Annotated in this window: 51 protein-coding genes and 1 tRNA gene (1 of these 52 cut by a window edge); 27 read left to right on the top strand and 25 right to left on the bottom strand. The window is 76.6% G+C overall.

Translation table 11 applies throughout. The annotated features are described in order from the left end of the window. Nucleotides 1-64: 64 nt before the first annotated feature. Together WAB14_RS13230 and WAB14_RS13225 are read right to left on the bottom strand one after the other, a co-directional pair. On the bottom strand, nucleotides 65-508 hold the full coding sequence (locus WAB14_RS13230; protein WP_340270432.1) for a rhodanese-like domain-containing protein: 444 nt from the start codon (nucleotides 506-508) through the stop codon (nucleotides 65-67). Nucleotides 509-585: 77 nt separating this feature from the next. Next, nucleotides 586-2,829 (bottom strand): EAL domain-containing protein, encoded by a 2,244-nt coding sequence (locus WAB14_RS13225; protein WP_340270431.1) that lies wholly within the window; start codon nucleotides 2,827-2,829, stop codon nucleotides 586-588. Nucleotides 2,830-3,277: 448 nt separating this feature from the next. Here WAB14_RS13225 and WAB14_RS13220 point away from each other — a divergent pair. Both WAB14_RS13220 and WAB14_RS13215 read left to right on the top strand, forming a co-directional pair. Then, nucleotides 3,278-3,353: transfer RNA gene (locus WAB14_RS13220), tRNA-Thr, on the top strand. Between the two features lie 39 nt (nucleotides 3,354-3,392). Next, on the top strand, nucleotides 3,393-3,563 hold the full coding sequence (locus tag WAB14_RS13215; RefSeq protein ID WP_340270430.1) for a hypothetical protein: 171 nt from the start codon (nucleotides 3,393-3,395) through the stop codon (nucleotides 3,561-3,563). 13 nt (nucleotides 3,564-3,576) lie between these two features. On the opposite strand, the gene WAB14_RS13210 is transcribed toward WAB14_RS13215, so the two are convergent. The 4 genes from WAB14_RS13210 to WAB14_RS13195 form a co-directional block, all read right to left on the bottom strand. Then, nucleotides 3,577-4,035 carry a hypothetical protein gene (locus WAB14_RS13210; RefSeq protein WP_340270428.1) on the bottom strand — a complete coding sequence of 153 codons (459 nt, stop codon included), beginning with the start codon at nucleotides 4,033-4,035 and terminating at the stop codon, nucleotides 3,577-3,579. Nucleotides 4,036-4,156: 121 nt separating this feature from the next. Continuing rightward, complete coding sequence (locus WAB14_RS13205) at nucleotides 4,157-5,182, bottom strand: M15 family metallopeptidase (protein ID WP_340270427.1); 1,026 nt, start codon at nucleotides 5,180-5,182, stop codon at nucleotides 4,157-4,159. Between the two features lie 2 nt (nucleotides 5,183-5,184). Next, a complete protein-coding gene (locus WAB14_RS13200; RefSeq protein ID WP_340270426.1) occupies nucleotides 5,185-5,481 on the bottom strand; it encodes a DUF1330 domain-containing protein in 297 nt (98 codons plus the stop codon). Between the two features lie 60 nt (nucleotides 5,482-5,541). Then, entirely contained in the window at nucleotides 5,542-7,743 is a 2,202-nt protein-coding gene (locus tag WAB14_RS13195) for a putative bifunctional diguanylate cyclase/phosphodiesterase (protein ID WP_340270425.1), read from the bottom strand. Nucleotides 7,744-7,871: 128 nt separating this feature from the next. On the opposite strand from WAB14_RS13195, the gene WAB14_RS13190 reads away from it, so the two are divergent. The 4 genes from WAB14_RS13190 (at nucleotide 7,872) to WAB14_RS13175 (ending at nucleotide 11,546) form a co-directional block, all read left to right on the top strand. Continuing rightward, on the top strand, nucleotides 7,872-8,795 hold the full coding sequence (locus tag WAB14_RS13190) for an NHL repeat-containing protein (RefSeq protein WP_340270424.1): 924 nt from the start codon (nucleotides 7,872-7,874) through the stop codon (nucleotides 8,793-8,795). A gap of 121 nt (nucleotides 8,796-8,916) precedes the next feature. Next, nucleotides 8,917-9,630, top strand: coding sequence for a hypothetical protein (locus WAB14_RS13185; RefSeq protein ID WP_340270423.1), 714 nt, complete (start codon nucleotides 8,917-8,919; stop codon nucleotides 9,628-9,630). A 31-nt stretch (nucleotides 9,631-9,661) separates the two neighbouring features. Then, nucleotides 9,662-10,609: an alpha/beta fold hydrolase gene (locus WAB14_RS13180; RefSeq protein WP_340270421.1), complete on the top strand. Its 948-nt coding sequence runs from the start codon at nucleotides 9,662-9,664 to the stop codon at nucleotides 10,607-10,609. 55 nt (nucleotides 10,610-10,664) lie between these two features. Continuing rightward, a complete protein-coding gene (locus WAB14_RS13175) occupies nucleotides 10,665-11,546 on the top strand; it encodes an NERD domain-containing protein (protein ID WP_340270420.1) in 882 nt (293 codons plus the stop codon). An 81-nt stretch (nucleotides 11,547-11,627) separates the two neighbouring features. Here the strand turns inward: WAB14_RS13175 and WAB14_RS13170 are convergent, their stop codons facing one another. After that, complete coding sequence (locus WAB14_RS13170) at nucleotides 11,628-11,906, bottom strand: HU family DNA-binding protein (RefSeq protein ID WP_340270419.1); 279 nt, start codon at nucleotides 11,904-11,906, stop codon at nucleotides 11,628-11,630. A gap of 135 nt (nucleotides 11,907-12,041) precedes the next feature. Here WAB14_RS13170 and WAB14_RS13165 point away from each other — a divergent pair, with 135 nt between their 5' ends. Beyond that, a complete protein-coding gene (locus tag WAB14_RS13165) occupies nucleotides 12,042-13,715 on the top strand; it encodes a peptide chain release factor 3 (RefSeq protein ID WP_340270418.1) in 1,674 nt (557 codons plus the stop codon). A 3-nt stretch (nucleotides 13,716-13,718) separates the two neighbouring features. On the opposite strand, the gene WAB14_RS13160 is transcribed toward WAB14_RS13165, so the two are convergent. The 4 genes from WAB14_RS13160 to WAB14_RS13145 all read right to left on the bottom strand — a co-directional run bounded on the left by WAB14_RS13160 (nucleotide 13,719) and on the right by WAB14_RS13145 (nucleotide 16,469). Continuing rightward, nucleotides 13,719-14,108 carry a hypothetical protein gene (locus WAB14_RS13160; protein ID WP_340270416.1) on the bottom strand — a complete coding sequence of 130 codons (390 nt, stop codon included), beginning with the start codon at nucleotides 14,106-14,108 and terminating at the stop codon, nucleotides 13,719-13,721. Continuing rightward, nucleotides 14,105-14,680: a signal peptidase I gene (locus tag WAB14_RS13155; protein WP_340270414.1), complete on the bottom strand. Its 576-nt coding sequence runs from the start codon at nucleotides 14,678-14,680 to the stop codon at nucleotides 14,105-14,107. Before WAB14_RS13155 ends, WAB14_RS13160 begins: the two co-directional genes overlap by 4 nt. An 85-nt stretch (nucleotides 14,681-14,765) precedes the next feature. Beyond that, nucleotides 14,766-15,146: a hypothetical protein gene (locus WAB14_RS13150; protein WP_340270413.1), complete on the bottom strand. Its 381-nt coding sequence runs from the start codon at nucleotides 15,144-15,146 to the stop codon at nucleotides 14,766-14,768. 180 nt (nucleotides 15,147-15,326) lie between these two features. Beyond that, complete coding sequence (locus WAB14_RS13145; protein ID WP_340270411.1) at nucleotides 15,327-16,469, bottom strand: methyl-accepting chemotaxis protein; 1,143 nt, start codon at nucleotides 16,467-16,469, stop codon at nucleotides 15,327-15,329. Between the two features lie 290 nt (nucleotides 16,470-16,759). On the opposite strand from WAB14_RS13145, the gene WAB14_RS13140 reads away from it, so the two are divergent. Genes WAB14_RS13140 through WAB14_RS13130 form a run of 3 tightly spaced genes read left to right on the top strand, consistent with a single transcriptional unit; the run spans nucleotide 16,760 to nucleotide 19,404 of the window. After that, nucleotides 16,760-17,410 carry a hypothetical protein gene (locus WAB14_RS13140; RefSeq protein ID WP_340270410.1) on the top strand — a complete coding sequence of 217 codons (651 nt, stop codon included), beginning with the start codon at nucleotides 16,760-16,762 and terminating at the stop codon, nucleotides 17,408-17,410. A 57-nt stretch (nucleotides 17,411-17,467) separates the two neighbouring features. Further along, on the top strand, nucleotides 17,468-18,547 hold the full coding sequence (locus WAB14_RS13135; RefSeq protein WP_340270409.1) for an aldose epimerase family protein: 1,080 nt from the start codon (nucleotides 17,468-17,470) through the stop codon (nucleotides 18,545-18,547). Beyond that, nucleotides 18,544-19,404, top strand: coding sequence for a serine hydrolase (locus WAB14_RS13130; protein ID WP_340270408.1), 861 nt, complete (start codon nucleotides 18,544-18,546; stop codon nucleotides 19,402-19,404). Before WAB14_RS13135 ends, WAB14_RS13130 begins: the two co-directional genes overlap by 4 nt. Here WAB14_RS13130 and WAB14_RS13125 read toward each other — a convergent pair. Both WAB14_RS13125 and WAB14_RS13120 read right to left on the bottom strand, forming a co-directional pair. After that, on the bottom strand, nucleotides 19,361-20,149 hold the full coding sequence (locus WAB14_RS13125; protein WP_340270407.1) for a N(G),N(G)-dimethylarginine dimethylaminohydrolase: 789 nt from the start codon (nucleotides 20,147-20,149) through the stop codon (nucleotides 19,361-19,363). The two genes, WAB14_RS13130 and WAB14_RS13125, sit on opposite strands and share 44 nt — an antisense overlap. Beyond that, on the bottom strand, nucleotides 20,086-20,421 hold the full coding sequence (locus WAB14_RS13120; protein ID WP_340270406.1) for a hypothetical protein: 336 nt from the start codon (nucleotides 20,419-20,421) through the stop codon (nucleotides 20,086-20,088). Before WAB14_RS13120 ends, WAB14_RS13125 begins: the two co-directional genes overlap by 64 nt. A gap of 211 nt (nucleotides 20,422-20,632) precedes the next feature. Between WAB14_RS13120 and WAB14_RS13115 the strand changes: the two genes are divergently transcribed. Together WAB14_RS13115 and WAB14_RS13110 are read left to right on the top strand one after the other, a co-directional pair. Then, entirely contained in the window at nucleotides 20,633-22,156 is a 1,524-nt protein-coding gene (locus WAB14_RS13115) for a sensor histidine kinase (protein ID WP_340270405.1), read from the top strand. Beyond that, the gene (locus WAB14_RS13110; RefSeq protein ID WP_340270403.1) at nucleotides 22,153-22,899 is read left to right on the top strand and encodes a LuxR C-terminal-related transcriptional regulator; all 747 of its coding nucleotides are present in this window, start codon (nucleotides 22,153-22,155) and stop codon (nucleotides 22,897-22,899) included. The genes WAB14_RS13115 and WAB14_RS13110 overlap by 4 nt, the downstream gene beginning before the upstream one ends. Here the strand turns inward: WAB14_RS13110 and paaZ are convergent. The 4 genes from paaZ to WAB14_RS13090 form a co-directional block, all read right to left on the bottom strand. Beyond that, the gene (gene paaZ, locus WAB14_RS13105) at nucleotides 22,871-24,898 is read right to left on the bottom strand and encodes a phenylacetic acid degradation bifunctional protein PaaZ (protein ID WP_340270401.1); all 2,028 of its coding nucleotides are present in this window, start codon (nucleotides 24,896-24,898) and stop codon (nucleotides 22,871-22,873) included. The two genes, WAB14_RS13110 and paaZ, sit on opposite strands and share 29 nt — an antisense overlap. An 11-nt stretch (nucleotides 24,899-24,909) precedes the next feature. After that, nucleotides 24,910-26,127, bottom strand: a complete 1,218-nt coding sequence (gene pcaF / locus WAB14_RS13100) for a 3-oxoadipyl-CoA thiolase (RefSeq protein WP_340270400.1) — start codon at nucleotides 26,125-26,127, stop codon at nucleotides 24,910-24,912. Beyond that, nucleotides 26,124-28,016 (bottom strand): 3-hydroxyacyl-CoA dehydrogenase, encoded by a 1,893-nt coding sequence (locus tag WAB14_RS13095; protein ID WP_340270399.1) that lies wholly within the window; start codon nucleotides 28,014-28,016, stop codon nucleotides 26,124-26,126. The genes pcaF and WAB14_RS13095 overlap by 4 nt, the downstream gene beginning before the upstream one ends. 130 nt (nucleotides 28,017-28,146) lie before the next feature. Next, complete coding sequence (locus tag WAB14_RS13090) at nucleotides 28,147-28,755, bottom strand: TetR/AcrR family transcriptional regulator (RefSeq protein WP_340270398.1); 609 nt, start codon at nucleotides 28,753-28,755, stop codon at nucleotides 28,147-28,149. 142 nt (nucleotides 28,756-28,897) lie between these two features. Here WAB14_RS13090 and WAB14_RS13085 point away from each other — a divergent pair, with 142 nt between their 5' ends. From WAB14_RS13085 to WAB14_RS13055, 7 genes are all read left to right on the top strand, one after another. Then, on the top strand, nucleotides 28,898-29,923 hold the full coding sequence (locus WAB14_RS13085) for an NAD-dependent epimerase/dehydratase family protein (RefSeq protein WP_340270396.1): 1,026 nt from the start codon (nucleotides 28,898-28,900) through the stop codon (nucleotides 29,921-29,923). Between the two features lie 119 nt (nucleotides 29,924-30,042). Next, nucleotides 30,043-31,011, top strand: a complete 969-nt coding sequence (gene paaA, locus WAB14_RS13080; protein WP_340270394.1) for a 1,2-phenylacetyl-CoA epoxidase subunit PaaA — start codon at nucleotides 30,043-30,045, stop codon at nucleotides 31,009-31,011. Further along, entirely contained in the window at nucleotides 31,008-31,292 is a 285-nt protein-coding gene (paaB, locus tag WAB14_RS13075; RefSeq protein ID WP_340270392.1) for a 1,2-phenylacetyl-CoA epoxidase subunit PaaB, read from the top strand. Before paaA ends, paaB begins: the two co-directional genes overlap by 4 nt. After that, on the top strand, nucleotides 31,289-32,095 hold the full coding sequence (gene paaC / locus WAB14_RS13070; RefSeq protein ID WP_340270390.1) for a 1,2-phenylacetyl-CoA epoxidase subunit PaaC: 807 nt from the start codon (nucleotides 31,289-31,291) through the stop codon (nucleotides 32,093-32,095). The genes paaB and paaC overlap by 4 nt, the downstream gene beginning before the upstream one ends. 2 nt (nucleotides 32,096-32,097) lie before the next feature. Further along, a complete protein-coding gene (gene paaD, locus WAB14_RS13065) occupies nucleotides 32,098-32,610 on the top strand; it encodes a 1,2-phenylacetyl-CoA epoxidase subunit PaaD (RefSeq protein WP_340270389.1) in 513 nt (170 codons plus the stop codon). 3 nt (nucleotides 32,611-32,613) lie between these two features. Continuing rightward, nucleotides 32,614-33,732 (top strand): 1,2-phenylacetyl-CoA epoxidase subunit PaaE, encoded by a 1,119-nt coding sequence (gene paaE / locus WAB14_RS13060; RefSeq protein WP_340270388.1) that lies wholly within the window; start codon nucleotides 32,614-32,616, stop codon nucleotides 33,730-33,732. 35 nt (nucleotides 33,733-33,767) lie between these two features. Further along, complete coding sequence (locus tag WAB14_RS13055) at nucleotides 33,768-33,926, top strand: hypothetical protein (protein WP_340270387.1); 159 nt, start codon at nucleotides 33,768-33,770, stop codon at nucleotides 33,924-33,926. Between the two features lie 30 nt (nucleotides 33,927-33,956). Here WAB14_RS13055 and WAB14_RS13050 read toward each other — a convergent pair whose 3' ends face one another. The 8 genes from WAB14_RS13050 to WAB14_RS13015 all read right to left on the bottom strand — a co-directional run bounded on the left by WAB14_RS13050 (nucleotide 33,957) and on the right by WAB14_RS13015 (nucleotide 37,190). Beyond that, nucleotides 33,957-34,130 (bottom strand): CsbD family protein, encoded by a 174-nt coding sequence (locus WAB14_RS13050; protein WP_340270385.1) that lies wholly within the window; start codon nucleotides 34,128-34,130, stop codon nucleotides 33,957-33,959. An 83-nt stretch (nucleotides 34,131-34,213) separates the two neighbouring features. Further along, nucleotides 34,214-34,798 carry a hypothetical protein gene (locus WAB14_RS13045; RefSeq protein ID WP_340270384.1) on the bottom strand — a complete coding sequence of 195 codons (585 nt, stop codon included), beginning with the start codon at nucleotides 34,796-34,798 and terminating at the stop codon, nucleotides 34,214-34,216. Beyond that, nucleotides 34,795-35,457 carry a hypothetical protein gene (locus WAB14_RS13040; RefSeq protein ID WP_340270383.1) on the bottom strand — a complete coding sequence of 221 codons (663 nt, stop codon included), beginning with the start codon at nucleotides 35,455-35,457 and terminating at the stop codon, nucleotides 34,795-34,797. Before WAB14_RS13040 ends, WAB14_RS13045 begins: the two co-directional genes overlap by 4 nt. Continuing rightward, nucleotides 35,454-35,810, bottom strand: a complete 357-nt coding sequence (locus WAB14_RS13035; RefSeq protein ID WP_340270381.1) for an Asp23/Gls24 family envelope stress response protein — start codon at nucleotides 35,808-35,810, stop codon at nucleotides 35,454-35,456. The genes WAB14_RS13040 and WAB14_RS13035 overlap by 4 nt, the downstream gene beginning before the upstream one ends. Further along, on the bottom strand, nucleotides 35,803-35,982 hold the full coding sequence (locus WAB14_RS13030; RefSeq protein WP_340270379.1) for a DUF2273 domain-containing protein: 180 nt from the start codon (nucleotides 35,980-35,982) through the stop codon (nucleotides 35,803-35,805). The genes WAB14_RS13035 and WAB14_RS13030 overlap by 8 nt, the downstream gene beginning before the upstream one ends. 58 nt (nucleotides 35,983-36,040) lie before the next feature. After that, nucleotides 36,041-36,406, bottom strand: coding sequence for a hypothetical protein (locus WAB14_RS13025; RefSeq protein ID WP_340270377.1), 366 nt, complete (start codon nucleotides 36,404-36,406; stop codon nucleotides 36,041-36,043). After that, nucleotides 36,403-36,687 carry an Asp23/Gls24 family envelope stress response protein gene (locus WAB14_RS13020; protein ID WP_340270376.1) on the bottom strand — a complete coding sequence of 95 codons (285 nt, stop codon included), beginning with the start codon at nucleotides 36,685-36,687 and terminating at the stop codon, nucleotides 36,403-36,405. The genes WAB14_RS13025 and WAB14_RS13020 overlap by 4 nt, the downstream gene beginning before the upstream one ends. Nucleotides 36,688-36,695: 8 nt before the next feature. After that, nucleotides 36,696-37,190 (bottom strand): Asp23/Gls24 family envelope stress response protein, encoded by a 495-nt coding sequence (locus tag WAB14_RS13015; protein ID WP_340270374.1) that lies wholly within the window; start codon nucleotides 37,188-37,190, stop codon nucleotides 36,696-36,698. Between the two features lie 167 nt (nucleotides 37,191-37,357). On the opposite strand from WAB14_RS13015, the gene WAB14_RS13010 reads away from it, so the two are divergent. The 8 genes in view from WAB14_RS13010 to WAB14_RS12975 are tightly spaced (at most 51 nt apart) and all read left to right on the top strand, a layout consistent with a single transcriptional unit that may run on beyond the window. Further along, nucleotides 37,358-37,951, top strand: a complete 594-nt coding sequence (locus WAB14_RS13010) for an RNA polymerase sigma factor (RefSeq protein ID WP_340270373.1) — start codon at nucleotides 37,358-37,360, stop codon at nucleotides 37,949-37,951. Beyond that, complete coding sequence (locus tag WAB14_RS13005) at nucleotides 37,939-38,439, top strand: hypothetical protein (protein WP_340270372.1); 501 nt, start codon at nucleotides 37,939-37,941, stop codon at nucleotides 38,437-38,439. Before WAB14_RS13010 ends, WAB14_RS13005 begins: the two co-directional genes overlap by 13 nt. A 51-nt stretch (nucleotides 38,440-38,490) precedes the next feature. Beyond that, entirely contained in the window at nucleotides 38,491-40,815 is a 2,325-nt protein-coding gene (mbhE, locus tag WAB14_RS13000) for a hydrogen gas-evolving membrane-bound hydrogenase subunit E (RefSeq protein WP_340270371.1), read from the top strand. Continuing rightward, nucleotides 40,812-41,318 carry an MnhB domain-containing protein gene (locus tag WAB14_RS12995; RefSeq protein ID WP_340270370.1) on the top strand — a complete coding sequence of 169 codons (507 nt, stop codon included), beginning with the start codon at nucleotides 40,812-40,814 and terminating at the stop codon, nucleotides 41,316-41,318. Before mbhE ends, WAB14_RS12995 begins: the two co-directional genes overlap by 4 nt. Continuing rightward, nucleotides 41,315-41,683 carry a sodium:proton antiporter gene (locus tag WAB14_RS12990; protein ID WP_340270368.1) on the top strand — a complete coding sequence of 123 codons (369 nt, stop codon included), beginning with the start codon at nucleotides 41,315-41,317 and terminating at the stop codon, nucleotides 41,681-41,683. The genes WAB14_RS12995 and WAB14_RS12990 overlap by 4 nt, the downstream gene beginning before the upstream one ends. Continuing rightward, nucleotides 41,680-43,200, top strand: a complete 1,521-nt coding sequence (locus WAB14_RS12985; protein WP_340270367.1) for a proton-conducting transporter transmembrane domain-containing protein — start codon at nucleotides 41,680-41,682, stop codon at nucleotides 43,198-43,200. Before WAB14_RS12990 ends, WAB14_RS12985 begins: the two co-directional genes overlap by 4 nt. Then, the gene (locus WAB14_RS12980; RefSeq protein WP_340270366.1) at nucleotides 43,197-43,766 is read left to right on the top strand and encodes a Na+/H+ antiporter subunit E; all 570 of its coding nucleotides are present in this window, start codon (nucleotides 43,197-43,199) and stop codon (nucleotides 43,764-43,766) included. Before WAB14_RS12985 ends, WAB14_RS12980 begins: the two co-directional genes overlap by 4 nt. Beyond that, nucleotides 43,763-43,849, top strand: partial view of a hypothetical protein gene (locus tag WAB14_RS12975; protein ID WP_340270365.1) — the 5' portion only. It continues 171 nt past the right edge of the window; only the first 87 of its 258 coding nucleotides appear in the window; the start codon lies at nucleotides 43,763-43,765; its stop codon lies off the right edge, out of view. Before WAB14_RS12980 ends, WAB14_RS12975 begins: the two co-directional genes overlap by 4 nt.

Below are 43,849 nucleotides of genomic sequence, written 5' to 3'. Positions count from 1 at the left end.
GGAGGCCTCGCCTGTCAGCCAGGCTCACCGAACACCAGCGGTACAACCTCCCTGGGCATCACAGCTAGCCCGGGGGCGCGACCCCGGTGAGGGGGTCGACCGCGCGTCGGGTGCGGCCGCCGGCGGTCTCGACGGCGAGCCCCTCCCGGGCCCAGTACTCGTAGCCGCCGATCATCTCGCGCACGTCGCGGTAGCCGGCTCGGGCGAGGACGAGGGCCGCCTTGGTGCTGCCGTTGCAGCCGGGTCCCCAGCAGTAGACGACGACGGACGGGTCCTCGGCGGCCGGCGGGAGCTCGCCGAGCCGGTCGGCGAGCTCCGCGCCCGGCACGTGGCGGGCGCCCGGCACGTGCCCCTGCTCCCACGCCGGCCGGCTGCGGACGTCGAGCAGCACGAGCGGCCGCCCCGCGGCGCGGTCGGCCGCGACGTCCGCGGGGTCGGTCTCGAACGCGAGCCTCGCGGTGAACCACGCCTCGGCGGAGACGGGCGGGACGTCCTGCGGTTCGCTCATGCGGGCAGCGTCGCGGGGCGCGGCCGGACGGTCCAGCGTCGTGGGTGCCGGTCGGCGACGAGTTCCTGCCACGCGGCTCAGGGCACTCGGGACAGGGCGAGCACGTCGTCCGGGGCCACGACGTCCCCGGCGAGCGGGCCCGCGACGCCGTCCACCCCGAGTGCGGCGAGCGCCTCCGCGTGCGCGGCGTCGGCGACCCCGTCGGCGAGGACCTCCGTGCCGAGGTCGTGCCCGAGCACGACGAGGGCCGTGACGGCGGCGGCGACGGCCCCGTCGCGTCCCGCGTCTCGGACGACGGACGGGTCGAGGGTGAGGCTCGACAGCGGCACCGCGCGCAGGTCCTCGACGCCGGCGCGTCCGGCGCCGAGCCCGACGAGGCCGACCCGCACACCGAGCCGGTGGAGCCCGGCGAACGCACGCCGGCAGCGCCTCGGCTCCTCGGCGAGGGCGCTCTCCTCGCACTCGACGACGAGGCAGCCCGGCGGCAGGCCGACGGCCGCGAGCGCGTCCGCGACGGTGCGGGGCAGGCGCGCGTCGAGCAGCTCGACCGCGGTGAGGCGTACCGCGACGGTCACCGGCGGCGCCTCGCCGGCCCACGCCGCCGCGTCGCCGAGCGCACGGCGGACGACGTGGGTCGTGTGCTCCCGCACCAGGCCCGTCCGCTCGACCATCTCGAGCAGCTCCCGGGGCGGGATGTCGCCGAGCCGCGGGTGGTCCCAGTGCGGCACGGCCGTGACGCGGCGGACGGAACCGTCGCGCGCGTCGAGCACGGGCGCGTAGCGGCAGCGGACGCCGGAGTCCGCGAACGAGCGCCGGAAGTCCTCGATGACCCGGAGGTGCTCCGGTGTGGCGGTGTCGACCGACGCCTCGTACAGGCACACCTGGGCTCCGCGCCGCTTCGCCCGGTACATCGCGACGTCCGCCGCGCGCAGCAGTCCCGACGGGTCCCCCGCGTGCGCCGGCGCGTGGGCCGCGCCGACGCTCGTGCTCACCTCGAGACTGATGTGACCGAGGTCGACCGGCGGGTCGAGGAGCGCGGCGACGGAGCGGGCGCGGCGCAGCAGCGCCTCGCCGGTGGTGCCGGGCAGGAGGACCGCGAACTCGTCGCCGCCGAGCCGGGCGACGAGCTCGCCGCCGGAGACGTGCTCGGAGAGCCGCCGGGCGACCTCGCGCAGCAGCGCGTCGCCCGAGGGGTGCCCGAGCGCGTCGTTCACCTCCTTGAAGCGGTCGAGGTCGAGCATGAGGAGCCCGACCCTGTCGTCCGGGCCCTCGAGCGCTGCGCGGAGCGCCTGGTCGAGCCGCCGCCGGTTCGCGAGGCCGGTCAGCTCGTCGGTCAGCGCCTGGACCCGCGTGACGGCGAGCTGCCGGACCTCCTCGACGGTGAGCGTGATCCGGAGCAACGCGGCCGCGACGGTGCCCGCGGCGAGGACGAGCGCGAGCAGGCTGAGGCGCTGGAAGTGCTCGAGGACGAGCAGGGTGAGGGCGGCCCCCGCGAAGGCCAGCGGGAGGACGAGCGTCAGCAGCCCGCCGGGGGCGGCGTGCCGGGCGTCGCGCGGCCGCACCCACCCCGCCGCGGCCTGCAGCCCGAGCGCCGCGAGCCATACCGCGTCCAGGGGCCCGCCGTCCTCGTAGCCGTCGGTCGCGGTGAGCAGCGCGTAGACGGTGTCGGCGGCGGCGAACAGGAGCCCGCCGAGCACGAGGGCCCACCACTGCAACCCCACGCGCCAGCCCATCACGGCCAGGGCCGCGCCCGCGGTCCCGAGCAGGACGAGGGCACCGACGGGGTACGCGAGCGACACGGCCGTCTCGACCGGTGCGCCGCCGGCCGCGGCCCCGAGGATCGTGTCGAACGACACCGCCGCGGTGGCCGCGGCCGCGCCCAGCCCCACGACGAGCCCGTCGAAGGCGGTGCTGCGGCTGACTCCCCGCGCCCGGGTCCGCAGCAGCGCGACGAGGAAGGCCACCGTCAGGAGGTAGTACGACAGCCACAGCCCGTCCGCGGCGCTGGGGTACGGCTCCGGGTCGAGCGTCACGACCCAGAAGCTGTAGAGCACGTCGCCCGCGGCGTACACGGCGAGGGCGAGGGCGTTGAGCGACCACAGGACCCTGCCGCGGGGCACGAGCAGCGGCCGCAGCAGGGCCAGCGCCGCTGCGGCGAGGGCCACGCCGGAGTACAGCCACGTGTCGAGCAGGTCGCTGCGCTGCTCCCTGGTGACGAGCACCGTGGAGACGACGAAGGCCGTGAGACCCGCGCCCCAGAGCACGGCGGCCGCGAGGACGAGGGCGCGGCCCCGCGGCGGGACCACGAGGGCGGAGGTCACGGGGGTCTCCTCGACGGGCGCAGGGGCAGGGGGACCGGCGGGCCGGTCGGGGAGCTCGGTGGGACAGGGGAACGGTGCTGGGCGGGGCGACACCCTGTCAACGGGTGTATCGGGTGGGTCGCACGTCGCCTCCTGGGATGCGGTCCGCGCGCGGCGCGGGGAGCTCGAGGGGAGACGGCGATGTCCGGACGTGCGGTGGTGGCGATGCGGTTGGTGCCCGGGGACTCGTGGTGGGACCGGCCACCGCGCAGGCGACCGGGACGCGCGGTGGGCGAGATCGTGCGTCGGGTGGTCGCCCGGTTCGTGCGTGCGGTGAGGCGGACGACCGGCACGCGACGGCCCGTCGTGATCGTCCTCCCGGAGACCGCGGTGCTGCCGGTCCCCCGGCCGGGCGAGGGCACCGTGGCGGAGCCACTACACTCGACCGCGGTCGCGCCCCGGCGCGCCCGCCGCCTTAGCTCAGTCGGTAGAGCGACGCACTCGTAATGCGTAGGTCAAGAGTTCGATTCTCTTAGGCGGCTCCACGGTCCGCGTCTACCCTCGGTGACGAGGAGGGTGATCGCGTGGCGAAGGACGTACGGTGCCTCGTCGGCTGGCACTCGTGGGAGCGCAAGGTCGCACCGGGCACGTCGGGCAACGGCACGTACTTCGTGTGCCGGCGCTGCCGCAAGGAGCGCACGCTGTCGCGCAGCGAGGGCGTCTGGGGTGTAGGCGTCGACGACACCCGTCGCTGAGGCTCGTCGCCTCTCAGCGCGAGTGCGCCTCCTGCGGCGTCACCGTCGTCACCGGCACGTGGTGCTTGCGGTGGACGCGCGACGGGAGGTCGGCGCGCAGCCAGCGGGACACCCCGGTCGGCAGGGTCGAGACGATGACCTCGTCGAACCGTCGGGAGGCCATGACCTGGTCCACGGCGGCCATCGGGTCCTCGTCGCCCACCTCGCCCCGCACCTCGCAGCCGAGGTCGCGGATCATCCCGAGGCCCTGCGCGAGCCGACGTCTCGCGGTCTCGTACCCCTCTCGGCCGGAGTCCGGGCGCTGCTGTCCGCTGGACAGGAGACCCTCCCGGAAGGTCACGTCGTCCTTGGGTCGGGTCATCGGCACGACGACGAAGACGTCGGCGGGCTCGTCCGCGAGACGTTCCTGCAGCGCCGTCAGCAGCGGCTGAGCAGCGAGGGTCTGGTTGGCGACGACGAGGATGTGGCGCATGACGTGCTCCTCACGGTGAGGCGGCCGGCGTCCCTCGTCGGTCGCGGCGGTACCTCCTGCCTCACGCAGGCGTGCCCGGATCGTCCTCCTCGTCCCGACTCGCGGTCAACGGCCGGACTCCTCAGCCACCGCTCGCGGAGAAGTGCTGCCAGTCCTTGAGGGAGCGGTAGTCCCCGCCCCACGTCCACCCCGCGGCGCGGAAGGCCGCGACGGCCGCCGAGTCCTCGTCGAGCATTCCGGGCAGCTCGCGGGAGCGGTCGGTGTACGCGGTCGCGAGCTCGGGGATGACAACCCGGTCGTCCCCGTCGCCGCGCTCGTACGGGTTGTGGAACGGGTTGACGTCGACGGCCCGGCCGAACGCGTGCTCCGACCACGACCCGCCGCCGGTCACGGGGCGGCACACGAACGCCGAGGTCGTGTTGCCGTCACCGGTGGGCGGCGCGTCGAGCTCGTCGGCTCGCACGATGCGCACCTGCTCGAGCGGGAAGCGCTCGGCGTGCATCGCGGCGAACGCCGAGACGACGGCGTCGGCGGCGTCGGCGTGGACGAGCAGCTCCCCGGTGTGGGTGCGGGCGTCGAAGCCCCAGAACACGACCCGCACCCAGCGGAGCTCGTCGGCCGTGACGGGGCAGGCGGGCTCCCACGTCGAGCGGGCGAGGACCTCCGCCGGGACCAGGTCGACGGCGGAACGGAACCGGTCGTCCGGCGGGGGCGGCAGCAGGTCGACGGTCTCGATGCGCCGGTCGAGGAGCTCGGGGGGCGTGTCCTGGGGTGCGACGGGGCCGCTGCCCGCGGGACCGAGCGGGCGGGTGCCGAGCCAGGGCGGGGCCGGTGTGGCGGCGGAGGTCGGGCCGGCCGTCGGGCTGGGCGTGCCGGTGGGCGTCCTGGTAGGAGCGGGCGTGAGCGTGGTCGTGGTCTCCGGCTCGGACGTGGGGGCGGGCCCGCTCGGGTCGACGGGCGGCGGCGACGTGGCCGGCCCGGACGTCGGCCCACCGGCGGTCGTGGCGGGGGCGGACGCGCCGGCAGGGGGCCCCGGCACCGGGCCGGAGGGCCCCGCAGCGGGCGGCAGCCCGGCCCCGCCGCAGGCCGACAGCAGCGAGAGCGCCAGCGCGAGGACCGGCGCGAGGGCCGCCGCGCGCGGAGGCACCGTCAGGTCGCCACTGCCGGCACGATCCGGATGTCCCGGACCGCACCGTCACCGAGCGCCGCGAGCGCCTCCCGGTACGCGGCGCTCTCGTACGCCGCGACCGCGGCCTCGACGCTGTCGAAGGCGATGACCGCGGTCCGTTCGAGGGACCCGGCCTCGAACGCGGCGGCGGCCGTGCCGCGGGCGACGAAGCGCCCGCCCGCGGCGTCGATCGCCGGTCCGGCGAGCGCGACGTACGCCGCGAGCCTCTCGGGGTCGCGGACCTCGCGGACGACGTTGATCCAGTACGCACCGGGCACGGGTCCAGGGTGCCGCACGCGGGCCACGCCGTGCGCCCGGAGCGTGAGGCGCGCCCGGCGTCAGGCGGTGACGTGACGCCGGCGCGGGTGGGGGACGAGGGCGGTGAGCGCGCGCGCCGCCGCGGGCGTCATCGGACGGCCCAGGTGGTAGCCCTGGGCGAGACGGCAGCCGAGCTGCAGCAGGGCGGGCACCTGCTCGGCCCGCTCCACGCCCTCGGCCACGACCCTGAGGTCGAGGGCCTGCGCGATGAGGACGACCAGCCCGGCGACCGTCGTCCGGTCGGTCGGGGCCGGCACGTCCTGCAGGAACGACTTGTCGATCTTGAGGATGTCGATCGGCAGGTGCTGCAGGTACCCGAGCGACGAGTACCCGGTGCCGAAGTCGTCGACCGCGATGCGGACGCCGAGGTCCCGCAGCCGGTGGAGCAGGTGGGCGGTGGAGCGGGTGTCGTCGACGAGGACGGACTCGGTGACCTCGAGGACGAGCCGGTCCGCGGCGAGCCCCGTGCGGCGCAGGACGTCCCGGACGGTGTCGACGAGGTCGGGGTCGCGCAGCTGCACGGCCGACACGTTGACGCTCACGGACAGCCCGAGCCACGACGGCCACGACGCCGCGTGCCGGCACGCCTCGAGGAGCACCCACGCGCCGAGCGCCCGGATGAGCCCCGTCTCCTCCGCGAGGGGCACGAAGGTGAGCGGCGGGATGGTCCCCTTGGTGGGGTGGTGCCAGCGCAGGAGCGCCTCGAACCCGTGCAGTCGCCCCGTCCGGAGGTTCACGACGGGCTGGAGCTCGACGGCCGTCTCGCCCCGCTCGAGGGCGGAGGCGAGGTCGCTCTGCAGCTCGAGCCGGGCGAGGGCGTGGGCGTGCAGGGTGGGGTCGAAGAGCCGGCAGCGGTCCTTGCCGGCGCGCTTGGCCTCGTACATCGCCGCGTCGGCGTCGCGCATGAGGTCCGACGCCGCCGAGTCCGACCCGCCGCCGGCGTGGAGTGCCACGCCGACGCTGCAGCTGACCTGGCGCGACCGACCGTGGAGCCCGAAGGGCTGCCGCAACGAGTCGCCCACCTGCTCGGCGACGGCGACCGCCTCCGCAGCGTCGTCGACGCGGGGCAGGAGGACGGCGAACTCGTCACCGGCGAAGCGCGACACGAGCGCCTCGTCCGGGCACGTGTCGCGGAGCCGCTGCGCGGCGACCCGGAGCACGTGGTCGCCGGCGTCGTGGCCGAGGCTGTCGTTGATGGACTTGAAGTCGTCGAGGTCGAGGAACAGCAGCGCCACCGCACCCTCGCGACCCGGCACGTCCAGCGCCGCCTGCAGCTCCTCCGTGAGCCGCGTCCGGTTCGCGAGCCCCGTGAGGGAGTCGCCGTAGGCCAGGGCCTGCAGGTGGTCCTGCATCTGCCGGCGCTCGGTGACGTCGCGGACGAAGGCGTTGAAGCGACGGGACCGCCCGGTCCTCGTCTCCCACAGCACGACCTCGACGGGGAACTCCTCGCCGTCGGCGCGCAGCCCGGTCGTCTCCACCCGCCAGCCGCTGCGGAGCGCTGGGCCCCCGCGACGGCGTTGGACGGCCGTCGTGTGGGCGTCGCGGTGGGCCTCGGGCACGATCAGGAGGCTGAGGTCGAGCCCGACCGCCTCGTCCCTCGTCCGACCGAACATCTGCTCGGCGCGCAGGTTCCAGTCCACGACCCGGCCGTCCTCGTCGATGGCGACGAAGGCGTCCTGCGCGGTCTCAAGCACCGCTCGCAGGGCGGTCTCGCTCTGCCGGAGGGCCTCCTGCGACTCCCGCAGGGCCGTGACGTCGCTGAGGACCCCGAACCACACCGTCGAGCCGGCCGTCCCGGACGTCGCGCGGGCCGTCACCTCGTCCCGGATCCACCGGTACCTGCCGGCGGTGTCGAGCAGCCGGTACTCCGCGACGTGCTGGCAGCCGGTGTCGGCGGCACGGGCGGCCTCCTCGGCCAGCACCCGGTCGCGGTCGTCGGGGTGGAGGAGGCGGGTCCACGCGGCCGGGTCCGCGAGCCACGCGGCGGGGTCGTGACCGAGCACGTCGCGGAGGCGGGGGCTGATGTAGTGCCAGTCGCCCTCCTCGCCGGGGGCCGCGATGTACGCGACGCCCGGCATCGCCTCGACGAGGACCCGGAAGTGCGAGGCGGGGCCCGCAGGGTCGACGTCGCCGGCGAGGTAGCGCGCGAGCAGGTCGTCGCCGACGAGGGGCGCGCCCGTGGGGGCGTCCCTGTCCTCGTGTGCGCCGGCCGTCGTGTCCACGCCCACCTCCTCCTCCTCCGTCTATCGGCCGTGGTCGAGCGGGCCTGAGGAAGCGCCTGCGCGGTGGCAGCGGCGGGTCGTCCGGGTGAGGATCGACCGGACCCCGTCCCGCCGACACCGGAGGAACCGTGCGCCCCACCCTCGTCCTCGCGACCGCCCTCGCCGCCGCCGTGGCGGCGGCCGGAGCTGCGGCACCCGCCACCGCGTCCCCGGGGGCGTTCCCCGACACCATCGCCCTGCCCGACGGTTTCCAGCCGGAGGGCATCGAGGCGGGCCGCGGCACGACGCTGTACGTCGGGTCCCTCGCCGACGGGGCGGTGTGGAGCGGTGACGCCCGCACGGGCGAGGGCAGCCTGCTCGTCCAGGGCGAGCCCGGCCGGGTCGCGGTCGGCGTGGAGTACGACGAGCGCACGGACCGGCTGTGGGTCGCGGGTGGCGCCACCGGCGAGGTCCGGGTGTACGACGCCGGCACCGGTGCTCTGCTCGCCGTGTACGCACCCGGCGGCACCGGCTTCCTCAACGACGTCGCCGTCACCCGGGACGCCGTCTACGTCACCGACTCCGCCGTCCAGCAGCTCGTCGTGGTGCCCACCCCGGACGGCGACCTCGGGGGCCAGGCGTCGGTGCTGCCGCTGAGCGGGGACCTGCAGTACGTCGCCGGCTTCAACGCCAACGGCGTGGTGGCGGACCCGTCGGGTCGCAGCCTGCTCGTCGTGCAGAGCGCCACGGGGCTCCTGTTCCGAGTCGACCCGGCGACCGGGTCCACGCAGACGGTCGACCTCGGCGGGGCGACGCTCGTCAACGGCGACGGTCTCTTCCTCCAGGGGCGGACGCTGTGGGCGGTGCGCAACCAGGACGAGGTCGTGACGGAGATCCGGCTCGACGGCGACCTCGACGCCGGCCGGGTGGTCGACGAGCTGACGAGTATCGCCTTCGACGTCCCGACGACCGTGACGTTCGCCGCGGGCCGCCTGTGGGCCGTCAACGCGCGGTTCGGCACGGTGCCGACCCCGACGACGACCTACGACGTCGTGCAGGTGCCGCGCACCTGACACCTGACAGCCCGCGGCGGGAGGCCGGGAGGGTCACCCGTTCGCCGCGTAACGGGACCACCACCCCCGTCGATGCTCTGCGTGACCGGGCCGTCACGGCCCCCGAGCGCAGGAGTGACCCATGGCGATCCGCCGCATCCTCTCGACCAACGCCGCCCTCGCGGCCGCCGGCGTGCTCGTGCTCACCGGCACGCTCGTCGCCTCCGCCCAGCTCGCCGACCCGCTCGTGGAGGAGCCCGACGCGACCGCGACGGCGACAGCGGTCCCGAGCGGCGAGCCGTCGGTGCTGCCGAGCGAGGAGCCGTCGGTCCTCCCGAGCGGCGAGCCGAGCGAGGAGCCGTCGGTCCTCCCGAGCGGCGAGCCGAGCGAGGAGCCGTCGGTGCTGCCGAGCGGGGAGCCGTCCGCGGTGCCGAGCGTCGAGGACGAGGAGTCCGAGGAGTCCGAGGAGTCCGAGGAGGCAGGTCCCGACGCGACCGGTCCGGCAGCGTTCGGGCTCTGCACGGCGTGGGGCAACGGCGGCCTCGGTCAGGGCGAGGCACGGGTTGCGCTCGAGACCGCGGCGGGCGGCGAGGACGGTGTGGCGGCGTACTGCGAGGAGGTCGTCGCCACGAAGCGTGCGGCGCAGGGTCCCGCGGACAAGCCGTCGCAGAAGCCGGCTGAGCCTGCGAAGACCGGCACACCCGCCGAGGCCGACAAGCCCGCGAAGGCCGACAAGCCCGCGAAGGCCGACAAGCCCGCGAAGGCCGACAAGCCCGCTAAGGCCTCGACGCCCGCCAAGGCCGCGAAGCCGGCCAAGGCGGAGACCCCCGGGAAGGGCGGCCGCCCCACCGGCTGACACCACCGACGTCGCCCGCCACGATGGCCTCGTGGCGGGCGACGACGTGAGCGGGACCGGACGGCCGACGGAGCACGAGCGGGTGGTCGACGCCGACGGTGTGCGGCTCGTCGTCACCGAGGCGGGCCCGTCGGACGGGCCCGCCGTCCTCCTGCTCCACGGCTTCCCGGACTCACGGCGCTCCTGGCGGCACCTCGTCCCGGCCCTCGCGGGGGCGGGCTACCGCGTCCTGGCCCCGGACCTGCGCGGGTACGGCGACAGCGACGCGCCGGCCGACGTCGACGCCTACCGGCTGTCCCGGCTGCGGGCCGACGTCGTCGCCGTCCTCGACGACCGCGGCGTCCGGCAGGCCGCCGTCGTCGGTCACGACTGGGGGTCGGTCCTCGGCTGGTCCTTCGCGGCCGCCCACCCCGACCGGACCGCGGCGCTCGTCGCCGTCAGCGTCGGCCACCCCCGCGCCCGCGCCGCCGGGGGACCGGCCCAGCTGGTGCGGGGGCTCTACGTGTGGCTCTTCCTCGTCCCCGGGCTCGCGGAGCGCCTTCTCCCCCGACGGAGCTGGTGGGCCCTGCGCCGCGGCGGGTGGGACGGCGCCCACCCGGGCGACGACCCGGACCTGCAGCGACAGCTCGCCGACCTGTCCCGGCCGGGCCGCCTCACCGCCGCGCTCGCCTGGTACCGCGCCAACATCCGCCTGCCGTGGCGGCTCCCGCGGGGCGCGACGACGGGGCCACGCCCCGACGCGGCGGTCACGGGCCGGCCCGCGCGCCGCCACGAGGTGACGTGCCCGGTGATGGGCGTGTGGTCGACGCGGGACCCGGCCCTCGTCGAGCGGCAGATGACGGCCAGCCGTCGTCACGTCGCCGGGACCTGGCGGTACGAGAAGCTCGTCGGGGTCGACCACTGGGTCCCGTCCCACGCGCCCAGGTCCCTCGCGCGGCTGGTCCTCGACTTCCTCCGCAGCGAGCGCTACGTGCCCTGAGCCCGGCAGGCGGCCGAGGCTCAACTGCCGGCGGCGACGTGCCGATCCACCGCGCATGGCAGCGACCACGACGGTGCGCCGGCGCGACCGGCTCTACGTGAGCAGGGCCGGGCGACCCGTCGGCTGGTACGACCTCGTCACCGGTGCGGGCGAGAGCGCCCCGGGCGCGGAGTCCGTGGTGCGGGCCGCGGTCGACGACTGGGTGCGACGCACGAGCCCGCTGCGACGGCGCCCGCTGCCGACCACCGGTCGCCTCCACGTCGTCGGCCCCCGTCAGGTCCCCGACGCCGAGCGCGTGCCGTCGCTCGCCGCCACCGCGGCCGGGGCGCCCGCCGCCCGTCGCGCCCGCGCCCTGCTCGACCTCGCCCCGACGTCGCGGCGCAGGCGCCCGCCGCAGGACGCGCTCCCGTGGCTGCAGGCCGCGCACGGGCAGCGCCTCGTCGGGCTCCGGCTCGCGACCCTCGGCACGGGCTGGCACGTGTGGCACGGGGTCCCCCTCGAGGGCGGCTCGCTCGTCGACCACCTCGTCGTCGGCCCGGCCGGCGTCGTCGCCGTCACCACCCGCTGCCACCCCGGCACCCGGGCCTGGCTCGACGCCGACCGGCTGCGGGTCGGCGGTCAGCCGAAGACGTACGTGCGCGACGCCCGCCGTCGCGCCGACGCGGTCGAGCGGGTCGTCGAGCAGGCCGTCGCCGGTGCGGTCGGCGACGCCTCCGCCGGGACGGCGCGCCGGCCCCCGGTGCAGGCCGTCCTCGTGCTCGCCGGGAGCCGTGGCGTCGAGGTCCGTCACCCGGCGCCCGGGACGGTCGTCCTCGCCGAGCCCGACCTGCTGCCGTGGCTGCAGGAGCGCCCCGCCGTCCTCGCGGCCAGCGCCGTCTCGCGGCTGGCGCTCGCCCTCGACGACGCCCGCCGGTGGGACGTCCCCGCGGCGGTCTGAGCCCAACGGGTCCAGCACAACGGTCGAGCACGACGGGCCGCGGACGTCGTGCGTCCGCGGCCCGTCGAGGGGTGCGTGGGCTCAGCCGGCGGCGGCGGCCTTCAGCTTGCTGCCCGCGGTGACCTTCGCGGTCTTCGACGCGGGGATCTGGATGGTCTCGCCGGTGGCGGGGTTGCGCCCCTCGCGGGCGGCGCGGGAGCCCTGCTCGAAGGTGAGGAAGCCGGGCAGGGTCAGCTTCTCGTCGCCCTTGGCGACGACGTCGAAGACGACGTCCTGGAAGGCGGCGAGCACCTTGTCGGCGTCCGCCTGGGTGACGCCGCTCTTGTCGGCGACGGCGCTGATGAGGTCCTTGCGGTTCATGTGTCCTCCATGTCGGGCCGCCCGTCGGGGCGGCGTCGGTGGCGTGTCCGTCGGCCACCGTAGGGCTTCCGGGCCGCCGAGCGGGCCATCGCGCGCCGTCCCGACGGGGATTTCGGCCCCGTACCCTCGGTGCTGATGGCCACGACGACCCCCATGACGACCCCGGCGAGCACCGGGACGACCGACGGGACGGTTCCCGCCGCGGACCCGGACGACACCGCCCCGCGCGAGGCGGCGTCGCGGCGCCGCACCTTCGCCGTCATCTCCCACCCCGACGCCGGCAAGTCGACGTTGACCGAGGCCCTCGCGCTCCACGGCGGCGCGATCGGCCAGGCCGGCATCGTCCAGGGCAAGGGCGGTCGCCGGGGCGTCGTGTCGGACTGGCTGGAGATGGAGAAGGCCCGCGGCATCTCCATCACCTCCGCGGCCCTGCAGTTCACCTACCGCGACCGCGTCGTCAACCTGCTCGACACCCCGGGACACGCCGACTTCTCCGAGGACACCTACCGCGTGCTCACGGCCGTCGACTCCGCCGTCATGCTCGTCGACGCCGCCAAGGGCATGGAGCGGCAGACGGTCAAGCTGTTCGAGGTGTGCCGCCTGCGTGGACTGCCCATCGTCACCGTCGTCAACAAGTGGGACCGGCCCGGCCGCGAGGCCCTCGAGCTGCTCGACGAGTTCGCCGAGGTCACGGGCATGACACCTACCCCGGTGCTGTGGCCGGTCGGGATCGGCGGCGACTTCCGCGGCCTCCTCGACCTGCGCCCCGGCACGGCCCCCGACGCGGCGTACATCGCCTTCGACGAGGGCAGCGGCGGCGCCACGAGGACGACGTGGACGCCGCTGTCGCTGGAGGAGGGCCTGGCCCGCGACGGTGAGGTCCTCACCACCGCCCAGGAGGAGGTCGAGCTCGTCCTCGACAGCAACGGCCCCCACGACGAGGCGTCGTTCCGGGCCGGGCGCACCACGCCCGTCATGTTCGCCGCGGCGGTGCTCAACCGCGGCGTCGAGCAGCTCCTCGACCTCCTCGTCGACACCGCGCCGCCCCCGGCGGACCGGCCCGCCCAGGACGGCGGCGTCCGGTCGGTGGGGGACGCCTTCAGCGGCCAGGTGTTCAAGGTCCAGGCGGGCATGGACGCCGCCCACCGCGACCACGTCGCGTTCATCCGCGTGAGCAGCGGCCGCTTCCAGCGCGGCGAGACCGTGCTCAACGCCCGGACGGGCAAGCCGGTGGGGACGAAGTACGCGCACCGCGTCTTCGGCGGGTCCCGCACCGGCGTCGAGGACGCGTGGCCCGGCGACGTCGTCGCGATCGTCAACGCGACCGGGGTCCGCGTCGGCGACACGCTCTACGCCGGCCGCAAGGTCGCCTACCCGCCGATCCCGACGTTCGCGCCCGAGCACTTCGCCGTCTGCCGGGCGAAGGACCTCGGCCGGTACAAGCAGTTCCAGCGCGGGATCACCGAGCTCCACCACGAGGGCGTGGTGCAGACGCTGCGCTCGGACCTCCGCGGTGAGCCCGCGCCGGTCCTCGCGGCCGTCGGGCCCATGCAGTTCGACGTGGTCCAGCACCGCATGGCGGGGGAGTTCGGCTGCGAGGTGCTGCTCGAGCCGCTGCCGTACTCGATCGCCCGGCGCACGACCGCCGAGCACGCCCCGCTGCTCGACGCCGTCCCCGGGGTCGAGGTGCTCCGCAGCCTCGACGGAGACGTCTTCGCGCTGTTCCCGGACCGCTGGCGGCTGCAGCGCATCGAGCGGGAGAACCCGGACGTCGTCCTCGACGCGCTGGCGGCCGACTCGCTCGCGTAGGCGTCAGGGCGTCGCCGGGGCCACCGTCGGCTCGGCGGACGGCTCCGCGGTCGGCTCGGGCGCGTGGGGCGGGGCCGGTGCGGTGACAGCCGCGCCACGAGGCCGGTCGCTCGGGCGGCCCGGCGGCTGCGGCGGGGCGTCGGTGGGGCGTGGCGGGCCGACGGGTGGCCGGTCGCACGGCGGACCGACCGCGACGTCCGGGAGCGTCGACCGCTGCCCCGGCCCGCAGTCGGGCTCGGCGGGGTCGGGCGGGACCGTGGCGGGGCCGTCGGCCCGGAAGACCTGGACGACACCACCGTCGACGTCGAGACCTGCGGCGTTCCCGGGCACGACGCCGAGGAGCAGCCCGGCGCCGACGGCACCGGCGAGGGCGCCGGCGACCAGCGACCTCACGGCGCGTCCCGCCGGGCGGGGCGGGGCCGGGCCGGGCCGGTGAGGACGAGGAACGCGACGAGCGCCGCGACGAGGGCGGCGGCGTTGACGGGGCGGGCGACGAGCTCGACGACGTCCCCCGCGCCGGGGCTGTGGAGGACGAGCTCGCCGACGACGTCGTCGGTCGTGAGCGGCCAGGGGTCGACCCACGCGTTGTTGTCGCCGCGCAGCACGAGGTCGTCGCCGGTGCGCTCGATGATGCGGTGGATGACGACGGGGCCGCGCCCGTCCTCCTGCGGCACCCGGAAGGCGACGACGTCGCCGACGTCCGGCTCGCCCTTCCACGGCGCGCGGGCGTGGACGACGGCGAGGTCGCCGGTGTGCATGCCGGGCTCCATGCTCCGCCCCGACACGAGGACGAGGGTGAGCGGGCCGCCGAGCGTGACGGGCCGCAGCAGGACGAACCAGCCGGCGGCCAGCACGAGGACGAGGAGCCACGCGACGAGGCGACGTCGGCTCGCCCGGCGCCGCTGCCGGCCGCCGGGACCGGCGACGTGCCGTCCGAGCGGGGCGGGCGCGAGCACGGTGGCCATGCGGACCTCCTGGCTGGACGGCGGGACGGACGGCGGCGGCCGGTGACCCGCTCCGGGGGTGGGGCGGGTCACCGGCCGGGGCGTGTCAGTTGACGATGGCGACGGTGAGGGACTCGATGTCCGCCAGCGGCACGTTCGTGCCGTACCGGGCGACGACGTCGCCGGAGCCGATGCCGATGACGGTCGACTGGGCGACCTGCTCGCCGGCCGCGTCGAAGGCGGTGACGACGAGGTTGTTGCCAGCGCACGCCTCCGAGACGCCGCTCACGCGGGTGCCGATGGAGAAGGGGACCGCGGGGTCGAGCTCGGAGATCTGCTTGAGCGTGACCGGCGAGTCCTGGCACGCGAGGGTGCTGTCGCTGCCGGCCTGGACCTGCCCACCGTCGACGCCGAGGGCGGCGGCGGAGCCGAGGACGACGGTGCCCGCGACGCCGGCGGCGGCGAGGGCGATGAGGTAGCGCTTCATGGGATGGGCCTCCTGCGGGCGCCGGTGGCGCCTCGGTCAGGTCGCCGGGCGGGTCCCGGCGACGCGTGACCACACTCGCCGCGGCACCCGGCCTCCCACATCGTCAGAATCGACGAAACGTGGCGACGGCCGCCCCGGGGTGCCCCGGGGCGGCCGTGTCGGGGGGCCTGACGCGGCGCGTCAGGACTTGAGGATGATCTCGTGGAGCGTCGCGGCCTCGGCGGTGACCTCGGCGGCGGCCTGCGGGATCAGCTCGGACTGCTCGACCGTCTCGCGGGCGCCGGAGGCGATGTGGGCGATGGCCTGCGCGATCTCCGACGTCACGGCGGACTGCTGCTCGATCGCCGCGGCGACGGTGTCCTGCGACTCGTTGATCTGGTCGACGAGGCCGGAGATCCGGGCGAGCGTCGTCACGGCGGCCTGGGCGGCGCGCTGGATGGCGTCGATGCGGGACTCGATGTCGCTGATGGAGGACGAGGTCGTGCCCGCGAGCTGCTTGACCTCCTCGGCGACGACGGCGAACCCGCGGCCGGCCTCGCCGGCGCGCGCGGCCTCGATGGTCGCGTTGAGGGCGAGGAGCTTCGTCTGGTCCGCGACGGTCGTGATGAGGCGGAGGAAGTCGCCGATCTCCTGGCTCGAGCGCTGGAGGTCCTCCATGCGCTGCACGCCCTCTCCGGTCGCCGCCATGGTCTCGCGCACCTGGGCGCTGACGTGGACCGACGACTGCGAGATCGAGCCGACGGCGGCGCGCATCTCCTCCGTGGCGGCCGCGGCGCTGTCGGCCTGCCCGCTCGTCTCGGCCGCGACCTCCAGCAGGCGCGCGGACACGGTGCCGATGCGGTCGGTGGCGCCGCGGACGTCGTCGAACGCGGTGGTCGCAGCCTCGTTGCGGCTCGACACGTCGTCCCACAGGACGACGTAGCCCAGCTTCGTGCCCTGCTCGTCGGAGATCGAGTTGATGCTGGTCCGCAGGGTCTTGCCGCCGAAGCTGAAGACCGCCTCGCGGGGAAGCTGCGTCGGGTCGGCGAGGATCCGGTCGATGCGGGCCGGGTCCTTGTGGAAGCGGTGGATCGAGCCGCCGAGCAGCTGCTCGAGGTTCATCCCGAAGGCCTGCCGGACCGCGCCCGCGAGCTCCTGCACCGTGCTGCGCGCGCGCCGGTTCATGTAGACGAGCGTGAGGCTCAGGTCGGCGATGAAGCAGTTGCCCGCGAGGCTGTCGAGCGTCGCCCGCAGCGGGTTGCCGGCGTCGGCCAGCGCGGTGTTGATGTCGGCCTGCGTGGTCGACGGCCGGAAGCCGTTCTGGAGCAGCTGCGCGAAGGACATGGGCTCTGCCTCGTCACTCGAAGGAGGGGCGCGGGGTGCGCCACCCCTCGGATCGGCACGTCCGGCGGCGGGCTGAGAGGCAGGTTCGGAACCGACCGCCGACGACCCCGGATACCGCGCCGCTACCGCGTCAGGGGTTGCTCCCGGGTTGGTCAGGCCCCGGTTCTCCACCCGTTCGGCGCAACGGCCGGGGAGGGGGAGTGAGCACGTCGCGTCAGGGGTACCTCGTGCCCGCGGCAGGTGCGTCGCGGGCGCCCGGGCCCGTCGCCGCCGCCCGGACTGGAGGAGACATGGACACCACGACGGTCGTTCTCGTCGTTCTCGTCGTGCTCGCCCTGGTGGCGGTCGGCGTCGTCGCGGCGACGGCGCGGCGCCGCTCCGAGCGGCACCGCAGCGAGGAGCTGAGGGACAGGTTCGGCCCCGAGTACGACCGCAGCGTCGAGGCCGCCGACGACCGCGACGGCCGCAGGGAGGCCGAGCGGGAGCTGCGTCGGGCCGCCGAGCGGCGCGACGCGCTCGAGATCCGCCCCGTTCCCGCCGCGTCCCGCACACGGTACGTCGAGCGCTGGGGCGAGGTGCAGACGTCGTTCGTCGAGACCCCGGTCGAGGCCGTCGAGGCGGCGCGGACCCTCGTCGTCGACGTCATGGCGGAGCGCGGCTACCCGACCGAGGACACCGACGAGCGCGCCCGCATGCTCGCGGCCGACCACGGCGAGGTCGTCGAGCACCACCGCGCGGCGGAGGGGCACCGCGATCGCTACCGGTCCGGTGCCGGGACCACCGAGGACCTGAGGCAGGCGTTCGTCCACTACCACCGGCTCTTCGACGTGCTCCTCGACGACGGGCGCGCAGGCGGGCGCGGGACCGACGGCGACGACACACCGCGCACGGTCGACGTCCGGGAGCCGCACGGGGCGACGGCCCTCGACGAGACCCGCTGATCCCTCCCCGGGTGGGCCGGCTTGCCCGCCGCCTGCTCCTCCGCTAGCAACGCCCCCATGACGGTCGACGGCACGGGGACGCGGGTGGACGAGCGACCGTTCGGTCGCACCGACGACGGCACGGCCGTGTCGGCGTTCGACCTCGTCCGCGAGACCGACACGGGAGAGGTCCGGGCGACCGTCCTGTCATACGGCGGGCGGCTGCAGTCGCTCGTCGCCCCCGACCGCGACGGGCGACCAGGGGAGATCACCCTCGGCTACGACGACCTCGCCGGGTACCTCGCCGACACCGCGTTCCTCGGGGCGACGGTCGGGCGGTTCGCGAACCGCATCGCGGACGCCCGGTTCGCGCTCGACGGGACCGTCCACGAGCTGCCGGCCAACGACGGCTCGTCGTCGCTGCACGGCGGACCGGACGGCTTCCACGCCCGCGTGTGGGTCGCCGAGCCGGTGCCCGACGGGGTCGCGCTGCGCCTCCACAGCCCGGACGGCGACGCCGGGTACCCCGGTGCGCTCGAGGTCGTCCTCACCGTCCGGCTCGACGCCACGGGGCTGTGGTGGGAGTACCGGGCCGTCGCCGACGCGCCGACCGTCGTCAACCTCACCAACCACGCCTACTGGAACCTCGCGGGTTCCGGGACGGTGGCCGACCACCTCCTCGAGGTCGCCGCCGGGACCTTCCTGCCGGTGGACGAGCGCGGCATCCCCCTCGACGGGCCGGCCCCGGTCGAGGGCAGCCCGCTCGACCTGCGTCGCCCGGTGCGGGTGGGCGACGTCGTCGCCGCCGAGCACCCGCAGCTGCGGGCCGTCGGTGGGGGCGTCGACCACTGCTACGTCGTCGACGGCCGGGCACCCGGGCCGGGCGGCCTCCCGCTGGTCGCGCGCCTGGCCGATCCCGGGTCCGGGCGCACACTGACCCTCGCGAGCGACGAACCCGGCGTCCAGGTGTACACGGGCGTCACGCTCGACGGGACGCTGGTCGGTCGCGGCGGGCGGACGCTGCACCGTGGCGCCGGCCTGTGCCTGGAGACCCAGCACTGGCCGGACTCCCCGAACCGGCGGGAGTTCCCTTCGACCGTCCTGCGCCCCGGCGACGTCCTCACGACCCGGACCGTCGTCGCCCTCGGCGTCGGGTGAGCGCCGACGAGCTCGCTCGCTCCGTCCGCCCCTGGCCCGCCGCCACCACCCGGGGGTGGTCGTACAGCGTCCGGACGGTCGAGGGTCGCGAGGTCGCCGCCCACCGGGCGGACGAGGTCCGCTCCACCGCGAGCGTCGGCAAGCTCCTCCTGCTGCTCGCGCTCGCCCGCGCCGTCGACGAGGGCACCCTCTCCGCCGACGAGCCCGTCACGGTCGACGCGGTGCCGCCGGTGGCGGACTCCGGGCTCCTCCAGCACCTCCGGGTGCCCGTCCTGTCGGTCGGCGACCTCGCCGTCCTCATCGCCGCGGTGAGCGACAACCTCGCGACCAACCTCCTCCTCGCCGTCGTGGGCGCGGACCGGGTGGACGCCGAGCGTGCGCGGCTCGGGCTGCACCGGACCCGGCTCCTCGACCGGGTGAGGGACGTCCGCGGCCCCGCCGACCCGCCGCGCCTCTCGGAGGGCACGGCCGCGGAGCTCTCCGCCCTCCTCGCCGGTCTCGCCCGCGACGAGCCGTCCCGTGCGGTCGCGTCGACGGTCCGCGGCTGGCTCGCCCTCGGCGCCGACCTCTCGATGGTCGGCTCCGGACTCGGTCTCGACCCCCTCGCGCACGTCGAGGGCGAGGGCGGGGTCCAGCTGCTGAGCAAGACGGGCCGCGACGTCGACGTCCGCGCCGACGTGGGGCTGCTGGGCGCGGACGGGCGGTGGTTCGCCTACGCCGCCCTCGCGACCGGCCCGGCGGTGTCGGCCGACGGCGGCGTGACCGCGATGCGGGACCTGCGCGACCTCGGGCTCGGGCTGCGCGACGCGCTCCTCAGGGGCGCGCCGGCACGTCGAGGAGCACCGACAGGCACGTGACGCCGCACTCGGCCTTCTCCAGCTCGTCGATCGCCACGGCGTGCACCTCGAACCCGCGGGCGCGCACGAGCGCCGCGGTGGCCGGTGCCGCGGCCGACACCACCACCCGCTGCCCGCTGAGCAGGAGGTCGGCCCCCGCGGGTTCCGGGGCCTCGACGACCTCGAGCCCGGCGGCCTCGAACGGGGCGGTGTCGAGCCACGAGGTGACCGCGACGACCGTCCCGTCGGGCAGGGCCGTCGCGCCGCTCTTGAGGTGGAGGCAGCCCGTCACCTCCACCGGGACGACACTGCGCCCGAGCGGGTGGACGGCGGCCTCGAGGGCCGCGACACCGGCGGCGTCGGTGCGACCGCCGAGGCCCACGAACACCGTCGGGCCGACCTGCAGGACGTCGCCCCCGTCGATCGTCGCCGGCGCCGGGACGTCGGCGGTCCGCACCCCGAGCGCGTGGAGGGTGTCGCGCACGGACGCCACCTCCCCGCGCCGGCTGGCCGCACCGGGCCGGGTGCACACCGCGAGGTCGTCGACGACGACGACCGCGTCCTCGACGAAGGTCCCGTCGGGGTGCTCCGGTGCGGGCGCCACCTCGACGACCTCGTGACCGAGGGCGCGGAGCAGGTCGACGTAGCCCGCGTGCTGGGCGGCGGCGCGCCCGGCGTCGATCGGGACCCGGTCGAGGTGCGTCAGCTCGGCGTCGGCGAGCCGGGGCGAGACGGCCCGGACGAGGGCGTGGGAGGGGTGCGCCATCCGCGCAGCATGCCCCACAGCCGCACGAGGAGGACCGCGACGACCCCGACGACGAGTCCGTTCGCCAGGGCGCCCAGCGTCATGTTGACGGCGCCGGGCCAGTCCGCCATGGCGGCGTTCAGCGGGAGCAGCAGGACGAGACCGGGGGTGAGGAACGGGAACACCAGCTCGGCGGGCTGCCACACGAGGGCGAGCAGCGCGGCGGGCAGCACGACGACGGCGCCGACGACGAAGCCGACGGCGAGCACCCGGGAGGTCCGCGGCCCTGCCATGCCCATGGGACGCAGCCGGCCCCGTCCGGGTTCCCTGCCGTCGAGGGTCGTCCGAACGGGTGAGGGCGCCGAGGGTCGTTCGGTCCGGCCCTGCCCGACTCCCTGGTGGGGGTCCGGGCCCCTGCCTAGGTTCTCCGCCGTGGGGACGAGGGGTAGGTCAGGGGCGGCGTCGTACACGGGGCCGGACCGGCGTCGCCGGACCACCGAACCGGTGCCGCCGCGGCACACGGCGTCGGTCGTCGCCGGCGTGGTCGTCGTCCTGGCGGGTGCCCTCGCCGCGGCGGCCGGGGGCGGGCACTGGCCGGTGGCGGTCGTGCTCGTGCTCGTCGAGGCGGCGCGGGGGGTCGTGGGCCTCGGCCTGCTCGTGTCGGGGGTGGTGGTCCTCGTGCGGTCGGGTCGCACCGACCGCGCACCGACCGGGCTCGTCGGAGCGGGTCTCGTGGGCGCCGCGGCGGCGACGCCCCTGCTCCCGCCGGGCGGCGGCGACCCGGGGGCCCTGGCCCGGCACGACGTCGGCCTCGTCGTCCACGTCGTCGGGTTCCTCGTGCTGGCCGCACCGGTGCGGGCGGCCTGTCGTGCCGCGCAGGTCGACGCGCGCGTGCGCCCGCTGCGCCTCACCCTCGGCGTGGCGGGCGCCGCGGTCGCGGTACAGGTCGCCGCACTCGTGTGGGGTCTCGCGCTGCCCGGCGCGGCGGTCCCGGCCGGGTACGCGGTCGCCACCCACCTCCTCCTCGCGACGGGCGGGGCCTGCGTGGCCGTACGCCTCGGGCGGGCCACGACGCTCGACGGGGACCTCAACGTCGCCGTCCGGCTGCTCCTCGTCGTCGGGTCCCTGCGCTGCGTCCTCCTCGCAGGCGTGGCTGCACTCGGCTGGCCCCTCGGCGGGCTGCTGCTCGTCGTGGCGGTCGGGAGCGACCTCGTCGCGACCATGGCGCTGTGCCTCGTGACGGTCCGTGGGCTGCTGGCCGTCCTCCGCGCCGACGCGGCGCGGGAGCGGCTCGTGCTCGACGAGCTGGTCGAGCACCAGCGACGCGACGCCGCCGACCGCGCCCGCCTCCACGACGCGCGCGCGACGCTCGCCGGCGTGCGCTGCGCGCAGGACGTCCTCCACGGCGCGGTCCGCGGCCGACCCCTGCGGCGGGAGGAGCACGGTGAGCTCGCCCGGTCGGTGCGCGCCGAGCTCGAGCGCCTCGAGCGGCTCCTCGCGCCGGCCGCCCCCGCCCACGCGGGCCACCGGCAGGCGGGTGAGGACCGCCGCACCTGCGTCGACGACGTCGTCCGCCCCGTCGTCGTCACCATGCGGGAGCGGCTGGCGACCGTGCGGTGGGCGCCGAGCGGGTGCGTCGTCGGGATCCACCCCGACGACCTCGCGACGGTCGTGTCGACGCTCCTCGACAACGCCCTCGTCCACGCGCCCGGCGCCGCCGTCGAGGTGGTCGTCGAGGACGTCGACGCCGGGACCGTGCGCGTGGTCGTCCGCGACGACGGGCCCGGCGTGTCCCCCTCCCTCCGGGGCCGGCTCTTCGCCCCCGGGGCCCGCGGGGACGCCTCCCGCGGCGAGGGCATCGGCCTCGCGCACGCCCGCCGGCTGGCCCGGTCGGCGGGAGGCGAGCTGCGGCTCGCGTCGCCCCGCGACCGGCAGGGCGCCACGTTCGTGCTCGACCTGCCGCGCGCCGGCGGCCGGCGGGACGGGCGCCGGGCCGGCACGGCCCGGGCTGGTGGCCCGTGGGGGTGAGCGTCCCGGGCGACCCCGACGCGGCCCGCGGGGTCGTCGTCGTGGAGGACCACCGCCTGCTCGCCCAGGCCGTCGCCATGAGCCTGGCCGCGCAGGAGGTGCCGTGCGAGGTCCTCGACCTCGCGGGCGCCGCCGACCTCGACGCGCTCCGCCGGGACCTCGAGGCGCGCCCGCCTGCCGTGCTGTGGCTCGACCTCGATCTCGCCGGCCTGGGCGACGGCGGCCGGCTCGTGGCGCCGCTGACCGCGGCCGGGTGGGTCGTCGTCGTCGTCACGGGCGAGCCCGACGAGGCCCGGTGGGGGCGCGCGCTGCTCGCCGGCGCCCGGGGCGTGCTGCCGAAGAGCACCCCCCTGCCGGTCATGCTGTCCGCCCTCGAGGCGGCACGCTCGGGCGGCGACGTCACCACCGCCGGCGAGCGGGACCGGCTCGTCGCGCTGGCGTTGCGGGCGGCCGCGGAGGAGGAGGCGCGGCTGGCGCCGCTGCGTGCACTGTCCCCGCGCGAGGCCGAGGTCCTCCGCCTCCTCGGGGAGGGCGTGCCCGCCGCCGGGATCGCCGACCGCGCCGTCGTGTCGGAGACGACCGTCCGCGCGCAGATCCGCGCGGTGCTCCGCAAGCTCGGGGTGTCCTCGCAGCTGCAGGCGGTCGCCGTGGCCCGTCGCGCGGGCTGGACCGGCCCGGTGCCGGTCCCCGCCGTCGAGCGCCGGCGCGGCCGCGTCAGCGGGGCTGCTTCGTCACCATCGTGAGCAGCGTGTAGGTCGCGCACAGCTCGTCGCGGTCGTTCGTCACCTGTGCGTCCCAGCGGACCTCGCCGTAGTCGGTGTGCTCGCGCGGGTTGAGCGCCTTGCACGTCAGCGCCACCCGGATGCGGTCCCCCACCCGCACGGGTTCGGTGAAGCGGAGGTTCTCCAGGCCCGTGTTGGCGAGCACGGGGCCGGGCGCGGGGTCGACGAACAGCCCGGCCGCGCGCGACAGCACCCAGTACCCGTGCGCCACGATCCCGCCGAAGATGGGGTTCGCGGCCGCGGCGTCGGGATCGGTGTGGGCGTAGAACGTGTCGCCGGTCATGACGGCGAACGAGTCGATGTCCTCGGCGGTGACGTCGTGCCAGTCGGACACGAACGCGTCGCCGACGGCGAGCTCGGCCATCGACTTCCGGAACGGGTGCGGGCCGTCGGTGCGGCGCCGCGACCCGGCGACCCACTGCCCGGTGACGGCGGTCAGCATGTCGGGGCTGCCCTGGACGGCGGTGCGCTGCATGTGGTGGAACACCCCGCGCACCCCGCCGAGCTCCTCCCCGCCGCCGGCGCGGCCGGGCCCGCCGTGGACGAGGTGCGGGAGCGGGCTGCCGTGACCGGTCGACTCGGCGGCGTCGTCGCGGTCGAGGACGAGGACCCGGCCGTGGTGGGCGGCGGCGCCGAGCACGACGTCGCGGACGAAGCGCTCGTCGTGGCTCACGACGCTCGCGACGAGGGAGCCGCGCCCCAGCGCGAGGAGGTCGACGACCTCGTCGGTGCGGTCGTACGCCATGAGCGAGGCGACCGGCCCGAACGGCTCCACCTCGTGCGCGGCGGACGAGCGGGCGTCGTGGGCGCGGAGCAGGACCGGCGCCATGAACGCGCCCCGCTCGAGTCCGGCGACCGCGACGTCGTCGAGGGACCCGCTGACGACGCTCGCGTCGGCGGCGATGCGACGGGTCGCCGCGCGCACGGCGTCGCGCTGCTCGAGGTCGACGAGCGCCCCCACCCGGGTGGCGGGGTCGCGTGGGTCGCCGACGGTCGCCGTCGCCAGGCGCGCGGCGAGCGCGCCCTCGACGTCGGCCAGGAGCGACGACGGCACGAACGCCCGCCGCACGGCGGTGCACTTCTGCCCGGCCTTCACCGTCATCTCCCGGGCGACCTCCGTGACGAAGAGGTCGAACTCCGGCGTGCCCGGTGTGGCGTCCGGGCCGAGGACGGCGGCGTTGAGGGAGTCCGCCTCGGCGGTGAACCGCACGCCGCGCTGCACGACCGCCGGGTGGGCACGCAGCACGGCGGCGGTCTCCGCCGACCCGGTGAACCCGAGCAGGTCCTGGGCGTCGAGCGCGTCGAGGAGCCCGTCGGGGGCGCCGACGAGCAGCTGCAGCGCGCCCTCCGGCAGGATCCCGGTCGCGAGCGCGAGGCGGACCGTCCGCTCGGTGACGTACGACGTCTGCTCCGCGGGCTTCACGATGCTCGGCACGCCGGCGACGAGCGCCGGCGCGAGCTTCTCCAGCGCCCCCCAGACCGGGAAGTTGTACGCGTTGACCTGCACGGCGACGCCGCGGAGCGGGGTCCACACGTGCTGGGCGAGGAACGTGCCGCCGCGGCTCACCCGCTCGACGGGCCCGTCGACCGCAACGACGTCGTTCGGCAGGGTCCGCCGCGCGACCGACGACATCCCGAGCATCGTGACGATGCCGCCGTCGACGTCGACGGCGGTGTCCCGGGCCGTGGCGCCGGTCGCGTACGACAGCTCGTAGAGCTCGTCGAGGTGCTCCTTGAGGGCGAGGGCGAGCTCCTTCACGAGCATGGCGCGCTCGTGGAACGTCATCGCCCGCAGCGCGGGCCCGCCGACTTCGCGGGCGTGCCGGACGGCGTCCGCGGCCGCGACGGGCCGTGTGGAGATGCGGGCGACCTCCGCACCGGTGGCGGCGTCGAGCAGGGGTGCGCCCTCGTCGTCCGGGGTGCGCCACGCTCCGGCGACGTAGCTCTCGAGCAGTGCCACGGGTCTCCTCCTCAGCGTTCCAGCAGCAGGGACACGCCCTGCCCGACCCCGACGCACATCGTGACGACGGCGCGGCGGGCCTCGCGGTGGGCGAGGGCGCGGGCGGCGGTGAGCGCGAGCCTGGCCCCGCTCATGCCGAGCGGGTGCCCGACGGCGATGGCCCCGCCGTGCGGGTTGACGTGCTCGGCGTCGTCCGGCAGACCGAGCCCGCGGAGCACGGCGAGCACCTGCGCGGCGAACGCCTCGTTGAGCTCGACGAGGTCGACGTCGCCGATCCCGAGCCCGGCGCGCCCGAGCAGCTTCTCGGTGGCCGGCACCGGGCCGACACCCATGACGCGGGGCGGGACCCCGGCGCTCGCGGCACCGGTCACCCGCGCGAGGGGCTCCAGGCCGTGCCGCTGGACGAAGGCCTCGCTCGCGACGAGCAGCGCGGCGGCGCCGTCGTTGACGCCGGAGGAGTTGCCGGCGGTGACGCTCCCGCCCGCGCGGAACGCCGGCCGCAGCCGGGCGAGCTGCTCGGCGGTCGTGCCCGGGCGGGGGTGCTCGTCGGCGTCGACGACGACGGGGTCGCCCTTCCGCTGCGGCACCGGGACCGGGACGATCTCGCCGTCGAACCAGCCGGCGTCGCGCGCGGCGCCGTAGCGCTGCTGCGAGCGCAGCGCGTACGCGTCCTGGTCCTCGCGGGCGACGCCGTGGTCCTCCGCGACGTTCTCGGCGGTCTCGCCCATCGAGTCCGTGCCGTGGGCCTCGCGCATGCGGGGGTTGACGAACCGCCAGCCGATCGTCGTGTCGTGGACCTCCGCACGCCGGTCGAACGCGGTCTCCGCCTTGCCCATGACGAACGGGGCGCGGCTCATCGACTCGACGCCGCCCGCGACGACGCAGTCGGCCTCCCCGGTGCGGACCATGCGGGCGGCGTGCGCGACGGCGTCGGCGCCGGACGCGCACAGCCGGTTGACGGTGATCCCGGGGGTGGTGTCGGGCAGCCCGGCGAGCAGCAGCGCCATCCGGGCCACGTCGCGGTTGTCCTCCCCCGCCTGGTTCGCGCAGCCGAGGACGACCTCGTCGACCCGGTCCCAGTCGACGCCCGGCTGCCGTTCCCGCAGCGCGGCGACGACGTGGGCGGCGAGGTCGTCGGGCCGGACGGCCGCCAGGGCGCCGCCGTAGCGGCCGACCGGGGTGCGGACCCCGTCCACGAGCCACGCGGTGCGGCTCTCGGCGTCGTTCACGTGTCCTCCTGTGGGGGGCTGTCGGGGCTCGGGGCGGGGACGGGACCGACGGAGCGGGTGCGGCCGCGGACCTCCGCGACGACGTCCCCGGTCCCGGAGCCGTCGTCGCGCCGCACCGTGATGTCGTACACGCCGTTGCGCGCGCCGGCGCCGTAGCGCACGCGCTCGCGGGCCTCGGCGACGAGCACGTCCCCGGTGCGGCCCGGTGACACCCACACGACGTCGAGACCGGCGCCGACGGTGAGCGGGCCGTGGCTGTTGCACGCGACGGCGAGGGCGGTGTCGGCGAGGACCGCCACGAGCCCGCCGTGGACGATGCCGAAGCCGTTGAGCCACGTCTCGGTCACCGTGGCCCGCACGGTCCCGTGCCCGGGCCCGGCCGCGACGAGCCCGATGCCGAGGCCGCGCGACACCCGGTCGGCGGCGAGCATGGCGCGCGCCCGCAGCGTCGCGGGGACGCGGTAGCGCCCCGTGGGCTCGGCGGCGTGGAGCGCGTCGAGGACGCCGACGACCCAGCGGTCGCCGAGGTCCCGCCCCCAGGCGAGCGGGCCCGCGGGGTGTCCTGCGCCGAGCTCCATCGCCCGGTCGACGCCGGCCCGGTCGGTGACGCCCGACTCGACGGCGTCCTCGGCCGCGGCGACGAGGGCGGCCGCGGTGCGCGCGACGACGAGGCCCGGCACGTCGGGGAGGGGGGAGACGGCCACACCCGCGGGCGCGAGGGCGGCGGCCAGCGCCGCGAGGGCCCCGGGCGGGCAGGCGGGGGAGGCGACCGCGCCGACCCGGGTCGCGGTGGCAGGGTCCCGGACGGCGTCGAGCACCACGACGGGTCGACCGAGGGCCGCCTCGACCGCGGCGGCGGTGCGCCCGTCGGTCGGCACGACCTCGACGCTGCCGGGCTCCTCGCCCTGGTCGTGCCAGCCGGCGCGGCGCGCGAGGGGATCCAGGCCCCGTCCGGGCCGCAGCGCGGGGCCCGTGCACGGCTCGACGGTCGCGGGCTGCGGCGCGTCGGCGCCCTCGGTGTGGTCGAGGAAGCCGCGACCGCTCTTGCGACCGAGGGTGCCCGCGGCCACGAGCGCGTCCTGCACGACGGACGGCGTGAAGCGCGGGTCGCGGTCGAAGCCCTCCCACACGGCCCGGTTGACGGCGGCGTTGACGTCCTGCCCGATGAGGTCGGTGAGGGCGCACGGGCCCATCGGGAACCCGCCCGCCCCCGTGAGGAGCGCGTCGACCGTCGCGGGGTCGAGACCCCCGACCGGGTCGGCGAGCAGCCGGAACGCCTCCCCGTAGTAGGGCCGGGCGACCCGGTTGACGACGAAGCCGGGGGTGTCCGCGCAGACGACGGGGGTCTTGCCCCACGCCGCGACGAGCGCGACGGCGGCGTCGACGGCGGCCTGGTCGGTCGAGGGGGCGCGCACGACCTCGACCAGCCGCATGAGCGGCGCGGGGTTGAAGAAGTGCAGGCCGAGCACCCGACCGGGCCGGGGCAGCGCCGTCGCGATCGCCCCCACCGACAGCGAGGACGTGTTGGTCGCGAGCAGGGTGTCGGCGGCGACCACCCCGGCGAGCTCGCGGAGCAGCTCCTGCTTGACGGCGGGGTCCTCCACGACCGCCTCCACGACGAGCCCGCAGCCCGCGAGGTCGGTGAGGTCGGCAGCGGGCCGCAGGCGTGCGAGCAGCGCCTCGGCGTCGGCCTCGTCCAGCCGGCCCTTCTCGACCGACCGGCGGACCCGCCGGCCCACCTGCTCGACGGCGGCGGCCGCGGCGCCGTCGCGGGCGTCGAGGAGCAGGGTGTCGTGGCCCGCCGCGGCGGCGACGTGCGCGATCCCGGCGCCCATCGTCCCCGCGCCGACGACCCCGACGACGGTCCGGGTCGTCGTCTCCGACGTCACGCCGCCTCCTCGCAGGGACCGTCGGCCCCGGTGTTTCCTGACCGCACGGTCGGGAACGGTCGCGACCATGTAACGCGTCCGGCCCCGGCAGCGTCAAGGTCGGGGGGCGGCGCGGCACGGCACGACGGTGTCAGGGGCGGGGCCGCAGCCCCTCCACCAGCATGCGGCTCAGCACGTCGGCGACCGCCTGCGGCGGCGTCTGCCCGTCGGGCCGGTACCACTCGGTGAGGGAGTTGACGGCGCCGAAGACGAGCCGCGTCACGAGCCGCGCGTCGATCTCCGGGTCGAGGTCGCCGTCGGCGGCCGCCTTGCTCGTGAGGGCGGCGGCGCGGGCGTCGAGGTCGCGGCGGCGGGCGAGCGCCCACTGCTCGGTCTCGGTGTTGCCCCGCACCCGCAGGAGCAGGGTGACGTACGGCAGGTTGTCGACGAGAACGTCGACGCTGCGGCGCACCACGGTCTCCAGCTGCTCGATGGCGGGCCGCGGCTGCTGCTCCGCCTCGTCGAAGGCGGCCTCGAGGGCGTCGACACCACGCGCCACGGCGAGGCGCAGGAACTGCTCCTTGCCCGGCACGTGGTGGTAGAGCGCGGCCTTCGTGAGGCCGGTCGCGCGGGCGAGGTCCTCCATCGACGTGGCGTCGTACCCGCGCTCGATGAACTCCTCCGCGACGATCTGCACCAGCTCGTCGAGCGAGTGGCGAGCAGGTCGACCACGCTGCCTGACCCCGTCGGTACCGCTCATGCGTCCTCCCTAGCGCGCAACGGTAGCGTCGCGGAGCCCCACCCGGGCAGCGTCCGCGCAGGTCGCGCGGCGTGTCGGCGCCGGACACCGGTCCGGTCGCGAGCGCGTGCACGTCGGGGACGCCCCGACGAGGGTGGGACGGGTGCGCGTCCTCCTCACCGGGGCCACCGGCAACGTCGGTTCCGCCCTGCTGCCCGCCCTCCTCGCCGACCCCCACGTCGAGGAGGTCGTCGGCGTCGTCCGACGCCCGCCCGACACCTCCCTCCGGCCGTGGTCGGGGGCGACGTGGGTGGCGGCGGACCTGGGCGACCCGGCGTCGCGTGGCCGCGTCGCGGCCGCCGCCCGCGGCTGCGACGTCGCCGTGCACCTCGCGTGGCGGATCCAGCCGTCGCGGGACGAGCCGTCCCTGCGCCGGGTCAACCTCGGTGGGCTCCGCACGCTGACCGCCGCGCTGCTCGACGCCGGTGTGCCGCACCTCGTGCACGTCAGCAGCGTCGGGGCGTACAGCCCCGGGCCCAAGGACCGCCGCGTCGACGAGTCCTGGCCCACGGGCGGCGTGAGCGGCTCGCCGTACAGCCGGCAGAAGGCGGCGGCGGAGCGCTACCTCGACGACCTCGAGGCGGGTGAGGACAGGCTCTCCGTCACCCGGGTGCGGCCTGCCGTCGTCGTCCAGCGCGGCGCCGGGGCCGAGATCGGCCGCTACTTCCTCGGGCCGCTCGTGCCCCGCGCCGTCCTCGGCCGGGTGACGCTGCCCGCCCTGCCGGTGCCCGCCCGTCTGCGGACGCAGGTCGTCCACCCCTCGGACCTCGCCGAGGCGCTCCGCCTCGCCGTCCACGCCCGCCCGCGGGGCGGTCTCAACGTCGCCGGTGAACCCGAGGTGAGCGGGGCCGACCTCGTGCGGGCGCTCGGCGCCCGCCGCGCCGTCGCGGTGCCGCTCGGCCTGCTGCGCCCCGTCGTCGCGGCCACGTGGGGACTGCGCCTGCAGCCCACCGACCCCGGCTGGCTCGACATGGGGGTGTGGACCCCGCTGATGGACACGACGCGGGCCCGCGTCGAGCTGGGGTGGCGCCCGGCGGTCGACGCGCACGACGCGGTCGCCGACCTCGTCCGCGGCGCCCGCACCACGAGCGGCGTCGCCGGCTCACCACCGCTCGCGCCGGGACGGTGACACCCTGTCGGCGACACAGGTGTCCCGGTCCCTGAGCAGGGCCGTTCCCCCTTGACAGGGGCGTCGTGCCGTCGCACAGTGGATTCTCGAACGAGCGGTAGGGATTTCAGGAGGACCTCATGACGGTGACCGAGGAGCGGGTCGACGGCCTCACCGCCGCCGAGCAGGCCGCCTTCGACGCGGTCGTCGCCGACGACGGCCGGATCGAGCCCCGCGACGCCATGCCGGAGGGCTACCGCCGGACGCTCGTCCGCCAGATCGCGCAGCACGCCCACTCCGAGATCATCGGCATGCAGCCCGAGGGCAACTGGATCACCCGGGCGCCCAGCCTGCGGCGCAAGGCCATCCTCTACGCGAAGGTCCAGGACGAGGCCGGCCACGGCCTCTACCTCTACTCGGCCGCCGAGACGCTCGGCGCGGACCGCGCGGACCTGCTCGACGCCCTCCACGCGGGGAAGCAGAAGTACTCGACGATCTTCAACTACCCCACGCTGACGTGGGCGGACACCATGGCGATCGGCTGGCTCGTCGACGGCGCCGCGATCATGAACCAGGTCCCCCTGTCGCGCTGCTCCTACGGTCCCTACGCCCGCGCCATGACCCGGGTGTGCAAGGAGGAGTCCTTCCACCAGCGGCAGGGCTTCGAGGGCATGCTCACCCTGGTGCGCGGCACCGAGGCGCAGCGCCGGATGGCGCAGGACGCCCTCGACCGGTTCTGGTGGCCCTCCCTCATGATGTTCGGCCCCCCGGACGACGCCTCCCCCAACAGCGCGCAGTCGATGGCGTGGGGCATCAAGCGGTTCAGCAACGACGAGCTGCGGCAGAAGTTCGTCGACGTCACGGCGCCGCAGGCCGACTTCCTCGGGCTGCGCGTCCCCGACCCGGAGCTGCGCTGGAACGACGAGCGTGGCCACTACGACTTCGGCACGCCCGACTGGGACGAGTTCATGCGCGTGGTCAAGGGCGACGGGCCCTGCAACCGCCAGCGCCTCGAGGCCCGGCGGCGCGCCCACGACGAGGGCGCGTGGGTGCGGGAGGCGGCGGCGGCGCACGCCGCCCGGCGCTCCGCGGTGGCGCGCGCCGCATGAGCGACCGGGAGCCCCTCTGGGAGGTCTTCGTCCGCAGCCGCCGGGGCCTGTCCCACACGCACGTCGGCAGCCTCCACGCGGCCGACGCGACCCTCGCCCTGCGCAACGCCCGTGACGTCTACACCCGTCGGCAGGAGGGCGTGAGCATCTGGGTCGTACGTGCCGAGGACGTCACGGCGAGCAGCCCCGACGAGAAGGACGCGTTCTTCGACCCCGCGGGCGACAAGCCCTACCGGCACCCGACCTTCTACACCGTCCCCGACGAGGTCGAGAACCTGTGACCGCCCCTGAGGAGGTCGGCCCCGCCGAGGCCGTCGTGCCCGACGGGGTCGACCCGCAGGACCTCGCCGTCTACACCCTGCGCCTCGCCGACGACGCGCTCGTGCTCGGCCAGCGGCTCGGGGAGTGGGCCGCGCGGGGCCCGACGATCGAGGAGGACGTCGCCCTCCTCAACATCGGCCTCGACCTGCTGGGTCAGGCCCGCACCCTGCTGACGAGGGTCGGCGAGGTCGACGGCACGGGCCGCAGCGAGGACGATCTCGCCTACCACCGCGACGAGCGTGACTTCCTGTCGTGCCAGCTCGTCGAGCAGCCGAACGGCGACTTCGGGCAGACGATGGCGCGCCAGCTCCTCGTGTCCGCCTGGCACGTGCCGTTCTTCGCGGCCCTGTCGTCGTCGGTGGACCCCGTGCTCGCGGCGGTCGCCCGCAAGGCGGTCAAGGAGTCGCGGTACCACCTCGACCACGCCGCCACGTGGGTCGTGCGCCTCGGCGACGGGACACCGGAGTCCCACGACCGCGTCCAGGCGGGGCTCGAGGCCGTGTGGGCGTACGCGGCGGAGCTGTGGGAGGCCGACGACGTCGTCACGCGGCTCGTCGCCGCCGGGGTCGCGCCGGACCCCGAGCCCGTGCACGCGACGTGGGAGACGACGGTCGACGCCGTCCTCGCCGACGCGACCCTCACCCGCCCGGTGACGTCGTGGTCGCCGAGCGGGGGCCGACGGGGCCTCCACACCGAGCACCTCGGCTACCTGCTCGCCGAGCTGCAGCACGTCGCCCGCTCGCACCCCGGCGCCAGCTGGTAGCCGTGCTCGCCCGCGACGACGCCGTGCGCGTCCTCGAGCAGGTGACGGACCCCGAGATCCCGGTCCTCACCATCGCCGACCTCGGCGTCCTCCGCGACGTCGTCGTCGCCGACGACGGCGCCGTGCGCGTCGACATCACCCCCACGTACTCCGGGTGCCCGGCGATGGACGAGATCACCGCCGACGTCCGCGGCGCGCTCCTCGCCGCCGGGGCGCCGGCCGTCGACGTGCGCATCGTCCTCGACCCCGCGTGGACGACGGACTGGCTGAGCGCCGACGGCCGCCGCAAGCTCGCCGAGTACGGCATCGCGCCGCCCGGCCCGCGTGCCGCCGGCGGGCCCGTGCCGCTCGAGCTCGGCTACCGCCCGGGGCTCGGGCCCGGCGTGGCCCCCGCCTGCCCCCGCTGCGGCGGGACCGACACCGAGGAGCTTGCGCGCTTCGCCTCGACCGCGTGCAAGTCGCTGTGGCGCTGCCTCACGTGCCGCGAGCCGTTCGACCACTTCAAGGAGTTCTGAGCCGTGACGCAGACCACCGCGGAGACCACCGGGCAGGCTCCCGCGACCCCCGCCGACGTGCCCGGTGGTGCCTTCCACCCGCTGCGGGTCACGGCCGTGGAGCGGCTCACCGACGACTCGGTCGCAGTGTCCCTCGCCGTGCCCGAGGAGCTGCGGGCCACCTACACGGCCCGCCCCGGCCAGCACCTCACCGTCCGGGCGGTCCTCGACGGGCAGGAGGTGCGCCGCACCTACTCCCTGTGCGGGGAGCCGGGGGCGACCGAGCTCACCGTCGGCATCAAGGCGATCCCCGAGGGCGTCTTCACGCGTTACGCCACGACCGACCTCCGCCCCGGGGACACGCTCGACGTCGCCGCCCCCGGCGGCAGCTTCGGCCTCGACGTCGACCCCTCCCGCGCCCGTCACGTCGCCGGTGTCGTCGCCGGCAGCGGCATCACGCCGGTCCTCGGCATCGCCCGCGCGGTCCTCGCCGCGGAGCCCGACAGCCGCGTCACCCTCGTGTACGGCAACCGGACCGCCCGCGACGTGATGTTCCTCGAGGAGCTGTACGACCTCCGCGATCGTCACGGCGCCCGCTTCCGGCTGCTCAACGTGCTGAGCCGGGAGGAGCAGGAGTCGCCGCTGCTGAGCGGGCGCATCGACCGCGACCGCCTCCTCGCGCTCGCCCGGACGCTCCTCGACGTCGACGACGTCGACGACTGGTTCCTCTGCGGACCGCTGGAGATGGTGACAGCGGTCCGGGACACCCTCACCGGGGAGCTGGGCGTCGAGCGCTCGCACGTCCACGTCGAGCTGTTCCACGCCGAGCCGGTCGCCCGGCGGGAGCGGCCGTCGAGCGCTCCCGGGACCAGCGAGGTCGAGGTCCTGCTCGCGGGCCGGCGCAGCGTCGTGAGCGTCGCGGGTGACGACGAGACCGTCCTCGACGCCGTCCTCCGGGTCCGCGCCGATGCGCCGTACGCGTGCCGGGGCGGTGTCTGCGGCACGTGCCGGGCGCGCGTCGTCGAGGGGGACGTCGAGATGGACGCGAACTACGCCCTCGAGCCCGACGAGCTGGAGCGCGGCCTGCGCCTCATGTGCCAGTCGCGCCCGACGACCGCGACGCTGCGGGTCGAGTTCGTCTAGGGCATGGGGCCCTCCCGGCGGGGTACGGGCCTGTCATGTTCGGACGCATGGGAAAGGCGGCCCTCGCGGGGGCTGCGGTCAAGGAAGCCCGCAAGCCGGAGAACAAGCGCCGGCTCAAGGGCCTGTTCCACTCGCTGACCGGCAAGGGCGGCGACTCGTCGACGCGGCCGCAGGGCCGGCGCGCGAAGCGCTGAGCCGCGCGCGCCGGCACCCAGGGTGACGGGTCAGGCCCCGAACGCGTCCTTCACGTTCTCGCCGGCCTGCTTGAGGTCGGCCTTCGCCTGCTGGGCACGGCCCTCGGCCTCCAGCTCCTCGTTGCCGGTCACCTTCCCGGCGGCCTCCTTCGCCCTGCCGGCGAGCTCCTCACCCGCGTTGCGGGCCTTGTCCGCGAGTCCCATCAGGGTCCCCTCCTCCGTGTCGCCGGGCCGCTCGGCCCGGTCGGGCCGGTCGGCGGGTCCGCCGACCGGGGTCGTGGTGCGCGTCAGCGGACGCGCGGGTTCTCGTACCGGTCCCGGTCGACGCTGACGGTGACGCGGAGGGCGACCGCGCCCTCCGGCACGACGGCGGACAGCTCCTCGCGCGTCCGGTCCACCGCCGACCGCACGACGGACACCGGGGTCGAGGCGTCGACCCGCGCGTGCAGCTCGACGACCGGCAGGTGCCGTTCCAGCCGCAGCCGCGCGCCGCACTCGTCGATGCCGGGCTGCGCCTGCAGCGCGCGGGAGGCGGCGCCGGCCACGGCGCCCAGGTCGGCGCGCAGCCGCCCGGGCAGCGGTGCGGGATGCAGGCGCAGGCTGCCCACGCGCGGGCGCACCGCGTGGGCCACGAGGGACCGCAGCGCGAGGGCGACGGCCACGACCCCCACGACCCCGAGCGCCCACGGCCACCACGGGTGCTCCGCGAGCGCGGCGAGGCCGGATGCGTCGACCTCCTCGGCGGTGCCCGGCCACCACGCCGCGGGCCATCGGCCGAGCGACCACAGCGCGAGTGCGCTGCCGCCGGCCAGCAGCAGGACCCCGAGCACGGCGACGACGGCGCGGTCGACCCCGACGACGGTGCGGCTCATCGCGGCACCACCCCGTGGGTGCGGACCCGGACGCGGACCGGGCGCTCGAGACCGGCGAGGACCTCATCGACGCGGTCCGTTACGTCCGTCCGCACCGCGGCCGGGTCGTGGGGGACGCGAGGGTCGAGGGTCACGTCGACGACGACGCTCCGCCCGCGGGCGGAGGCGCGCGAGGCCTCCACCTCGTCCGCGCGCAGGGCGGCGTCGGCGGCGAGGGCCGCCACGGAGCGCCACGGCAGGTGGACGGGCGTCGCCCCGCCGCCGAGGGTCGCGGTCCGGCGCGGGCGCCGGGCGAGGGCGAGGAGGAGGAGCAGCGCACCGAGCACCGCGATCGAGACGCCCGCCACGGCGGCCGTCGTGCCGGCGAGCACGGACGTCGCCGATCCCAGCAGCGGGGCGAGCCACGGCTCGCCCGGCACGAGGACGTCGCCGGCTACCTCGCGGTCGACGAGCAGCTCCCGCAGGAGCACGACGCCGAGGCCGAGGAGGGCGAGGTCGAGCACGACCGCGACCGGCACCGCTGCGGGCACCCCGCGGCGGGGCGGCGCGTCGCGCACGTGACCGCGGGTCGTCGCAGCCGCGGACCCGGGCGGGGTCGCGTCGGTCGGCGTGCCCGTCGTGCCCGTCGTGCCCGTCGTGCCCGTCGTGTCGCTCGTCATGTCACGCGCCTCGACGTCTCGGGTGCGGGCACGAGGACCTCCTCGACCGTGACGTCGACGAGCTCGACGTGCAGGCTCGTGAGGGCCGCCACCCGGTCCGCGACGCGCTCCTGGACGCCGGCGGCGACGTCGGCGAGCGAGCGGCCCCAGCGCACGGCGAGATCGACCTCGAGCCGGACGCGGTCACCGTCGACGCGGCTGTGGACGGCGGGCAGCGCGCCCCGCCCGAGCCGGCCGGCCGGCGTCCGCACGACCCCGGCCACCTCGCGGGCGGCGAGGGCCGCGACGCGGTCGACGACGCGCGGGCGGACCTCGAGGTGGCCGCGCCGGGCCGCCGGGGTCCGCTCAGCCACGGGGGCGGCCCCGGCGCAGCGCGGCGGGGTCGATGTACCCGTCGCGGAGCGCGCCGACGAACAGGCCGATGCCGCCGAGGACGATGGCGAGGAGCAGGCCGGTGAAGCCCCCCGTGGTCCAGGCGAGCGCGAGCAGGAGGCCGGCGAGGAGGCCGGCGGCGGAGGTCGTCATGTGGGTGGTGTCCTCGTCTCGTCGGAGCTGTCGGGAGGGGTGCGGGGGACGGCTGCGGTCACAGGCTGGCCCACCGCCGGGCGCCGGGCACGCCGCGGGGGAGCAGGCTCCGCGCGCGGCGTACCCCGCGGCGGGCGCGGCGCCGCAGGGCCCCGGTGCCCCGGCGCGCGCGCGGGCGTCCGGGTGGCGGGCCGGCCGTGGTGAGGCGCCCGTGGCGGGCGTCGACCTCGGCGAGCGCCGCGAGGTAGGCGTCGACGTCCCCGCCCCGGTCGGGGTGGTGGGTCCGGGCGACGGCGCGGCGCTCCGCCCGCCAGCTCGCGGCCGCGGCCGCGGGGTCCGGTCCGTCGCCGGGCAGCGCCCGCCGCACACGGGCGAGCGACGCCCGCACGACGGGCAGCACGCGCTCGCGTGCGCGGGCGCTCACGACCGGTCCCCCTCGGTGACGTCCTCGATCACGACGTCGACCGCGCCGGGTCGGACGCGGGCCACCGCGGCCTGCACGGCCTCGGCCGTCGGGCGCAGCGGCGACCCGGTCCGCACGACGACGTGGACCTCGGTGAGCCCGTCCCGCAGCCGGACGCCCGTGACGCGCCGGCCCGGGAGGTGGACCGCGACCTCGCCGAAGAGGCCGCCGTGGAGGTCCACGACGCCGGGGACGGCGAGCGCCGCCCCGCGGACCTGCTCGGCCGCGGTGGCGAGATCCACCGCCGGGGTCACTGGACCCGCGGGGCCTCGGCCGGTGCGTCGTCCTCTTCGCCGGTGTCGAGGTACACGTCGTGGACGACGATGTTGACCTCCGTCACCTCCAGCCCCGTCATGCGCTCGACGGCGGAGATGACGTTCTGCCGGATGCCGGCGGCGAGGTCGGCGATCGCGACGCCGTACTCGGCGACGATGTCGACGTCGACGGCGGCCTGCCGCTCGCCGACCTCGACCGCCACGCCCTGGCTGACGTTCGTGCGACCGCCGGGGATGCGCTCCCGCAGGGCGGCGACCGCCCGCGTGCCGCTGCCGCCGAGCGCGTGGACCCCCACGACGTCCCGTGCCGCGATGCCCGCGATCTTCGACACGACCGTGTCGGCGATCGTCGTGCGGCCCTGCGGGCTGTCGAGCGCGCTCGACCCGCCGCCGCTGACGGCGAGCCCGGTGGAGCCGGAGGTCGTCGTGCTCGTGGTGCTCGTGGGGGAGTCGGTCCTGGCCTGGGCCATGAAGGGTGTCCTCTCGGGTCGACGGCGGCCGCGCTGCGGCTGCCGTGGTGGGCGTTCCTCAGGTGGGTCGTACCCGGCGGCGACATCCGCACGCGCCGACGACGTGACGTGGCTCACACCCCACGGAGCGGTTGCGGCGGGGTGCGAGCGGTGGTCGCCTTGCGCCCGTGGCGGGCGCGCGGCAGCGGGAGCACCCCGCGGGGGACGCCGGTCAGGACCCGGCGGACGACCTCGCGCTCGCCCGCGCCGCCGCGCTCGGCGACCGGGACGCGTTCGAGGTCGTCGTCCACCACCACGGCCCGGCGATGCTGCGGTACGCGCGCCGGCTCCTGCGCGACCCCGTGGACGCGGAGGACGCGGTGCAGGAGGCGCTCGTCGCCGCGTGGCGAGGGCTCGAGCGCTACCGGGGCGAGTCCTCGCTGCGGACCTGGCTGCTGGGGCTCACGTCGCACAAGGCCGTCGACCTCGCCCGCCGGCGCCGGCCCGAGCCGGTCGACCGGGACACCGTCGCCGAGCGGCCCGCGGAGGAGGTGGTCGACCCGGCGACGCACGCGTCCGCCGGTGCGCTGGCGGCGGCGCTGCAGCGGGAGCTGCTCGGGCTGCCGTACGGGCAGCGCGCCGCCTGGGTGCTCGTCGAGCTCGAGGGGCTGTCGCAGCCCGAGGTGGCGCAGGTGCTGGGCGTGACGCCGGACGCGGTGCGGGGCAACCTGTTCCGGGCACGACGGGCGCTGGAGGAGAGGATGGCGCGATGGCGACCGTGACCCCCGGCGGCGACGAGGGCGACGGCGAGCGCGACGGCGGTGGCGGTGAGGCGCTGCGCCGCGCGACCGCCGAGCTGCGGCAGGGGCAGGAGCCCGAGCCGTCGGGCTGGCCCGCCCTCGCCGACCGCGTGACGACCCGGCTGCGCGGTGTGAGCCGCCCGGGCCGACCGCTCCTGCTCGCGACCGTGCCGGCGGGCACGCTGCACGTCGACGAGCGGGTCGTCGTCGACGTCCTCCGCCGGGCCCTGTCGGCGGTGCCCGGCTGCCGTCCCGTGGGGCTGCGGGTGAGGGCCGACGGCGAGGTCGTGACGGGGGTGGCGGTCGAGGTGTGGGTGCGGCTCGGCGCCGACGTGCGCGTGGTCGCCGCCGCCGCGCGCGACACCACGAGGCGGGCGGTGCTCGACGCCCTCGGTCGGGACGTGCCCGTCGACGTCCACGTCGCCGACGTCGAGGTGCCGCGCGCGGCGGGCGGCGCCCCGCCGGGCTGAGCCCGTCCGCGACGACGTGTCGCCCGCGCCGGGCGCTGCCAGGGTGGCCGGGTGGCCTGGCTCCTCGCGACGCACGTCGCCGTCGCGGTGGTGTGCGCGGTCCTGGCCCCCGTCCTGCGGCAGCGGGTGCTGCTCGTCGCGGCCCTCGCCCCCGTCACGGCTCTCGGCTGGCTCCTCACACAGGTGCCGGCGGTCCTCGCGGGCCGGGGACCGGCGGAGGAGGTGCCGTGGGCGCCGACCCTCGACCTCGCCCTGCCCCTGCGGCTCGACGGGCTCTCGCTCGTCCTCGCCCTCGTCGTCACGGGCGTCGGCACGCTCGTCCTCGTGTACGCCGTCGGCTACTTCGCCGGCCGCGAGCGAGGCCTCGGCCGGATCGCGGCCCTGCTCGTCCTCTTCGGTGCCGGGATGCTGCTGCTCGTCCTCGCCGACCACGTCCTCGCGCTCTACGTCGGCTGGGAGCTGACGACGGTCTGCTCGTTCCTCCTCATCGGCGACGCCGGCGCCGACCGCGAGCACCGCCGGGCCGCGACCCGCGCCCTCCTCGTCACCGCGGGACCCGGCCTCGGCATGCTCCTCGGCCTCCTCGTGCTCGCCGAGCGGGCCGGCACCTACCGCCTCTCGGAGATCGTCACGGAGCCGCCCGACGGGCCCGCCGCGCCCGCGGCGCTCGTGCTCGTCCTGCTCGGGGCGCTCGCGAAGGCCGCGCAGGTGCCGTTCCACCCGTGGCTGCCGGCGGCGATGGTCGCCCCCACCCCCGTGAGCGCGTACCTCCACGCGGCCGCCATGGTGAAGGCGGGCGTCTACCTCGTCGCCCGGCTCGCGCCCGGTTTCGCCGAGACGACCGCGTGGGCGTGGCTCGTGCCCGTCGTCGGTGTCGCGACCATGGTGTGGGGCGGCTGGCGCGCCCTCGCCCAGACCGACCTCAAGCGGCTGCTCGCCTTCGGCACGATCGCGCAGCTGGGGTTCCTCGTCGTGCTCGTCGGCGCGGGCACGCGCACGGCCGCACTCGCCGGTCTCACGCTGCTGCTCGCCCACGCGCTCTTCAAGGGCTGCCTGTTCATGGTCGCGGGGCTCGTCGACCACGCCGCCGGCACGCGGGACCTGCGCAGCCTGTCCGGCCTCGCCCGGCACCGCGTGCTCGTGGTGGCGGCGGCGCTCGCGTGCGCGTCGATGGTCGGCCTGCCCGTGACGCTCGGCTACCTCGGCAAGGAGGCGGCGTTCGAGGCGTTCGTCGGCAGGGCCCCGGCCGACGTCGCGGTCCTCACGGGGCTCGTCGTCGGGTCCGTCCTCACGGTGGCGTACACGGCCCGCTTCCTCTGGGGTGCCTTCGCCGAGCGACCCGGTGTCGACCCGCCCGCAAGGGCCCCCGACCGGCTCGGGACGGGCGTCGCGGTCGGGCTCGGCGCGACCGGCGTGGTCCTCGGCCTGCTCCCCGGCGCGGTCGACGAGCTCGTGCGGACGTCCGCGGCGGCGCTGCCGGGCGAGGGGGAGGCGTACGAGCTCGCGCTGTGGCACGGCGTCGGCCCGCCGCTCCTCCTCTCGGCCCTCACCCTCGTGCTCGGCGTGGTCCTCCACGTGGGACGCGGCCGGCTGGAGCGCGCACGCCACGCCCTGCGCGGGGGTCGGGACCGCGCACCGGAGCTCGCCGAGGGGGCCCAGGACCGGCTCGGACGGGGGGTCGCGGCGCTCGCCCGCGCGGTCACCGACCGCCCCCACGACGGCCACCTGCCGCGCTACCTCGCCGTCGTGCTCCTCACCGTGGTCGCGGTCCCGCTGCTCGGCGCGCTGCTCGACCCGGCGGGACCCGGCGGCTCCGGACCGCCGCTGCGGCTGTGGGACACCCCCGCGCAGCTGCTCGTCGCGGTCCCCCTCGCCGTGGCGGTCGTCGGCACCGTCGTGACGTCACGCAGGCTGGTCGCCGTCCTCCTGCTGTCGGTGGCCGGCTACCTCGTCGCCGCGCTGTTCGTCGTCCACGGCGCTCCCGACCTCGCGCTCGTCCAGGTGCTCGTCGAGACCCTCACGCTCGTCGTCGTCGTGCTCGTCCTCCGTCGGCTGTCGGCCACCACCCCCCACCGGCCGCTGCTGCCCCGGCTCGCGCGGGTCGCGGTGTCCGTCGTGGTCGGCGCGGGCGCCACCGCCGTCGTCCTCCTCACCACGGCCGAGCACGCCCCCAGCCGGGTCGCCGAGGGCTACCTCGAGGGCGCGGCGGCCGCCGGCGGCACGAACGTCGTCAACGTCGTCGTCACGGAGTTCCGGGCCCTCGACACGCTCGCGGAGACCACGGTGCTCGCGGTCGCCGCGACCGGTGTCGCGAGCCTCGTCCTCGTCACGCGCCGCACGGGGCGCGCCCCCGCCCCCGGCAGGAGGCGGCCGTGAGCCCGCCGTCGGCCGGGCGCGACGTCGGCGCCGGGGGCGTCCCCCGGCAGGAGGCGCTGCCGGGGGCGCAGGAGCAGGACCCGGCGCAGCGCTCCCTGCTGCTGGAGGTCGTCACCCGCGCCGTCCACGTCAGCATGGTCGTCGTCGCCGTCCACCTGCTCCTCGTGGGGCTGCACCGCCCGGGTGGGGGGTTCGCCGCCGGGCTCCTGCTCGGCCTCGGCCTCGTGCTGCGGCGGCTCGCGGGGGGACGGCACGACCTCGGCGCCGCCGTCCGGGTGCCCGCCGGGGTCCTCCTCGGGGCCGGGCTCGCGCTCGCCGCGGGCTACGCCGCCGTCGGAGTGCTCGCGACGGGTGCGCCGCTGACGGGGGTGTCGGGCGAGTGGCACGTCCCGGGCCTCGGGACCCTGCCCGTGTCGTCGTCGCTGCTCCTCGAGGTGGGGATCGTCCTCGTCGTCGTCGGGCTCGTCACGGACGTCCTGCGGACCCTCGGGGGAGAGGAGTGAACGCGACGAACCTCACCCTCGCCCTCGTCGTCGGCGTCCTCACCGCCGGCGGCGTCCAGCTGCTGCTCCAGCGCGAGATGCTCCGCGTCGTCCTCGGCTTCGTCCTGCTCGGCCACGCCGCCAACGTCGTCCTCCTCGTCTCCGGTGGCCCCGCAGGCGAGGCGCCCGAGGCCGGTGGGCCGGTGGCGGAGTCGGCCGACCCGCTCGTCCAGGCGATGGTCCTCACCGCGATCGTCATCACGTTCGCCGTCACCGCGCTCCTGCTCGCCCTCACGTACCGGCACGACGTCCTGCTCGGCACCGACGACAGCACCACGCCGATCCAGGGCGCCGAGCCCGGCCACGACGCGGGAGAGGGTGCGTGAACGCCCTCGTGGCCGTGCCGGTCGTGCTGCCGCTGCTCGCGGCGGCGGTGTCGCTGCTGCTCAGCCCCTTCCCCGTCGCGCAGCGGGTGCTGGGGATCGCCGTCGTCACCGGGGTCCTCGCGTGCGCCGTCGTGCTCCTCGTGCACGTCGACGCCACCGGGCCGCTCGCGGTCGCCGCGGGCGGGTGGGCGCCTCCGTCCGGCATCGGCCTCGTCGTCGACCGGCTCGCCGCGCTCGTCCTCGTGCTCGCGAGCGCGGTCGTGCTCGTCGTCCTCGTGTACGCCGTGGGGGAGGGCAGCGCGGAGCACCGGGAGAGCAACGTCCCGTCCGTCTTCCACCCCACCTACCTCGTGCTGCTCGCCGGCATCTGCCTCGTGCTCGTCACCGGGGACCTCTTCACGCTCTTCGTGGGGTTCGAGACGATGCTCATGGCGAGCTACGTCCTCATGACGCTGGGCGCCACGGCGCACCGCGTCCGCTCCGGCACGACGTACGTCGTGACGAGCCTCACGGCGTCCCTCCTGCTGCTCACGACCGTCGGCCTCGTGTACGGCACGACCGGCACGGTGTCGCTCGCGCAGCTGCCCGGGGCGATGGCCGAGGTCGACGGCGGTGTGCGGGCCGTCCTCGGGCTGCTCCTCCTCCTCGCGCTCGGCACGAAGGCGGCCCTCGTTCCCCTCCACTGGTGGCTGCCCGACAGCTACCCGACCGCCCCCGCCCCCGTGACGGCGGTCTTCGCGGCGCTGCTGACCAAGGTCGCCGTCTACGCCGTCGTACGGACCCAGACGCTCCTCTTCCCCCGCGACGAGCCGTGGCCGCTGCTGCTCGTGCTCGCGGCGCTCACGATGCTCGTCGGCGTCCTCGGGGCGCTCGTGCAGGACGACGTCGACCGGGCGCTCGCATTCGTCCTCGTCTCCCACATCGGCTTCATGCTGCTCGGGCTCGCGCTGTCCTCCGCCGCCGGGCTGCGCGCGACCGTCGTCTACCTCGCCCACCACATCGTCGTCCTCGTCGCGTTCTTCCTCGTCGCGGGGCTCGCGGAACGGGAGCGGGGGACGACGTCGCTTCGGGGCCTCGGCGGCCTCGCCTCGTCGGCACCCCTCGTCGCGGGCCTCATGCTCGTCCCCGCCCTCAGCCTCGGCGGGGTGCCGCCGCTCGACGGCTTCGTCGCCAAGCTCGCCGTCCTCCAGGCGACCGTCGCGACCGACGGCGTCGGACCGGCGGTGCTCGCCGTCGTCGCGGTCCTCACGAGCCTGCTGACGCTCGCGGCGACGAGCCGCGTGTGGGTCGGCGCCTGCTGGGGCGAGGCGCCGGAGCGGCCGCGCACCCCGCCGGAGGCCCGCCGGGGCGTCGCGGTCGCGACGATGCGGACGGCTGCGGCGACGGCCGTGGCCGGGACGCTCGCGGTCGCCGTGCTCGCGGGACCGCTGAGCGCGCTCGCGCAGCGCGCCGCCGACGACCTGCGGGAGCCGCTCGCCTACCGCCAGGCGCTGCTCGGCTCGGGGACGCGACCGTGAACGGCCCTCGCGCCGGGGGCGCGACGGCGTCGCTGCGGTGGTCGGCGTGGCCGATGGTGGCGTGGGGCGCGCTCGTGTGGGTGCTGCTGTGGGGCGGCCTGCAGCCGCTCGTGCTCGTGAGCGCGCTCCCGGTGGCGCTGCTGTGCTGGCTGCTCACGGGGCTGCCGGCGCCGGTGGTCCCCGCCCGGCCCCGGCTGTGGCCCGGCCTGCGCGCCCTCGGGGCGTTGCTCGTCGACCTCGTCCGGTCGACGGCCGCCGTGGTCGTCGCGGTCGTCGTCCGCGGCCCGGCGACCCGCTCGGCGGTCGTGGCGGTGCGTGCGCCGAGCCGCTCGGACGTCGCCGTCGCCGTCGCCGCGAACCGGGTGTCGCTCGTCCCGGGCACGCTCGTCGTCGCCGTCGACCGGGAGGCGGATCTGCTGTACGTCCACTGCCTCGACGTGCGCGACGAGGCGGGCGTCGAGCGTGCGCGCGCACGCACGCAGCACGCGGTCGACCAGGTGCTCGCCGCGTTCGGGGAACCGGCCGGTCGTGCGGCCGGCGTCCCCGCGGACGGCGGTCGGCCGTGACCGTCGTGCTCCTCCTCTGTGCCTCGATGCTCGTGGTGTCCGCCGCGCTGTGCCTGGTCCGCCTCGTGCGGGCCAGGCACCAC

The organism is Aquipuribacter nitratireducens (assembly GCF_037860835.1).
In the GTDB taxonomy this organism is placed as follows: Bacteria; Actinomycetota; Actinomycetes; order Actinomycetales; family JBBAYJ01; genus Aquipuribacter; species Aquipuribacter nitratireducens.
This window is presented reverse-complemented; position numbering and strand designations above follow the sequence as displayed.

Excerpts from the sequence above, each read along its gene's own strand:
- WAB14_RS13230 (WP_340270432.1), bottom strand. The coding sequence starts at position 508 with ATGAGCGAACCGCAGGACGTCCCGCCCGTCTCCGCCGAGGCGTGGTTC.
- WAB14_RS13210 (WP_340270428.1), bottom strand. The coding sequence starts at position 4,035 with ATGCGCCACATCCTCGTCGTCGCCAACCAGACCCTCGCTGCTCAGCCG.
- WAB14_RS13185 (WP_340270423.1), top strand. The coding sequence starts at position 8,917 with ATGGCGATCCGCCGCATCCTCTCGACCAACGCCGCCCTCGCGGCCGCC.
- WAB14_RS13175 (WP_340270420.1), top strand. The coding sequence starts at position 10,665 with ATGGCAGCGACCACGACGGTGCGCCGGCGCGACCGGCTCTACGTGAGC.
- WAB14_RS13170 (WP_340270419.1), bottom strand. The coding sequence starts at position 11,906 with ATGAACCGCAAGGACCTCATCAGCGCCGTCGCCGACAAGAGCGGCGTC.
- WAB14_RS13165 (WP_340270418.1), top strand. The coding sequence starts at position 12,042 with ATGGCCACGACGACCCCCATGACGACCCCGGCGAGCACCGGGACGACC.
- WAB14_RS13155 (WP_340270414.1), bottom strand. The coding sequence starts at position 14,680 with ATGGCCACCGTGCTCGCGCCCGCCCCGCTCGGACGGCACGTCGCCGGT.
- WAB14_RS13150 (WP_340270413.1), bottom strand. The coding sequence starts at position 15,146 with ATGAAGCGCTACCTCATCGCCCTCGCCGCCGCCGGCGTCGCGGGCACC.
- WAB14_RS13145 (WP_340270411.1), bottom strand. The coding sequence starts at position 16,469 with ATGTCCTTCGCGCAGCTGCTCCAGAACGGCTTCCGGCCGTCGACCACG.
- WAB14_RS13140 (WP_340270410.1), top strand. The coding sequence starts at position 16,760 with ATGGACACCACGACGGTCGTTCTCGTCGTTCTCGTCGTGCTCGCCCTG.
- WAB14_RS13135 (WP_340270409.1), top strand. The coding sequence starts at position 17,468 with ATGACGGTCGACGGCACGGGGACGCGGGTGGACGAGCGACCGTTCGGT.
- WAB14_RS13125 (WP_340270407.1), bottom strand. The coding sequence starts at position 20,149 with ATGGCGCACCCCTCCCACGCCCTCGTCCGGGCCGTCTCGCCCCGGCTC.
- WAB14_RS13120 (WP_340270406.1), bottom strand. The coding sequence starts at position 20,421 with ATGGCAGGGCCGCGGACCTCCCGGGTGCTCGCCGTCGGCTTCGTCGTC.
- WAB14_RS13090 (WP_340270398.1), bottom strand. The coding sequence starts at position 28,755 with ATGAGCGGTACCGACGGGGTCAGGCAGCGTGGTCGACCTGCTCGCCAC.
- paaA (WP_340270394.1), top strand. The coding sequence starts at position 30,043 with ATGACGGTGACCGAGGAGCGGGTCGACGGCCTCACCGCCGCCGAGCAG.
- paaB (WP_340270392.1), top strand. The coding sequence starts at position 31,008 with ATGAGCGACCGGGAGCCCCTCTGGGAGGTCTTCGTCCGCAGCCGCCGG.
- WAB14_RS13055 (WP_340270387.1), top strand. The coding sequence starts at position 33,768 with ATGTTCGGACGCATGGGAAAGGCGGCCCTCGCGGGGGCTGCGGTCAAG.
- WAB14_RS13050 (WP_340270385.1), bottom strand. The coding sequence starts at position 34,130 with ATGGGACTCGCGGACAAGGCCCGCAACGCGGGTGAGGAGCTCGCCGGC.
- WAB14_RS13045 (WP_340270384.1), bottom strand. The coding sequence starts at position 34,798 with ATGAGCCGCACCGTCGTCGGGGTCGACCGCGCCGTCGTCGCCGTGCTC.
- WAB14_RS13040 (WP_340270383.1), bottom strand. The coding sequence starts at position 35,457 with ATGACGAGCGACACGACGGGCACGACGGGCACGACGGGCACGACGGGC.
- WAB14_RS13030 (WP_340270379.1), bottom strand. The coding sequence starts at position 35,982 with ATGACGACCTCCGCCGCCGGCCTCCTCGCCGGCCTCCTGCTCGCGCTC.
- WAB14_RS13015 (WP_340270374.1), bottom strand. The coding sequence starts at position 37,190 with ATGGCCCAGGCCAGGACCGACTCCCCCACGAGCACCACGAGCACGACG.
- WAB14_RS13005 (WP_340270372.1), top strand. The coding sequence starts at position 37,939 with ATGGCGACCGTGACCCCCGGCGGCGACGAGGGCGACGGCGAGCGCGAC.